The sequence below is a fragment of the Emticicia sp. MM genome, assembly GCF_001649495.1.
Genome location: NZ_LXHX01000028.1, coordinates 1 through 57,671 on the forward strand (window position 1 = coordinate 1; position 57,671 = coordinate 57,671).

The window sequence follows — 57,671 nt, forward strand, 5'->3', positions numbered from 1 at the left end:
TTGAAAAAAGTAAAGAAATTCAAAAAGAAAGTGTTAAAATTGTAGCGAATAAAGCTAAAAAGTCAGCAGACAACGTAGAAATAAAGAAAACAATCACTGAACTAATACAAGAGATTGATGCGTGTATTGCTTTATTAAACGAAGAATAGTCAAGTGAGGTCGTAGAATGAATAATAAAAATGATTTGATTATAAACACTTTAGACGAAAAGATCTATTAATTTATAAAAAATAAAATCATTTTTTTTGAAATTGACAATTTAAGATTGGTTGTAAAATGGCAGAAGCTGAAAAAATAGAAATTGGGTTGAAAGTATCGAATCGTGTTATCACACTCAAGGTTCATCCCGAAATGGAGCCATATTTTAGAAGAGCAGCCGTTGTCATTAACCGACGACTTGATACGTTTAGTAAAAGCCATAGTGGCGGAGAAATGGATTCTATGGATTTTTATTTGACTGTGGCCATCGAGGGTATGGTCGAATCTCAAAAAAACCAAGATAAATATAAACTTTTGCAACAATCGCTCAAACAAAGGCTTGATGATATAGACCAACGCCTTACTCTTGGTTGAGAGTAAATTAAAATAAAAAAACACCAGTTGAAAATACCTCTACTGGTTTCAGATTTATTCTTCATTTGCTTTTCACATACTTCTTCTTGTTTTTACCTGTCGGTTTGCCTTCAAGCTATTCGAGTTTAAATGTATAATCAGTTCGTTTACTGCTTGACTTCCTGCGATTTCTTAGTATCTTTTCATGGTATTAACAGCATTAGGTATGTCAATTAAAAATTCTGAACTTATTATTCCCTAATTATTTATAAATTCTTTAACAAAACTATCAAATGTCGAATATTTTAATGATGCTCCTCACCGACTTAGTTGCTTTGGCAATTGGGTTCTTTGTGGGTCGAGCATTACTCAAAAAAACATTCCAAAGCAAAGATGCTGATGCAGAAATAAGAGCCAACGAAGTACTAAAAAATGCCCAACAAACCGCTGAAAACATTAAAAAAGATAAAATGTTGGAAGCAAAAGAGCATTTTTTAAAGCTAAAGACTGAGTTTGAAGATGATTCAAATAAACGTAAAAATATCATCTTACAAAACGAGCAACGTGTCAAACAAATGGAGCAAACGGCTTTGCAAACAAAGAACCAAGCTGCTCAATTAGAACAACAAAATATCCGCCGAGAAAAAGAACTTGAAGCTCTTCAAACAAAGCTTAACGAACAAACCGAAGCAGCCAAAAAGCAAATGGATGTAGCTCGTAAACGCCAAGAAGAAGCCGAATTTATGCTGGCACAACAAGTAGAAGCCTTAGAAAAGATAGCCAACTTGACTGCCGACCAAGCCAAACAACAATTGATTGATGCTATCAAAGGCGAAGCCGAAACTCGTGCATCTGGTTTTATTAAGCAGACAATCGAAGAAGCAAAATTGACCGCTACGAAAGAATCTAAGAAGATTATCATCGAAACGATTCAGCGTACGGCTGCCGAACAAGCCATCGAAAACTGCGTTTCAGTATTCAATATCGAAGGCGACGAAATTAAAGGGAAGGTTATTGGCCGTGAAGGACGTAATATTCGTGCATTAGAAGCCGCAACAGGTGTGGAAGTGATCGTTGATGATACGCCAGAAGCAATCGTTATTTCGAGTTTCGACCCAGTTCGTCGTGAAATTGCTCGTTTGTCATTACACCGTTTGGTACAAGATGGACGTATCCACCCTGCTCGTATCGAAGAAGTTGTGGCAAAAACTAAGAAAGACATCGAAAACGAAATCAATGAAATTGGTGAGCGTACTGTAATTGATTTGGGCGTACACGGTTTACACCCCGAATTAATTAGAATGATTGGTAGAATGCGTTTCCGCTCATCTTATGGACAAAACCTACTCCAACACTCTCGTGAAGTGGCTAAGATGTGTGCCACTATGGCCTCAGAACTTGGCTTGAATGCAAAATTAGCCAAACGTGCAGGATTACTACACGATATCGGTAAAGTATGGCACGAAGAGCAAGAATTGCCACACGCACTCTTGGGAATGGAATTGGCTAAGAAATACAAAGAGCACCCAGAAGTTATCAATGCCATTGGTGCTCACCACGATGAAATCGAAATGACTTCTATGATTTCACCAATCATTCAAATCTGTGACTCTATCTCAGGTTCTCGCCCAGGAGCCAGACGTGAAATGATGGAATCATACGTGCAGCGTCTCCGTGATTTGGAAGCCTTAGCTCTTAGTTATAATGGGGTAGAGAAGTGTTACGCTATTCAAGCAGGTCGTGAATTACGAGTAATTGTTGACTCTGAAAATGTAACGGATGAGATTGCAAGCAAATTATCATTTGATATTTCGCAGAAAATTGAAAAAGAAATGCAATACCCAGGCCAAATCAAAGTAACTGTTATCCGTGAAATGAGAAGCGTGGCTTATGCAAAATAAATTGAATTAAAATTCAGAAGGCGATGCAGTGATGTATCGCCTTTTTTATTAGAAAATAATCGAAAATTTAGTACCTACTCCAACCTGAGAAGTTACCTTGATTTTGCCACTGTGCATTTTTATGATTCTATCAACCAATGATAACCCAATGCCATAACCTTTCGTTTCTGATATTTTAGAAGAGCGATAAAAAGGCTGAAAAATATACTCAATATCTTGTGCTTCGATTCCAATTCCTTTGTCTTCAATATGAATCACTTTATAAAAATCGGTGGCTGATAAGTTGATTAAAGCTTGATTATCAGACGAAAATTTGCAAGCATTCTGCACCAAATTAATGAAAGCGATTTTTAGTAATGAACTATTCCCTACTATACAAAGGTGTTCGGGTTCTTCGGGTAGAGCATCAAAAGCTATTTCAATTTTATAATTAGGATTATTTTTCAAAACAAACGCTTTAGTATCAAACAACAATTCATCAAGCCTCACAGATTCGGCCAGTAGTTCATTATTATCAGCTGTGATTCTTGACAGTTTCAACAGATTTTGGGTAAGTTTTACTAAATCTGTGATGTCTTCTAAGGCGGAGAAAATTGTAGTTTGGTATTCGGTAGGTTTGCGTTCTTTCAATAAACTTACTTCTAACTGAGAACTTATTCTTGTGAGCGGATTTTGTAGCTCGTGTGAAACATTCCCAATAAACATTTTCTGTAATCCCAACCCCTCTTCTACTCTATCTAATAATTGATTAATTGTAATCGTAAGATTATTTATTTCATCTTTATTCTGACTATATTCAAGTCTTTTATTGAGGTTTTTCGGAAAAATATTATTCAGTTCAGTTCCAATTTTTTCAATCGGTTCGAGCGTTTTTTTTGCATAAAACCAGCCAATGAGTCCAATAAAAATGATTGAGAAAGTCCATAGCCCAATCATCATCCACCGCATTTGTTGAAGAAATTCATCGGCATATTGATTTTTTGCCATTGCAATCACAATATACCGCTTATAAGCTCTTTCATACAAAATTCCTACTCCGTCAAAACCATTTTCTACGAATTCAATCCTCCTCTTTTCTTTTATTTCATTCAAAATTGTTGATTCGATGGCTTTCACCTGAGTGGCATTAGAGACAAAAACGACTCTATTGAAATTATCGTAAACTATGATTTCTTCAGCAGTAATCTGGTCTTTTCTATTTTTCAGCAAACTTTCTAAAAAAGCAATATCTTTTCTACTCTCGATGGCCTGACTCAGCCAACCAACAACCGTTTCTGCTCTATTATTAAGCCGCCGATAAAAGTTTTTGTTGAGAAAAAAAGAAGTAAAAATATATACCGAAAACATCGTAATACTAAGAATAGCCATTACAACAATCAGAAACCTAAGTGTTATTTCTTGTCTTAATTTCATTCTTCTTTCAATACATAGCCCATTCCAAAAACCGTATGAATCAATTTTTTATCAAAATTTTTATCAATTTTCTTTCTTAAATAGTTAATATAAACTTCAATATAATTCGTGCCTTTATCGAAATTCACATCCCACACATTTTCGGCAATCTGATTTTTAGAAAGCACTCGCCCTTGATTACGCAAAAAGTATTCTAACAGTCGAAACTCCAATGCCGTCAATTCAATATCCTGCCCAGCACGAGTAATTCTTTTCGTATCCAGATTTACTTCGAGGTTAGCAAATTTCAAAATGTCATTTGTTATCAAAGTTTCCGTACCTCGTTTAGTCAAAGCTCTTACTCTGGCTAAAAGCTCGGCAAACTGAAATGGTTTTACTAAATATTGGTCTGCTCCAGCATCAAAACCCGAAATTTTATCTTCGCTTTCCCCTAAGGCTGATAATAATAAAATAGGTGTCTGAATACCATGTTGTCGAAGTTCTTGTACGAGCATCCAACCATTCAAACCTGGCATAATAATATCGGTTATGATACAATTATAAGAGTTTCGCATAGCAAGCTGCTTGGCAATCAGACCATCATAAGCAATATCAACTTCGTAAAAATGCTCCATAAGCCCTTGTTGAATTGCTTGTAGCGTTTTTAATTCATCCTCAACGACTAAAATCTTCATCCGATATTCTTAATAGTTTACCCAAAAGTAAATAGCATTTTTACATAAAAAAAACATCTAATAAATTTCTAATTTTTGTTTAAGGAATATCTAAGTATTGAGGCTGACCTTTGATGTAGTACAAAGTTGAAAATGGTCTATTCGATTTCAATTTGGTATTTAAATTTAGTATTTATACGATGAACGGTTTATTTGACTTTTCATTTGCCTTAGAACCCCAGCTCATCGTTGGGGTATTCTTTTCTCTCCATTCAAACTGGCTCTAATTAAATTCTAATTATTTTCAAAGTAGTCTCTAAATAGTCTGACTGAACTTTGCAGTATCAAATTATTTCTCACCAAACCCTTAAAGTTATGTTCAGAGAAATTGAAAATATTTTATTCCCAACCGATTTTTCGGAGAATGCATCCAATGCTCTACGTGTAGCAGTTTCAGTTGCCAAATTGCACAATTCACATTTACATTTGCTTCATGTCACAATTCCGCAATATGTATCAATGATTGGTGAAATTCCATTCGGAACAACCTATGATGCTTGGACTGACCTTGAAAAAATAAACAAGCAAAATCTTGAGGATTTAGCCAAATCACTCCGAAAAAAACACCGAATTTCAATAACCATTCATACTAAAATAGGGTATGTAGCCGATACGATTGAAAAAACAACGCATCAGCAAGATATTGACCTTATCATAATGGGTACGCACGGTTCTTCATTATTCAAAGATTTATTGATAGGAAGTAATACCTATCAAACCATTAAAAACGCTGTTTGTCCAGTGCTTACAATTCCTGCTGAGTTTAAAACAAATGAGTTCTTTAATGTGCTTTTTCCCGTCCGTAATGTGGCTGGAGTAGATGAAAAATATCATGCAATCTCTCATCTTTTACGCTCAAAGAGATCAAAAATTGAATTACTCGGTGTAATAAATTTTTATGATATTGAATCTTTTGATGCAGTTTCAGCTAAAGCAAACGAGTTAATTATTCAAATGGAGGGTAGAGGAATCGAAACCAGTTATCGGAATGTGTACTGTAATCATATTGCAGATTTCATTTTAGAGTATGCTCACTTCAATCAATCGGATTTACTGGTCATCAATGTCAATATTGATTCAGATTGGAAACAGCATTTTTTGGGTACTTACGCCCAAAAGATCGTCAAAAATGCTAAATGCCCTGTGCTAAGTATCAAACCTCAAACTGTGTCGAATGCCACTGACTCTCAGGAAGTTGAGCAAGTTAATCCAATTTATCCCTATGAATTTATACTTCCACCGATTGTGAACATTTAATCTAATTTTAAAATAGCCATTATGATAACCGTAATAATTCCCGCACTCAATGAAGAGAAAACAGTTGGTTTCGTGATTGAAACTGCAAAAAAATCGGCGAATGTCTCCGAAATAATTGTGGTTGATGATAAATCAGAAGACCAGACAGTTGATATTGCAAAAAAACATGGTTGTAAGGTAATTACAAGTACAAAACTTGGAAAAGGGACTTCGATGAAAGATGGTGTGATGGTTGCAAAGAACGAAATCATTGCCTTTTTAGACGCTGATATTACTACTTATTGTGCCAATATCATTGATTTATTGACCTTACCCATTATCAACAATCAAGCAGACTTCGTTAAATCTTATTTCACACGCCAAGCAGGTAGAGTAACTGAACTTGTAGCAAAGCCCTTACTATCAATACTTTACCCAAACTTTCCAGCCTTTAAGCAGCCTCTAAGCGGAATGATTGCTGGAAAAAAAGAACATTTCTCTAAGATTGATTTTGAAGATGGTTACGGTGTTGATATTGGGATTTTACTCGACATGTTTCAGATGAATGTAAAAATTGATGAAGTAAATATCGGGCATATAGAAAACCGCATGCAAAGCGTAGAAGCCCTTGGGCGGATGTCACGCCAAGTAGCTTCGGTGATTCTGAAGAAGTCGAAAAACATGGGATTTCAAGACCTAAAAACCTACGAACACATTCAGGTTATACGTGAGCAAATGGATTTTGCTCTGAGCGAAAATCTAAGGAAATTGAAAAAAATTGCCATTCTGGATATGGATAATACAATTACAAGGGGAAGTTTTATCCGTACAGCCGCCCTTGCTTTCGACTTTAATGAACAATTACAGGAAATTGGACGAACGCAAACCAACCCGATGCTTCGTACGAAACAAATCGCAAAATTATTGAGAGGAAAATCTCTAAAAGAGCTACTTGATGTAGCCGATTCGATAAAAATCACACCCAATGCCTTTGCTTTGGTCGAAAATCTTAAGCAAAGCGGATATATCGTTGGAATCATTTCTGATAGCTATGACTGTATCACCAATCACCTGAAAAATAAGCTGGGGGTGGATTTCAGCCTTGCCAACGAGCTTGAATTCTCGAGAAGCCATGCAACTGGCGAAGTAAAAATTCCTTCTTTTTTTCTACCGCATCAGCACAGTATCTGTAAACATGATTACTGTAAAAGTCATGCACTGGCTCATATTTGTGAACATTATAACATTTCGCTCACTGATACAATGATGATTGGAGATGGCGAAAATGACATCTGCCTAACCGATAAAGCAAGTGTAGGAATATCTTTTTGCTCGACTGATAAAAGACTCGACCGAGTAGCCGATTATGTAATTAAAAGGCCTGATTTTCAAGAAGTTATCAATTATTTATTTTAATAGAAAAGCATGAATATTACAATTCAAACACCACAATTTACAGCAAGCGAACGTCTCAATAATTTTGTAAAAGAGAAAATAAATCAATTAAGCAATCATCAATCCAATATAATAGGAGTAAAAGTTGTGCTACGTACTGGTGCAAAACACGACATCAGCAATCAATGGTGCGAGATAGTAGTGACTCTCCCAGCCGAAAATAAATTTATAAAGAAACATAGCCTTTCATTTGAAGAAAGTATCACCAGAGCCGTATCATCAATGGAAAGAAAACTCAAGCGAAAACAAGAACAATATATTTATTAGAAACATATTGAGTCTATTAGAGCTTTACTTCTATTGAAAAATAGCTCATTATCAAAACATTAAGAAATATGATTAAAATGAATTTTCAGGAAATACTAAACTATTCAATTATCAAAATTGGTTCGTTCGATTTTAGAGTTTCTTCAATTCTTGGCATTTTCCTACTGATAATTTTTGCAATAATTGCTCTTTATTTAGTAAAAAGAACGATATATCGCACCAAAAAAATTGAAGAAGGTAAGAAATATTCACTCTATAATCTTTTCAAATACATCATTATAACTTTTGCCATAGCAAATGGATTACAAGTTGTTGGACTTGATATTTCGGTGATTTTAGCGGGTTCGGCAGCCCTTTTAGTTGGTTTAGGTATTGGTTTGCAGACTCTTTTCAAAGATTTTGTTTCGGGAATTATCTTATTAATTGATGCTTCAATAAAAGTTGGTGATGTGATTGTTGTCAACGATTTGGTTTGCCAGATTAAAGAAATTAAGCTTCGTACAACTACCGCAATCACTCGTGACGATAAATATATTATTCTTCCCAATTCAATGCTCACGTCAAGCCAGATTCAAAATTGGACTCACTTGAGCGATACCTCAAGGTTTGAAGTACAGGCAAATATTGACTACCAAACTGATATAAGGGAGGTCAGAGAAATACTGCTAAATTTAGTAAGCAAAAATCCATCAGTTCTAACAAAACCCAAACCCTTTGTGAGGTTCACCGAATTTGGTGAATCTACGATGTCATTTTCTGTTTTTTTCTGGACAAAAGATTTATTCAAAGTAGAAAATATATGCAGTGAAATACGATTCAGTATTTTTGAAAAATTCAATAAACACAAAATAAAAATACCATTTACACAGGAAGAAATAGCTATAAATGGACACCAAAAAGTGATTTAAAACCTCAATAAATAGTCTAAGGCCAATAAAAGACAAGTCCACAAAAAGGTAATGGGTTTATATACAACTATGCAAGAAATTGTCGATTATATCAACCTTTTCACTAACTGAGCAATAAAAAACTTTTTTTCAAAAACTCTTGGTGATTTCAGAATCTCTACTAAATTTGGAATGTAAACAATTTCAAAAATACTATGGATAAATTATCTGAAACTTGGATGGTAGATGGTGTGATTGATTTTGAGGCAAAAAAATACACACTTCTGGCATATTTACAAAAAGTGAAACAATGCTTCGACAACACTAAAGTCTATCCTCAACTCTCCGATTTATTTTTTCATCACAACAATTTAGTTTCATTCAAAAATAACAAAAACTATCTGAAAGACCATTTCCCTAAAAAACTTTCTGGTATTCAGATTGAAAACTTAGAGTTGATTTATGAAGAAATGATTGCGGATAATAATCTTATGCAAGAAATTGAAGAGATTATTCATTATGCCAGTCAGCGATTCCAAAATGCGATTTCGGTTGGAAGCGAGATTTATGATTTTGTTGAAAGTAAACTCTCCATTAGTCCAGTTGGCATTATACCGCTCAAACTTGATGAAGGATATTTTTTCTTATGTAATGGACAAAAACGTAGTACAAGAGTATATTCCTACCGCCTAACACTATTTGAGCGACACAGCGAAAAATACCGTTCGTTAAGTACAACTTTTATTTCAGAATGGGAACGCAATTTTGTTAATAGCTACGAAAATATTAAGATAAATCTGATAAAACAACAGAAAAGCTTACCAAACCCTGCTGTATATTCTATCGAAACCGAGTTATCTTTTCCGTTGGAAGAAACACTCTTACCAATCGCCAAACGAACCTTAGTACAGCATATTAGCAAATAAATCAATAAAAAATGCCTCTCGGTCTCGAGAGGCATTTTATTTATGCTTGATAGCTAACTTATAGCTTACGTTTTACTTCTTTCACTTCAAAGCTTTCGAGTGTATCACCAATTTCGATGTCGTTGAAGCCTTTTAAGCTCAAACCACATTCAAAACCGTATTTCACTTCGTTTACATCATCTTTGAAACGTTTCAACTGCTGAATCTCACCTTCGTGTAGAACAATTCCTTCACGAACTAATCTAACTTTATTGTTACGTTTGAAATTACCATCCGTTACATAACAACCAGCAATTGTACCAACTTTACTAATTTTGAATACTTCACGAACTTCGATAGTACCCACAACAGTTTCTTCTACTTTCGGCGCTAACAAGCCTTCCATCGCATCACGAATTTCATTGATGGCATCGTAGATGATAGAATACAATCTGATTTCGATTTCTTCATTATCTGCAATTTTACGTGCGTTATTCGATGGTCTAACTTGGAAACCAATCACAATGGCATCGGCAGTTGACGCCAACAATACATCTGATTCAGAAATTTGTCCAACTCCTTTGTGAATAATTGCTACTTGAACTTCTTCGGTAGAAAGTTTCAATAATGAGTCAGAGAGGGCTTCTACCGAACCATCCACGTCACCTTTTACGATAACATTCAATTGGTGGAAGTTTCCAATGGCTTTACGGCGACCAATTTCTTCGAGTGTAATATGTTTTTTAGCACGGATACTTTGTTCACGATTGATTTGCTCACGTTTGTTTGCAATATCACGTGCTTCACGCTCCGAATCCATTACATTAAATCTATCACCCGCTTGTGGAGCTCCTGGCAAACCAAGCACCTGAACAGGGGTTGAAGGCCCAGCAGCCTTAATTCTGGCACCAGTTGCATCTACCATCGCTTTTACACGACCAAAATACTGACCAGCCAAAATAACGTCACCAACTTTCAATGTACCATTTTGTACAAGGACAGTTGTCACATATCCACGTCCTTTATCAAGAGAAGCCTCAACAACTGAACCAACCGAAGTACGATTAGCATTAGCTTTTAAGTCAAGTAATTCGGCTTCGAGTAATACTTTATCAAGTAACTCGTTGATACCCAATCCTTTCTTAGCAGAAATTTCTTGTTCTTGGTATTTACCACCCCAACTTTCAACTAAGATGTTTTCTTTCGATAAATCCTCACGGATTTTCTCAGGGTTTGCCCCTGGCTTATCAATTTTATTAATCGCAAATACAATCGGAACACCCGCATTTTTAGCGTGATTAATAGCTTCACGTGTTTGAGGCATCACACTATCATCGGCAGCAACTACAACGATTACAACGTCAGTAATTTTTGCCCCCCTTGCACGCATGGCCGTAAAGGCTTCGTGACCAGGAGTATCAAGGAATGCAATTTTCTTACCTTTATTTGGGCCTTCGTTAATTTCAACGTCATAAGCACCGATGTGCTGCGTGATACCACCCGCTTCACCTGATGCAACCTTCGTTCGGCGGATATAATCAAGTAAGGACGTTTTACCGTGGTCAACGTGACCCATGATTGTAACGATTGGAGCTCTCGGAGATAAATCTTCTTCAGCATCTTCTTTTTCAATCGTATCAACTTTTACTTCCTCTTCGGCTGTAATAAACTGAACATCAAAGTCGAAATCAAGAGCAAGCATTTGAATTGCTTCAGCATCAAGGCGTTGATTGATGGATACAAACATACCCATTTTCATTGCCGCCGAAATTACTTCAGTTACCGATACATCCATCAATGATGCTAATTCGGCTGCCGAAATAAACTCGGTTACTTTCAATGTGCTGCTTTCTTCTTGTTCTTGCAATACACGTTGTTCTTCTTGGTCTGCACGTGACCTACGCTTATCTTTTCTATATTTTGCTCCGAAGTCAGGGCCTTTGGTTTGCATACGAGCCATCGTTTGTTTGATTTGCTCTTTTACTTGAACCTGAGAAACCTCTTCTTTGCGTTCTTTTTTCTTCTTAGGGTCACCACCTTTTTTGGCAGTTGTATTATTATTGGTGTTGGCAGTTGTACCTGTTGCTGCTGGTGCCTTTGGTTTTGGCGTTGTAGCAGCATCAGCTCCCGTCACTTTTTCACCACGTTTTACACGTTTACGCTTACGCTTACGTTTATCTCTATCTTCAGCAACGGTTGACTTTTTCTCAACAGGGAGCTCTATTCTACCCAAAACTTTCAAGCCTTGAAGTTTCTCTCCTCTTGCTTGAATCAATTCTGGTTCGATTATCTCTTCTATCTCTATTTCTGGTACGACCACTGGCTTAACAGGGGCTGGAGCAGGCGGCGTCGCCAAATTACCTGCCTTATGAGGTGGGCGTTGATCGGCCTTGTACGGTTGACGAGGATCAAGACGCTCAGTTGGCTGTTGTCGTTGCTGACCTCCTTGTTGACGAGGAGGATAATCCTGACGATTTTGTTGTTGAGGTTTTGGCTCAGTTTTAATTGGCTCTGGCTTTGGTGGCTCAGGTTTTGCAGCTTCTACAACCTTAGGAGCTTCCACTACTGGAGCAACTACTGGTTGTGGTGCTGGTGGCTGGGGCTCAACTACTTTTGGAGCTTCAATCACTACTGGTTTTGGCTCAACTACCACTTCAACCTTAGGTTCAACTTTTACCTCAACTGGTTTCTCAACCACTTCTGGTTTAGCTGGCTCAACTACAGGCTCTTTCACTGGTTCAGCAACCACTACTGGTGGAACAGGGGCTGGTGCTGGAACTGGTGGTGGAGTTGGCTTTTTATCCAAATCAATTTTACCCAAGATTGTAAGACCTTGCGTTTTGCTTTCGGCACGAATCACTTCGGGCTCAGCAGGTTTGGCAGGTTCAGCCTCTCTCTTTTCTTCTATTTTAGCTTGTTGGCGGAAATATAAAATATCAGAATTACCAGCCGAAGTAGTTTTTACCTCTTCCACTGGTTTAGGCGAACCTCCATCTTCAAGCAAAGAATTATTGTTATATTCTTTTGAAAGAATAGTCAATAACTCAAAGTTGAGTTTGGCATTTGGATTATTCTCAATACGATGTCCTTTCCCAGCAAGTTTTTCAACGATAGTTACAATACCAACGTTGAGTTTCTTTGCCGCAAGGCTGAGTCGCATTTCTTTTTGTTCTGTCATAAAATGATTTAAAAATCTGTTTTGTTATCCTTTGCGGGATTAATTACTCTTTTTCCAAAGTCCAAAACCTTCGGAGAATTTCTCTATTTGTGATTTTGAATTCAATACTACAAATGTAAACCATATATTCTTGACTATCAAGAATATATGGTTTATAGTTGCTTATTTCGTTTTAAATCACAGATTTGTATTCGATTTATTCAAATTCTCGACTCAAAATTCCTAAAACTTCGTCGATTGTCTCTTCTTCTAACTCTGTACGACGGGCAATATCTTCTTTTGAGATAGCCAATACAGATTTTGCAGTGTCGAGACCAATCTTACGGAATTCGTCGAGTACCCAATCTTCGATTTCATCAGCAAATTCTGATAAATCTACGTCCTCTTCGTCTTCTTCTCCTTCGATGTCACGGAATACGTCAAGTTCCATCGAAACGAGTTTTCCAGCCAACTTAATATTCATACCGCCTTTACCAATAGCCAACGACACTTGGTCTGGTTTTAGGTAAACGGCCACACGCTTGCGTTCGTTGTCAACCTGAATATTGCTAATTTTAGCAGGGCTTAAAGCTCTCGAAATCAACAAGTTAAGATTATCAGTCCACTGAATAACGTCAATATTTTCGTTTTCTAATTCTCTTACAATTGTATGAATTCTTGAACCTTTCATACCTACACAAGCTCCTACTGGGTCAATACGGTCGTCATAAGACTCTACGGCAACTTTAGCTCTTTCGCCTGGTTCACGTACAATTTTACGTACCGAAATCAAACCGTCCAAGATTTCAGGAATTTCTTGCTCAAATAAACGCTCAAGGAATACTGGTGAAGTACGAGAAAGCGTAATGCGAGGAGTTCCGTTATTCATTTCAACTTTATGAACTACTGCTTTGATACTTGTCCCTTTTCTTGGTCTATCTTTTGGTATTTGCTCGGTTTTTGGAAGCACCAATTCGTTGCTTTCACTATCCAGACATACTAATTCTTTCCCGAGAATCTGATAAACTTCTACGATGATAAGCTCACCAACCAAATCTTTGTATTTAATGTAGAGCATTTCTTTCTCTAAATCTTTGATTTTCTGAATCAAAGTTTGACGAGCAGTTTGTACTACACGACGACCAAAATCTTCAAGCTTAACTTCGTCGGCTACTTCTTCACCGATTTCAAAGTCAGGCTGAATTTTTTGGGCTTCTGAAAGCATGATTTTGTCAGTATCCCAAATATCTTCGGAGTTATCATCAACGATTTCTCTCGTACGCCACATTTCTAAGTCACCGCTATCGGCATTAATGATAACGTCAAAATTATGGTCTGAACCAAATTTCTTACGAATCATTGTTCTGAAAACATCTTCCAAAACCTTAATCATGGTTGGGCGGTCGATGTTTTTCTCACGAGCAAATTCTGAGAACGATGCTATTAATTCTCCACTATGCATAGCTTAGTATTCAATTAAGAATTAAGAATGTAGAATGATTTACAAAATCAAATTAAACACCTTAATTTTTGTTCAAAATATTTTTAGTTACTAATATTATTTGAAAGAGATAATTACTTCTGATTCTTTGATATTGCTGAACGGAATTACAACTGGCACAATCTCTTCGCTTTTCTTACGCTTTTTCTCTTCGATGATTGTAATTTGTTCGGCTTCAACACTTTCTAAACTTCCTTTTAGCTCAGAACCATCTTTTTGAATAACTTTAAGACTACGGCCAATATTTTTACGATACATTCTCTCAGATTTCAGCGGAAAATCTACACCTGGTGAAGAGACTTCGAGTGTATATTTTTCGGGCATCATTTCGTCAATATCTGTCCCGAGTTGGCGACTGATGGCTGTACATTCATCAATTTTGATACCTTCATCGGAGTCGAGCAGAATCGTAACTTTACTGTGCACTTTCGACAACGATACTTTGATATCAACTATAAAAAATTTATCATTTTCGAGTAATGGCTCTAAAAGTTGCTCGATTTTCTGTTTTACTTCGTTATTGGTATTCATAATTAATGGTTACTGGCAAACTGCGGTGCCGCCCGTGCGGTTACCTTATATTACTTATATATTCAAATATTGGTAAGTAAATGGAGCTAAAACAGCTTATTTTGATTACAAATATTTAATTATGGTATGAATTTACAAGCAAAAAAGGAGGGCTTCGCTCCTCCTTTTTCACAATTCTGATGCAAATATAGATATTTTTTCGATATTTTGCAAATTTTCATACAGAATAAGCTGGTAATGAAGAAACTATTATTCAAAACTACGAAATTTTTTCTTCGATAACTCATAAGCAATGATGGCTGGTACATAAAATGTAATATCAGCAGCAAATTTTGCAATAATAACGCCCAATGAAATATCGTCAACCCAAATAGGTAAATAGTACATAAGTGTAGGACGAACGAACAGACTATCAAAAAACTCAGCAATACCAAACTCAACAAACAAAGCTCGGATGTTATGTCCAAAAGTTTTGAATGTATATGGTCTATTATTGAGCTTTAACTCTTTACTTGTGCTGTAAACATCGCTCAAAAGAATTGTTCCGAAGTAGCCAATATTCCCAACCCATGTTCCAACTAAAGCTGTTGTAAGATTACTGTTGGTTAATTTATAAGTCAGAACGGATGAAACAAGCGTCACGACAATCGAAATTATTTCGGCTGGTAAGTAGCGTTTTATCCATTCTTTTGCTTTATTTTTCACAAATTTCTTGTATTTTGAACATACAAATTTCTACCTTTTTAGGCTTTAAAACGAACAAAAAACTGGAAATATCCGCTTTTTTATCAAATATGTTTCAGAAAGTCGAGTTTAGGTAGTAATTTTAGGCATAAATGCCACTCCTCAACCCAATAATGCAGTTGATAAAAGAAATATTTAAACGCTTTTTGTTCTTCCTGAATATATTGCTTGCAGTCTATACTTTATTGGTATATCAGTTGAGCTATTCGGTTAGTGTAAAACATTGGTTGGCGGGTTTTTTGATGATGTCGATGCCATTTGTTTTGGTAGCTAACGGCATTTTTTTATTGATTTGGCTGATACGACTCTCTCCACGAGCATTAATGTCTTTTGCATTATTAATCATTGGATATCCTTTTATCTTACGCACCATCACATGGCACAATATTGATAGTCGAGACTCTCGAAGTGGTTTTAGTGTGATGAGCTATAATATCATGTGGTGCGACGCTTTTACTTATATTCACGAACACGATACAACAAATGCCATTAATTTAGTAAAAAAAGCAGTTGATATCGATGCTGATATTAAATGTATACAAGAACTATACAATTGGGACGATTTTCCTCAATTCAGTACAATCAAAAAATTTAGAGGCACCCACAAATATTATACTTATGTTCACTCAACACCTGGCAATGATCGAGGACAAGGTGACATTGGATTAGCGATTTTCTCTAAATTCCCGATTATTAGAAAACAAGAAAAACATTGGTCAATCAATCATAATGGTTTACTTTCTGCCGATATTATCATAAAAAAAGATACTATTCGGGTCATAAATGTACAACTACGCTCAATGGGGGTACGTGTACAGAGGGTGATTGAAGCAAAAGAAGACAAAGAACTCGCAAAAAAAGAAGCCAAAACAATTTATCATCAACTCAAAGGGGGCTTTGAAGATAGAGCTATTCAGGTTAAAGAATTAGAAAAATGGATTGAAGAGAGTCCATACCCAGTGATGGTCTGTGGAGATTTGAACGAATTACCGTATGGTTTCGCTTATGGTAAAATAAGAAAATATTTAAGAAATAGTTTTGAAGATGCAGGACGGGGTTTTGGTTTTACGTATCATAGAAAACCTGGTTTTCTGAGAATTGACAACTTATTTTATGATGAAAAGAAACTCGAAGTGAAACGATTCAAAACTTTTTCAGAAACACCCTATTCTGACCACTACCCAATTTGGGGAGAATATATTTTGAAGTAAATTTGGGTAAACTCTTATCAATATCTTTTGCTGTACATGGAAAAAATTTATCAGATTGCATTATCAAATGTTGAAGGTGTTGGAAGCGTATTTTTCCGACAATTAATTAGCTATTGTGGTTCAGCAGAACATGTTTTCAAAGCAAAAACTGATAAATTACTGAAAATTTCGGGCGTTGGTCGAGTTGTAATTGAAGGCTTAAAGAAGAAAGATTTACTCTCAGATGCCGAAAAAACCTTAAAAGACGCCGAAAAACTGGGGGTTCAACTTTTCTTTTCTACCGATAAAAATTATCCATCACGCCTAAAACCTCTTTATGATGCTCCTGCTGTTTTATATTATAGAGGAACTGCAAGCTTAGACCATTTTCGTTCGATTGGAATTGTTGGCACTCGTCAAGCTACAGATTATGGAAAAAAAGTAACCGAAAGTATTGTCGAGCAGTCAAAAAACTATAACCCCCTGATTGTGAGCGGATTGGCTTATGGAATTGATATTACTGCACATAAAGCTGCAATTGATTTTGGTTTACCTACAATTGCAGTAATGGCCAGTGGAATCGATGTAATTTATCCTTCTCAACACGAAAAATATATAGAACAAATCATAACAAATGGTGGTATTATTTCCGAACATTCCTTTGGCAAACAACCAATCAGAAATATGTTTTTGGCCCGTAATCGAATCATTGCGGGACTAAGTGATGCCTCAATTGTAGTTGAGTCTGCTGCCAAAGGTGGAGCAATGGTAACAGCCGAGTTCGCCAATAATTATCATCGAGAAGTTTTTGCAGTTCCAGGTACGTTGGCCAATAAAGTGTCAGAAGGCTGTAATAAACTTATTCAGAAAAATAAAGCGAGTATCTACACTCAGATAAATGACCTCGTTGAAGCTCTTAATTGGGACTTAGACGAAAATCCTGATAATATAAAATTCAAGAAAAACGATGTTGATTTAAGCATCTTTACCGACGAGGAAGCTCAAGTGATTTCGCATCTACGTACTCACGGCGAAATGCAGATTGATGAACTCAGTTGGCAAACACAAGTACCACTCAACCGATTGGCTTCGCTCCTACTCAATCTCGAATTTCAAGGCATCATCAAGGCTATGCCTGGGAAAAAATTTGGCTTAAAGTAATGTTAAATTTCATTTCTTACAAAACGTTTTATCCTCAAACTGCGTTTATATGACTGTAATCATTGTTTATTATCAGTCAATTAGCTATCAAAGTGAAATCTCGTCTAAAACTTATTTTTGTATTTCTGACTCTTAGTGTAGTATTCGTTTCGTGCTTTAGTCGTTGGATTTTGACCGAAAAGGAGTTAAAAGCTCATTATGCCAATCGGATTTCAAAACCCTTATTTCACATCATAGAAAATGATTCTATAAAACTTCATTACGTAACTTTTGGTGTTGAAACCGCTCAACCTGTATTATTTGTTCATGGAGCTCCAGGTTCGTGGGATGGTTATCTGAATTTACTGGACGATAGTTTGCTTCAAAACAATTTTCATCTTATTTCAGTTGACCGCCCTGGTTACGGAAAATCTCAGAAACGCCCTAAAAAGAAAGTTTATAGCTTAGAAGAACAAGCAAAAAGTATCATTTTGGCTTTAAAAAGTAATCATTCAAACAAAAAAGCAATTGTAATCGGACGTTCGTATGGTGCCCCAGTAGCAGCAAAACTGGCGGCAATGTACCCCGATAAAATCGAAAAAATTGTATTACTTTCACCAGCAATAGACCCAGATACTGAAAAATTCTGGTGGTTTTCTAAATTTGGAAAAGTTTTCTTGGTTCGTTGGTTTCTTCCAGAACGCATGAACACTGCCACTGATGAAAAATACGCACACATAAAAGAGTTAAAAATACTTAAAAATGATTGGCAAAAAATTAATTCGGAGGTTACTGTGATGGCTGGTGGAAAAGATTGGATTGTTGACACAACAAATTTTTCGTTCGCAAAAAAGATGCTTATCGGAAAAAATGCTAAATTTATATTTATTCCCGAATCAGGGCACTTGATTTCAAGTTCAAGACCCGATTTGGTGAAAAAAGAAATATTTAAGTAGTCAACAGACGATAGTCGATGGTCAACAGTTATTTGCTGTAAACTATTGACTGCGGACCTTTGACTAAAAAACTAACCATTAACCAATCTTCTTCAACATCATGAAGCAACTCTTTATTTTATGCTCTCTCGTTAGTGTGAGTATTTTTGCCCAATCGCCCAAAGATAAAATGCTCGAAAGTATCGGTAAAAAAGAAATGTATTATGGCGGAATTGCCAAACAAATCTGGAATTATGCCGAAGTGGGCTATCAAGAAACTAAAAGTTCGGCACTTTTGCAGGAAACTCTTAGTAAAGAAGGTTTCAAAATCGAAAAAGGTGTCGCAGGAATTCCTACAGCATTTACGGCAACTTTTGGTGAAGGTAAACCAATCATTGGAATCTTGGGGGAGTTTGATGCACTTCCAGGCTTGTCTCAAGATTCGACGGCTGATCAAAAAACAGTTGGCGGAATCGCTGGCCATGCTTGCGGGCACCATTTATTCGGCACAGCATCGGCAGCCGCAGCAATTGCAGTAAAAGAATACATGAAGGCAAATAATATCAAAGGAACGATTCGTTTTTACGGAACACCTGCCGAAGAAGGTGGATCGGGAAAAGTTTATATGGTTCGTGAAGGACTTTTCAACGATGTTGACGCCGTAGTTCATTGGCACCCAGGTTCATCGAATAGTGCAAGTTTTGGCACTTCATTGGCAAATAAATCTGGTAAATTCCGTTTTTATGGTGTTTCAGCTCATGCAGCGGCTTCACCCGAAAAAGGTCGTTCGGCTCTTGATGGTGTTGAGGCAATGGACAATATGGTAAATATGCTTCGTGAGCACGTACCTTCTGATACTCGTATTCACTACGTAATTACTAATGGCGGAAAAGCACCAAATGTTGTACCTGATTTTGCTGAAGTTTATTATTACGCTCGTAGTCCACGTAGAACCGATGTGATGGATGTCTGGTCGAGAATCGAAAATGCGGCCAAAGGTGCAGCCATGGGAACTGGCACTCGTGTGGATTGGGAATTGACAGGCGGAACGTATGAATTATTACCCAACGAAACATTGGCAAAAGTTATGCACGCAAATTTAACGAAAGTAGGCGGTTTTAATTATACAGCCGAAGAAAAAGCATTTGCCGAAAAAATTGGTAAAAGTTTGGGTATTGAAAATGTAAAATTTGAAGATGCGACAGGTGTAAAGCCTTTGACTGCCGAAAAAGGTGGCGGCGGCTCAACTGACGTTGGTGATGTAAGTTGGACTGTTCCGACGGTTGGATTGACAACGGCCACTTGGGTTCCTGGCACGCCTGCTCATAGCTGGCAAGCGGTTGCGGCTGGCGGTATGAGTATCGGAAGAAAGGGAATGGTAAATGCGGCAAAAACAATGGCTTTGACTGTGACTGACCTATTTGAAAGTCCGCAAACATTGAAAGATGCAAAGACAGAGTTTGAAAAAGCTCGTGGTACGAAGGAATTCAAATACCAAGCAATGGTTGGCGATAGAAAACCAGCGTTGGATTATAGAAAGTAATACACCGAACCATTTAAAAATTGCAGATTAAGGAGTGATAATTGAAGATTTTTGAATTTTTCAAATTATAAAAAATTCTTCAATTTGTAATCGTCAATCGCTAATCTACAATATGAGTAAAGAACTTTTAGCATGAAGGCTATACCAATTAACCGAACTTGTTTCTAAAAGGAGATATAAGATATCGTGATAGAATTGAAAATCTATCACGATATTTTTTTTAGTTTTTCATTGATATTAAGTTCTCGCAGTTTCCCCTCTATCTTACTCATTATCAAGCTATTTGGTTGCTTATCTCTACTAATAACATCATAGCCCTTTGGTGTAAATAATGTTTTTTCAAAGTAAATTATTGCCCAATTTTCAGTTGTTTCAATGTGTAAAATACCCCATTTACTTGATAAAAGTGAAAGTAGCCCATTTCCACGCCATTCAAAGGCAGTATTTTCATTGTTTAGGGGTTTATCAAAACCATTGATTGATTTTTGGCGACCGTTTTGAGTATATTTCACTTCATCAATCAATCCTAAAACTCCATCTCTTTCAGCCACCTTGTAATTGAAAGTTGGATTGGTTTTGTCTCCTTTTAACCACATAGGGAAATTCGAGAGAATAATGTACCATTTCCCTTCGAGGGCTTGTAAATTTATCTTTTCGTTAGCCATTTGTTCTAAAATTTTCTGTAAAAATAATTTATCGACCTCGCCACTCTTTTGGTGTTAGACTTTTATGCTTTTTAAACAATTTATTAAAATACGGGACATCCCCAAACCCACTTTCAAATGCTATTTGTTGAATCGGTAAGTCGGTCTTGTTGAGCAACTGACAGGCATATTGCAATCTAAACTCAATCAAAACTTCGACAAAAGTTTTATTCGTAATATTCTTGAAATAACGACAGAACGAGGTCGGAGATAAATCAGCAATATTAGCAATTTGTTCGAGGGTAATTTCTTCTTTAAAATTTTCAATCAAATACGAAAAAACCTTTTGAAAACGTGCCGTTTCGGATTGATTATATTGATGCTCAAAAAAGAAATCATCAATCGTCGTGATTTCGGTTGAATTACTCAGTATATCGAAGATTTCTAACAATCCAGCAATTTTCTGTAAGGCAGTTTTTTGCTGCAACGCTACTATCTTTTCTGTGAGAATCTCCCTTGTTTTGCCAATTATTTCAAAACCCGACTTCGATTTTTCTAAAAAAACCTTCACTTTCTGCATTTCTGGTAAATCAACTATCCCTTTTCCCAAGAATAATTCACCGAACTGTATAACGATAGCAGATACATTTTCAATCGGTTGATTGACCCAGCAATGTGGCAAATTTGCTCCTAAAAAAACCAAATCTCCCACAAAAAACTCACTTACTTGTTGCCCAACGTAGCGTTGCCCCTCTCCTTTTAAGATTAAAGTCAATTCATATTCTGGATGAAAATGAAACGGAGCATCGAACCTCAGAACATCGAATTGTCGAAGAATAAATGAACTTGACTCTTCGGTATTTAGTTGCTCAAAAACTGCTTTCATAGTTTCATTTTCGCATTATTTAACTCTTTATTTAAAATTTATGATAATATAAGACAATTATATGAAAAAAAACTCAAATCTCGCTACACAAAATTTATTCAACTTTGCATCAAATCTATTTCAATAAATCTAAGCAATGAAAAATCTATTAAACGAAACGTATCAATTGCCAGCCGAGGCAATTGAATTTTACCAAAAAAATCGCTACATCAAGCTAAAAAATGTGTTAGATGCCGAAACACTGGCATACTATGGCGAGGCCATCACTCGAAAAGTAAATGAAATCAATAAACAAGATAAGCCCATCGACCAAAGAGATACTTATGGAAAGGCATTTCTTCAAATTTTTAATCTTTGGCGTGAAGATGACACCTGCAAAGAGTTTGTTTTGAGCAAACGTTTGGGCCAAATTGCCGCCGAATTGATGCAAGCCGAAGGAGCAAGACTTTACCATGACCAAGCTCTTTTTAAAGAAGCAGGAGGTGGAATCACCCCATGGCACGCAGATCAATATTATTGGCCACTTAGCACTGATAAAACTATAACAGCTTGGATTCCATTGCAGCCTGTTCCGCTTGAAATGGGTCCCTTAGAATTTAGTGCGGGAAGCCATGCCATTGTCGAAGGGCGTGAATTGGCCATCAGTGACGATAGCGAACAAAAGATTCAGCAAAAACTAAGAGTAACCGACTTTAAGCATGTAATCGAACCGTATGATTTGGGCGAAGTAAGTTTTCACTCGGGCTGGGTTTTTCACCGTGCAGGTGCCAATAACACTGACCAAGTTCGTAAGGTAATGACGATGATTTATATGGACAGAGACATGATTCTGAAAGAACCAGAAAACGAAAATCAGAAGAAAGACTGGGAAGTTTGGTGTCCAGGAGCAAAAGTAGGAGAAGTGATTGATACTTATTTAAACCCCGTAATTTATAGCAAATGATACATTGCAAAGCCGCCGTTGCCGATGGAAAAGGTAGTTTTTCCATCCAAGAAATATCAGTTGCTGAGCCTCATGGCGATGAGGTTTTGGTCGAAATCAAAGCAGCTGGAGTTTGCCATACCGACTGGGACTCTCAGTCGTGGGGCAAGCCTTTAGTAATGGGTCACGAAGGAGCAGGAATTGTTAAACAAGTCGGCTTAAACGTAAAATCGCTTAAAGTTGGTGATAAAGTCATGCTCAATTGGGCAATTCCGTGCTATGAATGTTTTCAATGTCAAGAGGGAAACCAACATATTTGCGAGCGAAACTCGGCCGTAACGGCAGGAAATAAAGTAAGCGAAGGACACGCCACTTTTGCTTCGACTACTTTTAAAGATATAGCTATCGAACGGGCTTTTAGTCTCGGAACGATGTCTGAATACACGCTCGTTCGAGAAGCTGCTTGTGTGAAAATGCACGTCGAAATGCCCTTTTCGTCGGCAGCTATTGTAGGTTGTGGTGTAATGACTGGCTATGGTTCGGTCGTAAATGCCGCCAAAGTAAAATCGGGTAGCTCGGTAGTGGTTTTAGGCACAGGAGGCGTGGGTTTGAATGTGATTCAAGGAGCGAGAATTTCGGGGGCTGGGAAAATCATTGCCGTAGATATTAATCCGTTGAGGCTCGAAATGGCCAAAGAATATGGTGCAACGCATACTGTTTTAGCAGAAAAAAGCGATAAAGGCTTGACCGAAGCCGCCAAAGTTGTAAAAGGCATGACAAACGGACGAGGGGCTGATTATGCCTTTGAATGTACGGCAATCCCCGAACTTGGGGCTGCTCCATTAGCAATGGTTCGCAATGCAGGAATGGCCGTACAAGTGAGTGGTATCGAACAAGAAATCTTAATTGACATGAATCTGTTTGAATGGGATAAAATCTACATAAATCCACTTTACGGTAAAACTCGTCCACAAATTGATTTTCCGATTTTACAAGACCTCTACGCCAAAGGCGAATTGATTTTGGATAAAATGGTAACACGTACTTACGCACTTGATGAATTATCAAATGCCTTTGCCGATATGCATGCAGGCCACAATGCCAAAGGAGTTATTGTATTTTAAAAACAGAAAATGAGTCAATTTTTCACCACCGAAAAGGCCACTTTTCAAGGCTTAGATTTCATTACAGTTAAGAGTAATGCCTTGAAGAAGCGAGCCGATATTACGGTTTATGCCCCGTCTGGTTCAGGGAAGTCAGCAACTCCTCTTGTTATTTTGCTGCATGGTGTTTATGGCAGTCATTGGGCGTGGGCAATGAAGGGTAATGCCCACAAAACCGCCCAAAGTCTCATAGAAACTGGGAAAATAAAACCGATGATTCTGGCAATGCCTTCGGATGGACTTTATGCCGATGGAAGCGGTTATGTGCCACATCAATCTGCCGATTATGAACGTTGGATTGTCGAAGATGTAATTGCTATAATGAAAGAACAGTATTCAGAAATAACTGATGAATCGTCCATTTTTATTGCGGGCCTTTCGATGGGTGGGTTTGGAGCCTTGCGTTTGGGAGCGAAATATTCAAACTTATTTAGGGCTGTTTCTGGACTTTCTTCTATCACTCATTTTAATCAAATCGGTGAATTTGTGGCTGATTTTGAGCAATTAAAGCACGATGCCTTAGAACAAGATGGTATTTTAGAATGGATTTTGAAAAATAGAGAAACTATTCCTCCTTTTCGTTTTGACTGTGGAACTGATGATATTTTGATTGAACAAAATCGCCAATTACACAATGAACTTAAAAACCATAGAATACCCCACACTTACGAGGAGTTTTCTGGCGGTCACACTTGGGAATATTGGACTGAGCATCTGACCGAAACGTTGTTGTTTTTTAATCAACAATTAGCTTAACAATAGATTTTATTTCTCCAAAAAACAAAAAAAGCAAGAGAAAATCTCTTGCTTTTTCCAACCTAAACCTAATAAATTCTAATGACAAAACGGAATATTTGATAAATCAATATTCTGTTTAATTATATGTGGAAACGAAATAATTAAGCCTCTGAAAATCAACCAAAAACCGATTAAAGAATAAGTAATTGGAATAAGTTTGGGAAGTTTTGAACCGAATGTTTTTCTTAGCCAAGTTGCCCCCAAACTCACGCCCAACATCATGGGTAATGTACCTGCCCCAAACAAAAACATAAATAACATTCCATCAGTAAGGGCTTCGGTGAGAAATGCTCCACTTAATGCCGCATAAACCAAACCACAAGGTAGAAAGCCGTTTAATATTCCAAATGAAAACTGAGTAACAAGAGAATGCTTTTTAAAAAGCCTTGATAAAGAACCTTTTATATAGTTTGTAAAGCCAAACACATAATTATTTAGGCTGAGTTTTTGTTGCCAAGTTTTAGGTAAAAATACGCCAATCAGAATCAAAGCACCCAAAAGTATAGAAAGTGATTTTTGCGACATAAAGTAAGTGGTACTTTCACCAATAAAACCTACTAATAAGCCAAGAATCGCATAAGTCATCAAACGCCCTCCGTTGTATAATACTCTTCCTGCGATAAATTTCCAGCGTTTGGAAGTATCGGCGGGTAACATCATGGCGATTGGCCCGCACATACCAACGCAGTGCAAACTACCAATAAAGCCCATTATGAATGCTGAGTAAAACACGTCTTTTGAGTTTTGAGTTCTGAGTTCTGAGTTTTTAATTCAACTCAGAACTCTATAAAACCATTTTTTCTTCTTTGTAATATCCTTTGCCATCCTTATTCCACGAGACTTTTACCACCCATAAACCTCGGTCAAGATTAGCTACTGGAATAGATTGAATTTCGGTGTTAGCAATATCAAGCTTCACCGCAAAGTCTTTACGAGCATCGGCTGGTCGGTAAAAATTAATTTTACCAGTCGAACCGATTGATTCTTTTGGAAAGTCTAACTTAACTGTCTTACTTTCAGATACATAATCAAATTTCAATTGTGTAGAAAGTTGATTGGTATTATTCATCTGATCGATGTCGTTTTGGTAAGCTATTTCTTTTTGATAATAATCTTGACTAACCAAGTGTATATCGTCTTGTTGGAGGCATTTCCAGACTAAAAAGCCCATAAAACCAACAAAACTTAAATAAACGATTGCTATTTTTTTTCCCCAGTTCATTTTATTGAAATTTTGAATGATAGAATGAGTGAATGATAGAGTAATGAAAAAACATTCACTCATTCTATCATTGACTCATTCAAAATTGATTTATTCCGCTGGCCCTAAGAAGTTTGTTTTTACGGTTTCAACGAGTGTTGTGCCGTTATAAACTTCAATTTTTAGAGGAGTTTTAATATCTGTAATTTGCTTTTTAGGAATATCTAAGAAAAATACTGCATCGGCACGGCCTTGCATTGGCACATTGAGTTTTCCGCCTTGAATGCGTATGGTACCCTTATTATCAGCTACTTTCAGTGTTAATTGAATGGGTTCAGATGTTTTATTGATAAACTGAACATTATATAAATTACTGATAACTCCGTTGGGTTGCTCTTGGTACATCTGCCCTGGTACACGCATAATCGTGGTTTCAACCATTGAACGATTTATCAATAAAAATGCTTCAACCGCTACTAAAAGCACCAAAACAATCGAATAAGCATAAGCCCTGACCGACAGTTTGAATGGTGTACGCTTTTCGATGCTTTCTTGAGATGCGTATTTGATAAGCCCCGTTGGTTTATCAATTTTAATCATTACTTCGTCGCAAGCATCAATACAAGCCGTACAGTTGACACATTCGAGCTGAGTTCCGTTCCGAATATCAATTCCTGTTGGGCAAACTTGCACACATAATGCACAGTCAATACAATCTCCATGTTTCTGACCATTCACTTTTTCAGGATTTTTTGTAAGTTTCCCTCTTGGTTCGCCACGCACGAAATCGTACATAATAGCCATTGTACTACGACCCATCAGAACACCTTGCAGACGACCATAAGGACAAATGGCAATACAAACTTGCTCACGCAAACGAGTGAATACGAAATAAAATAGAGCAGTAAAAACAATGATTCCGATGAAACCAGACCAGTGTTCGGCTGGCGAAACCGTTACAATATTGATGGTTTCTTCGATTCCGATGATATAAGCCATTGTAAAGTGGGCAATAATCACCGAAAAAACTATATATATAAAATGCTTGAGAGTCTTCTTTCTAATTTTTTCGGAAGTCCACGGACCGCTATCAAGTTTGTGTTGTTGACGTGCATCTCCCTCAATCCAGTATTCGATTTTACGGAAAATCATTTCCAAGAAAACTGTTTGTGGACAAGCCCAACCACACCAAAAACGGCCATAAACTACCGTAAAGAGAATGATAAATACAAAAAAAGTAATCATTCCTATACCAAACAACACAAAATCTTGAGGAAAGAAAGGTTGACCAAAAATCACAAACTTTCTCTCAAAGATATTCATCATTAAAAGCGGTTGACCACCAATTTTGATGAAAGGAACAGAAAAGAATATCGTTAGAAAAATAATTGTAGCAATGATTCTTTTGTTATGAAAACTTCCCTTTGGTTTTTTAGGATGTAACCAAATGCGTTTTCCGTTGGCATCTACCGTGGCGATTGTATCACGGAATTCTTCTTCATAAAACTCCTCGATAGTTGATGATGTATTCATTTTGTTTTTATAGAGGTTCGGCCTTGCGTTTATTGATGCCGAATAAAGCCCCAACCCTTTACAAATTAGCAAAGGGTTGGGAATGATTTTTATTTTGTTGCTGTCGAATCGGCAGCTACTTTTTCACCTTGCGGAGCTTTTGCATTTGGCGGATTTGTACCCGCAATCGACATTATATAGTTCGATACATCTTGCATTTCGTTTGGTTTCAAGGTAGCTTTCCAAGCAATCATACCTTTTTCTGGAACACCATTTTTGATGGTTTTGAAAATTGCACTGATTGTACCACCGTGCAACCAGTACTCATCAGTTAGGTTTGGCCCTACGCCACCTTCGCCCGCTGCACCATGACAAGCTACACATTTACCAGTAAAGATTTCTTTGCCTTTGGCAACTACTTTAGCATCAGAAACTAACAGTTTTACTGAATTTTCGTCGATACTATTAGCATTTTTGGCTTGGTACTCTTCGATTTGTTTTTCAGCTACGGCTACTTCATTTAAATATTCTTCCTCCTGTGAAGGGCTTGAATACCAAACGTGATAATCGAGCAGGTAGAAAACGGCAAATACAATCGTAGCGTAGAAAAGATATTTCCACCAAGGTGGAAGGTGATTGTCAAGCTCCCTAATTCCATCATAATTGTGATTCAATAAAATCACTTCTTCTTTTTCCAAAGGCACTGCCCCTGTTAAGCCTTTCCACCAAGTATTGAAGCTAAATGCTTCGATTATTTTACCACTTCGCTCGGCATCAATTTGTTTTAAGGCACGGAAAATTCCGAACACTACAAACAAAATGACGATTGCAAAAATGACGAGAGTTACCAATACCAAGAATAGAATCAATTCATCTCCTGTTTTGAATGATAAGTTCATTTATGACAATTTTAATGATTAATAATTTGTTTTAGTCGATGGTCAACGGACGATATTGGACAGTTAGTCCTGACCTCTATTCTTGAAAACCTATTTTTCGTTGTCGAAAGGTAAGTTTTCCATGTGCTTCACATATTTTTTGTCTGCTTTAAAAACCCAAAAACCGAGTGCAGTAAAAAAAACAAAGAATACTATTAGTGAAAAGATAGGGAATATTGATACCCCTTCTATACCATTTAAAATATTTCTGAACATAGTTTTATTTGTTTGACCCCTCCCCAACCCTCCCCGATAGGGAGGGAGTTTTTAAACTCCAATTTCCTATGCAGTTTTATTTAAAGCCCTCCCCATCGGGGAGGGTTGGGTGGGGTAGTTTATTTTACAGCCGCTTGTTCTTTCTTAATATCAGTACCCATGCGTTGTAGGTAAGCAATGAGGGCAATGATTTCTTTGTCTCCTTTTGCTGTGATTTTGGCATCGGCCAAAGATTTCACGATACCTTCTGCTTGAGCTTCGGCATTAGCGATTGCTTCATCTTCAAAGCCTTCTGGGTATGGAACACCCAAAGTTCGCATGGCATTTATTTTATCAGGTAATTGATTTTTATTGTATTTATCTGATAATAACCAAGGGTAAGTAGGCATAATCGAACCAGGCGACATTGTTTGTGGGTCCATCATGTGGTTGTAGTGCCAGCTATCTGGATATTTACCACCAACACGGTGCAAATCTGGCCCAGTACGCTTAGAACCCCATTGGAATGGGTGGTCGTAAACAAACTCACCTGCTTTTGAGTATTCTCCGTAACGCTCAGTTTCCGAACGGAATGGACGAATCATCTGAGAGTGACAAGTATAACAACCTTCACGGATATAAATATCACGTCCTTCGAGTTCGAGCGGTGTATATGGTTTTACTGATGCAATGGTCGGAATGTTTGATTCAACCAACCACGTTGGAATAAACTCAACTGCTCCACCAATGATAACAGCAACCAAAGATAATAACATGAACATCACTGGTTTACGCTCTATAACTGAGTGCCAGCCTTCGCCCGCAACTTTTACATTTTTAACCAACGCTGGAGCTTCATCGTATTCGTCAGCTACAAAACTTCCTTGTCCAGCAGTTTTGATTAAGTTATAAATCATGATGAATGTACCAATCAAATAAAGCAACCCACCGAAGGCACGCATGGCGTAGAGCGGAATCAATTGAGTTACGGTTTCTAAGAAGTTAGGATAAGCCAAGAATCCTTCTTTTGTAAACTCTTTCCACATCAAACTTTGGGTAAAACCTGCCCAATACATTGGCAATGTCCAGAACAAAATACCGAGTGTTCCTACCCAAAAGTGCGTATTTGCGAGTGATAATGAGTATATTTTGGTTTTCCACATTCTTGGTACCATCCAGTAGAGCATACCAAAAATCATGAATCCGTTCCAACCTAAACCACCTACGTGAACGTGAGCAATTGTCCAGTCAGTAAAGTGAGAAATCGCATTTACGTTTTTCAACGATAACAATGGGCCTTCAAAAGTTGCCATACCATAAGCAGTAACCGCAACCACGAAGAATTTTAAAACTGGGTCTTCACGTACTCTATCCCAAGCACCACGGAGTGTCAATAGACCATTCAACATACCACCCCAAGATGGAGCAATGAGCATGATTGAGAACACAGTACCCAAACTTTGAGCCCAATCAGGCAACGAAGAATAAAGCAAGTGGTGAGGTCCAGCCCAGATATATAAGAAAATAAGTGACCAGAAGTGAATAATTGAGAGTTTATAAGAGAAAACTGGACGATTAGCCGCCTTTGGCATATAATAGTACATTAATCCCAAAAACGGAGTGGTTAAGAAAAACGCAACGGCATTGTGGCCATACCACCACTGAACGAGGGCATCTTGCACACCCGCATAGAGTGAATAACTTTTTGTCCAAGAGATTGGTAATTCAAACGAGTTTACGATGTGAAGCATCGCAACAGTGATGAAAGTAGCAATATAAAACCAAACTGCTACATACATGTGTCGTTCACGGCGTTTGATAATTGTACCAATCATGTTGGTACCAAAAACTACCCAAATCAAGGCAATCGCAATATCAATCGGCCATTCTAACTCGGCATATTCTTTTGAAGTTGTGATACCAAGCGGTAAAGTAATTGCTGCCGCCAAAATAATTGACTGCCAACCCCAAAAGTGTATCCAACTTAATAGTCGGTTAAACATCGGTGTTTTCAATAATCTTGGCATTGAATAATAGATACCCGCAAACATGGCATTTCCGACGAAAGCAAAAATGATGGCATTGGTATGCAGCGGGCGAATACGACCAAAAGTGGTGTACGGAATTCCGAAATTGGCAGTTGGCCAAAATAATTGGGTAGCCGCTGTAAGACCAACCAACATTCCGACAACACCAAAAATGACGGCCGCAATCATAAAGGCTTTTACAACTTTATTGTCGTAATAAAAACCTTCTAATGCACCCCCACCCCCTGAATGAGAGTCGCTACTGAAAAAAGGTTTGGCAAATAATCGCATAAGATTTGGTTTATGGTAGATAGTTAAAAACTGAGGTATGAGACTTGAGATATGAGAATCATTAATTCATTCTAAATTCTACTCTCTGAAATTCTTATATCTTGTAATATCATGGTGTAAAATTACAAGCAGACCCCAGCCAAAAACATGACTGAGGTCTGAAGAAAACATGATTAAAATCATAATATCAGTTGAGCGATGGAGCTGGCTCATAAGTAGCAATAAATTTGCGGAAACTAAACTTTGTTTCACGATAATCTGACTCAAAATATTTCATTTCCTCGTTCAGATAAGCACGGTCTTTTCGTTGCTCGCCATCAAGAATATTTTCTTCTTTTACACCCTGAGCAACTTCTTTTTCAATAACACTTAATTCTTCAAGTAAACGTTTGGTTAATCGTTGAAAATGGTGAAACTGTTTCACAAATTCTGCTACCATAAGCGAATCACGCGATTGAGAAATAGTTTTGGTTTTGTATTCGTCGAGGGTTTTCAAGAAAAAAGTGGCTTCTTGTGCAACTAATTCGAGTTCATTTCGCCATAATTTATGCTCAAAATGAGCGTGATTCAATTGATTTAGTTTAGAAGTTGTCATAATATTTTTATATTTTTTAGAAAACTAAACTCTAAAATTATCTATCCGTGACACACATAGATTGACACGTAATTTCTATATTTTACATCAGAACGTAACAATCTCTGCTTCATTGATAAATGGTGCTGGCACTTCATCATAAATACTAAGCAAAGGAACTGATGGATGATAAGCAAACTTGCGAGTGACGCTTCGATTGAAAATAACATCTAAAAATGAATGATGGCGAGAAACCATCACCAGCAGGTCGGCACGGTGAATTTCCAAAAACTCTTTAATACCTTTCTCTACATCCGCATTTTTAATGTAAAAATCATTGACTTTTACATCGCTGAAATAATTATGGTATTCGTATTTTGCCAAGCCATCTAATTCGTCTGCCGATTGATTATCTTTTAAGACAGTCAAGAGTGTTAATTGTGCATCTTTTTGTGCGAGCAAATCTTTGAGATTATCAAAAACTTTCAAATCACTCACTTCATTATAATCAACGGCCATCGCCACATTTTTAATTGGGGTAATTGGCGTATTGTTTGGAATAATAAGTGTATTTGCCTTAACATTGCGTACAACATCAGTAGCTACACTCCCAAATAAAAGATTATTGCCTACACCACTTGCTCCCAAAACTACCAAATCGTATTGGTTTGTCTGATTCAAAATCTCAATAGCACTCGCTGTTGAAACTGGCATATACTCTGCCCGAAATGTATGAAGAGACTCATTATCAAACTGTTTCAAACCTTTCATGAAACCTCCCATCAGATTTTCGGCATTTGCTTTCAAATCATCTAAGACATACATGGCTATTTCGGGTTGAGTATTGGTTGTGTAGGTATTCAACAACGTAAACTCACAGGCTGTATCGCTAAACATCGCCAAAGCATAGTGAATAGCTCTTTCGGATGCTCTGGAAAAATCAGTTGGAAGCAGAATCTTTTTCATGGTGAAGCTAATTTTAGATTGATTAAACAAATTTAAATATCAACTTCTACTCAAAGCATGACCTGCATTTGGGGACAATATGATAGAAATCAGTTTGTTGAAATGAAACCTAAAAAACCCTCTTTGCAATCTCATTATTGAGCGTTCTGGCTATTTCTTGAGCAGAAAATTCGAGTTTTAGACCTTTGGGTTGCCCCACAACATCTTCAAGCAGGAAAATCACTATTTTAGTATTCCCTGCTTTGCTTTCAATACCAATTTGGCGGTCAAATGCTTTCCAATCTGCAATTAATTTCAAGTGTCGTTGCGAAACTTTTTCTTCGATTGCCTTAAAGAATAGTTTTTGAGAAGCCTCATCTTGCTTGAAAATATCTGATTCGAGCAAAAAACGTTTTTGTTTCAAATCATAAATTTCCCAATCTTGAGTTTCACAACAAGGCGTCTCGGAAGTTTTACAATTTCCTGCTTTCTGAAAAAATCCAAGAAGGTCATTTTGAACAGCTGTGACATACGTCATTTTGTAGAAATAATGAAACGATGCAATATCAAGACACTCGTTGTCGCCATCACACGTACCGAAAAAAGTCATTCCTGAAAGCCAATCATTTATATAATTCTGAGCCGTAGTATCGCTCAAACCACTTACAACTGCATGGCTGGTTTCCCATTTACAGTCAAATTCTTTGTAATACTCGGTATATTTTACGTTTTTGACCGAAATTGAGATGTTTTTATTCTTGAAGAGTTGAGTTTCGGGAACATTCAAAAATGCACTGTGCTGCTGTGCCGATGTCTCCGAGTAAGAAAAAAATAGCACTAACATCATAGTGGTTAGTGCTATCGTGTAAACGCACTTCGAACCTGTTTGTTTCATAAATAGCCTTGATTTATGAAACAAAAGTCTTCAAAAGCCGAACAAAATTTATTGAGAAATATCACAGATAAAGATGACCTTACTCATCTTTATTAATTTTCGATTCAGGATTCTGTACAGGGTTATCGAACAACATTCTGACCGATGGCGTATAAGTATCATCGTACTGACCATCTTTGGTTGCCCAAATAAACGCTCCCAAAAAACCACCTGCTACCAAAATAGCAGCTATTGCTAAAAATAAGATAATGCTCATATTCTTAAATTATGAATGAATAATTGATAATGAATAATGGGACAAAAATTTTTAACTGTGAAAACCTGTGCTACTTGTATCTGTGTAATCTGTGTCCTATCAATAAAAACAACTTATAATCTTCTAAAACGTGCAAATAAATGCGTCAGCCCAACCGCAAAAAGTACCACCGAAATTGAGCTTAAAGGCATAAAAATAGCCGCCAACACTGGTGAAAGTTCGCCAGTAACGGCCCAACCGATTCCTATAAAATTATACACCAACGAAAGTATGAAACTTGCCTTCACGATATTGAGCGAGGTTTTGCTAAACTTCAGAAAATCAGCCAGTTGACCAAATTTTGAAGCATCGAGAATAGCATCGCAAGCGGGTGAAAAGACCTTAATATCTTCGCTGATGGCTATACCAACATTACTTTGTCTCAACGCACCAGCATCGTTTAAGCCATCGCCAATCATTAAAACGTGATTGCCTTTTTGTTGCTCTTGGTTGATAAAATTGAGTTTGTCTTGTGGTTTTTGTTTGAAATGAACCGCATTTTCGTTGAAATAAGGTGCGATTTTATCTTTATCGGCATCATTATCACCCGAAAGTATAAATAGCTTGAAGTTTTTACTAAGGTTTGTTAAAATCATCTGCCAATTTTTACGAAAAACAGTTTCGACCATAAAATAGCCAATCAAAATACTATTAATTTCAAGAAATGAATGTGTATGTTTCACTTCTTTATTAATTGCCGATTGAATAAAACCACCTTTACCAAGTCTTACTAAATTTCCAGCAATACTGGCTTCGAGGCCCTCTCCTTGAAACTCTTGAAAATAATCAATCGTCAAGGCTTTGAAATCTTTACTATTCAACGAACTCGCAATCATTTTGCTCAATGGATGAGCCGATTGCATGGTTAGCGTTTTTACGAGTTTTTGTTCAAACTCGCTTAATTCAGAACCAATAAAAATCACCTTCTCAGAGTTGCTTTCGGTCAAAGTTCCTGTTTTATCAAAAGCAATTTCGTTTACTTCGTTGAGCAATTGAATTACGCCCTGATTTTTAACATAAAATTTATTTCGTCCGAAAATTGCCATCGTTGTTGACATCGTGAAGGGCATCGAGAGCGTCAAGGCACACGGACAAGCCACCATCAAAACGGCAGTTATTGAATTCCAAAAAAGACTTGGTTCAAAAAACGCCCAATAAACACCTGTAATGGTTGCAATTGTAAAAGTGATAGCTGTAAAATATTTACTAAACAAATTAGCCAATTCGGTTGTAGGCATTACTTTTTCTTTCATAAATGCCTCATTATTCCAAAGTTGGGTCAAATAACTCTGCGAAACAGGTTTCTGCACAATCAACTCCAAACGCTCACCTTTTTGGCGACCACCCGCAAAAAGTACATCACCAACATTTTTGCTTAGAGGGTCAGATTCACCCGTTACAAAACTATAATCAATCATTCCTTTTCCTTTTGAAATGATGGCATCGGCAGGAATCAACTCTTGGTGATGAATGAAAATAGTATCTCCTTTTTTGAGTTCCATCACATTCATAAACGACTCTACATTTCCACGTAAAACCTTAACAGCCAACGGAAAATATGACTTATAGTTTCGCTCAAAAGAAAGATAATTATAAGTGATTTGCTGCATCCATTTCCCGACCAATAAAAAGAAAACTAAACCCGCCAAACTATCATAATAACCCGCCGAATTATTGACGAATGTTTCGTAAATACTGCGTCCATAAAGTGTTATGATAGCAACCGCAATCGGAATATCAACACTAAAAACATCAGTGGTTTTCTTGAAATTTTCTTTGATTGAAATCCACGCACCGTTCAGATAATCGTAAGCTCCGTAAAAGAAAACAGGCAACGATAGCATGAAGTTGAAATACAAGAAAAACTTCTGATAAGTGGCATCAATGCTATTTTTGAGGTCGAGGTGAAAGTATTCAGGAAAACTCATCATCATGATATTTCCCATACAAAAACCTACAACGCCAATTTTCAGAATCAAACTTCGCTGTGCAGTGTTTTTTTGTTGGGGTTTGTCGGAGCTTTCCAAATTGAGTAATGGCTCATAACCCAATGTAGCCAACAATTCAACAATTTCTTTCAAACTGACCTCAACAGGATTATAGCTCAACGAAAGCTCTTTCTTGATAAAATTGAGCCTTGAAGTAATAACTCCTTTTCTGACTTTATTAAAATTCTCAAGCAGCCAAACGCACGAACTACAATGAACGGCTGGCACATAAAAAGTAACTTTACTCAACTCACCCGACTGATAATCAAGCAATTGAGCAACAATATCTCTTTCATCGAGATAGCTATATTTCCCTTCGAAGTTTTTGGATTTTAGACTAATTCCAGCGTTATCGTTGAGGTCATAATAGGCACAAAGATTATTATCCTGTAAAATTTCAAACACCGTTTGACAACCATGACAACAAAAATGTTTGTCTTCAAAAGCAATCGAATCATCAGGACATTCATCTCCGCAATGATAACACACCAATTTTTCTTCAACCTCGGCTATCATACTCATTGCATCAGTTTTTGTGGTTCGCTATTCATAAAATCATTCATACCTTTTCCCAACGTATTTTGTCGTTCGAGCGACCAATAATTGGTAAAAGACGATTCGAGCCAAGTTTTGCCTGACTTTCTAAATATTGAGATTTGGATTCCCATATTATCCCAAAAAAGCCTTTCCACCTCTGAAACTTTCATTTCAGGCGAAATGGCAAAATTTTCAACAGCCTTTTTATGCACAATATCACTCAACTGACAATTATGATAGGCATCGCTCATCTCTTCGCCACGATAATAAATTTCGAGGCGAAGAAATGGATAGATTTCATTGAACTTCCTTATCAAATCAGTTGCATTTATGTCAGGTTTTACAAAAAGTATCATCGGTGTTCCATTATTAGAGATTGAAAGTTGGGAAATTAAATATTTTATCAGACAACCGTCAGAATAGAAATACTATCATTTTTTGCCAACCGTTCAGTATTGGTATCGGTAAAGAATCGCTCGAAAATATTGTGTTTTCTCGGAAACGTAATTATCAAATCGGCATGCGTTGACTTAGAAAAACCTAAAACAGTTTTCGAGAAATCTCCACCTTCGACAATTGTGTAAGTATGCGGCACATTTTTCAGTAACTCTCTGATTTTCAAGGCACTATCTTTTGCAAAATCTGACTCTTCGGTAACAGTATAAAGATTCACAACTGTATCTAAATCTCGGAGAATACTTACAGTTTTACCCAAAACTTCAGCATCAATATCATACCTAAAATCAAGTCCTAAAACAGCATTCTGAAATGTAGAATATTTTGCTCTTGGCGGTACAATCAGCATTGGAACTTTGGTATGATGAACCATTGAAGTTGCTAAACTGCCAAAATATCTACTTCCCAATGGCGAATCGCCCACGCTTCCCATAATCAATAAATCGGCATTAGTTTCTGCCAAAGCATCGCAAAGAGCATCAATAACTAAACCTTCTTTTACTAAAATATCAATCTCTAAGACTGGCGAAAACTTCTTAATCAAGCGAGTCTTTAGCCGTTTGAGCATATACAAGCTATGTTTTTCTAAATCTTGAGCCGAAACCGCCAACATACTCATTTCCGAATCAAGCGGCATCAAATAGCGATACGCATGAAAAAGAATAAGTTTTGCTCCAGTTTTAATAGCCGTTTGGGCGGCCGTTTGGGCAGCTTTTCTTGAACCTCTCGAAAAATCAGTTGCAAATACGATGGTTTTCATAACGTAGCTTGTTTTTAGATATTGATTCTATAATTTCTACGATACAAATTTTGGGTTTTTAGCAATCAATTATTATGACATTTGTCATAAGCAAATATGATATTGATAAAACGCAACACTTTCGAAGAGAAATTTTTATCTTTGACCCTTAGTATTTTTGCAAATAATGACGAAAGTCATATTTTCGCACCTCACTATTATCCTAACTTGCCCGATGATTGCAACCAATATTTCAATTGCTGAAAACGACATGCTGAATCAGGTAGAAGCTATTTTTCAATTTGCCACAGAAGCCATTCTTATTACGGATAATGAAGGGAAAATTATCAAAGTAAATCCAAGCACCGAAATAATGTTTGGCTACGCAGCAGATGAATTTATAGGTCAACCGATTGAAATATTAATCCCTAACCGCTTGACTGAAAGGCATAGAAAACATCGACAACAATTTTCTGAATGTCCGCACGCTCGTTCGATGGGAGCAAATTTCGATTTGTTTGCGAAACGGAAAGACAATTCAGAATTTCCTGTTGAAGTGAGTCTGAGTCCATATACAAATAGTCAAGGAAGTTTTGTAATTGCCTTTATTATTGATATTAGTATCAGGAAAAAGGCTGAAAATCAACTCATTGCCTATAAAGCAGAGCTTGAAAAAGAAGTTGAAGAACGTACAATGATTCTTAAGGAAGCGATTCAGAAACTCGAACAAACCAAAGACGAACTCGATAACTCATTGAAACGTGAACGAGAAGTAAATTCGATGAAGTCAAGATTTATTTCGATTGCTTCGCACGAATTTCGCACACCATTGGCCACGGTTTTGTCTTCGCTTTCGTTGGTTGAGAAATATTCTGCGTTGCAAGATGAAGAAAAACGCCTAAAACACATCGGTAGAATCAAATCATCAGTACGTAATCTTACTGATATTCTGAATGACTTTTTATCGTTGAATAAACTCGAAGAAGGCAAAGTAATGCTCAATATAGAAGCCTTCAATTTACATGATTTGATTGAGGGTTTAATGCAGGAATTGCAAGGAATTACAAAAAAACAGCAAAGGATCATCCTTTCTTGCTCAAGTAACGGCAGATGTTTAGTAAATCTCGATAAGACACTTATTCGAAATATTATCATAAATTTAGTTTCAAACGCTATCAAATTTTCACCAGAAAACACCAACATTACAATTAGTGCCAATTTATCAGAAAATGAAATTAAACTAAGCGTTTCCGATCAAGGCATCGGTATTCCTGAAGCCGACCAAAAGCATTTATTTGAGCGTTTTTTTAGGTCGAGTAATGCAGGCGAAATTCAAGGTACGGGACTTGGTTTGAGCATTGTGGCTCACTACGTAAATCTGCTGAAAGGCACAATCACATTTAAAAGCAAAGAAAACGAAGGCACAACATTTTTTATAAACCTTCCTCGAAATTTTTAGCATGATATGAAAAAGATATTACTCATTGAAGATAATACTGAAATCAGAGAAAACACAGCCGAGATTCTCGAACTGGCTGATTATCAGGTAGTAACTGCCGAAAACGGCCGAGTTGGCGTTGAAAAAGCCCACGCCGAAAAACCAGATTTAATCATCTGCGACATCATGATGCCAATCATGGACGGTTACAGTGTGCTGCACTTACTCTCGAAAACTCCCGACACGGCCAATACGCCTTTCATATTTCTGACTGCCAAAGCCGACCGCTCGGATTTCAGAAAAGGCATGGAAATGGGTGCCGATGACTACATAACCAAACCTTTTGATGATGTAGAATTGCTGAATGCCATCGAAAGTAGATTGAAAAAAGTGGAGCTTTTACAAAAAAACTACACACAAGATTTAGGCGGACTCGACGAACTAATCAGTGATGCAGGTGGCGACCAAGAACTAAAAAAACTACTCGAAAGTCGTGAAGTAAGAAGTTATAAAAAGAAAAGCGAGATTTATCGTGAAGGAGATTATCCACTTTATTTATTCTGCATTATCAAAGGCAAAATCAAAACTTTCAAGACCAATGACGATGGTAAAGAACTGATTATCAACATTTATGACAAAGACGACTACTTGGGTTATGTCGATTTACTACAAGAAAGTAATTTTACCGAATCAGCAGCGGCAATGGAAGATTGCGAAATTTGCCTCATTCCGAAAAATGATTTTTATAACCTCATTCATAAAAACCGCCAAGTTGCTCAGAAATTTATTCAACTCTTATCCAACAATGTAAAGGCCAACGAAGAACAACTACTCAAACTCGCCTATAATTCTGTCAGAAAACGTATTTCGGAAGCTTTACTAAAATTTCATAGCCATTTGGTAAAAGAAGGAACTGCCAGCAATAACATGAAAATCAGTCGAGAAGACCTCTCAAATGTAGCAGGAACTTCGCTCGAAACTGCCATCAGAACGCTTTCGGATTTTAAAGACGAAAAACTAATAGAAATTGAATCGGGTAAGATTACGATTTTGAATTTGGAAAAATTGAAGCGGTTGAAGAATTGAGATAAAAATATAAGGATAAGAGCTTTGAAAATTTGTTTTTTCAAAGCTCTTATCCTTATATTTGAGTTTCAAAAAGCGTATTCATACAACCATTCAATTTATCTATGAACAAACTATTTGTTTTATTTTCACTGTTACTTTGCGTTCTTGGCTGTAAAAAAAAGCAATCTGCCGAACCCCAACCAACTGATATAACTCCTACAGTTCAAAAAGTAAGCTATAATGGGCCACAAAAAGACAATCAATATTTAACCAAAATAATTAGTACCTTCAAAAATTACAGTTATCTACAAAAAGACTCTTTGTTAGTAAACTACGATGTCAATAAAAAAATAGTTAATACCACAAATTACCAGTTCCGCTCAGGGTCTTCAAGTGCAACAAATCGGTTCATAAAAAAATACGAAACCACTTTTAACTATGATAGTAAAGGTAATTTAACTGACTGTAAAACTATTGACCTTGAATATCAATATTCAGCATCATTCAAGTTTGAATACGATGAGGCTACCAATAAACTCAATAAAGTTAATGGTGCATACCAAAGCGGTAATTATTCAGAATTTATTACAAAATTAGAAGATACAGACAAAGGATTTAATCAATTAAGAAATGGTTTTTTACGAGTAGAGAATACATTTGTTGATGACAATCTAAGTAAGTATTTTGAAAAAGACTCTCCTATTACATTTGAATATCAAGGTTATAGTGTAACCAAACTAAGTCCATTTTATGCCTTGCCAGCAAATATGCAGAAAGTCTTTTACTGCACCGAAAATGTTATTCAGATTTTTAACTTTTCGATTGAACATCTAAATATAATGAGTAAAAATGTACCATCTAAAATTACATCTTCGGGTGCAATGAACAAATCCATCGATTTAAACTCTACTTCAAATCAAGCTGGCTACGTAACAGAAATTTCAATTGGTGATACATCTTCGAGCTTTTACAGAAAATTCAATTTTTCATACAACAATAAATAATGAAACGAGTAATCTTATATCTATTAGGCTGTTATTTGTTTATCTCTTCGTGTAAAAAAGAAAGCACAAATCCAGCAAAATATCCCCTAAAATCATACACTATTTTAACGAATCAGTTCAATTCTTCTAATGTAAGAGATTCTGTTTCTTTTGAGTACAGCAATGGTCTGATAATTAAGGCCACCTCTTTTTATAAATATGACTTAAACAGCATTGGCCCAGTTAAAAGTTTAAATTTTGTTTATAACAAAAATAAAATTCAATCAGTAAGTTCCATCAAAAATAATACCTCCTCAACCATAACCGTAGAATACGATAGTGATAATCTTCTAAAAAGTATTATGTCTCAGAATAGCACATTTTCCATTCGATACAATACCGCCTTAAAAGTGAGTGGAATTAGATATAGTATTACCAATTTTTACGATTTTGAAGTTAAAGACGAAAACATAATTTCAATAAATAGGTCTGGTAATATTCAAAAAAATGAATTTGACACAACTAATAATCCATTTTACTATTTACCAGATGACGTCAAACTCATTATAATGTCCGAATTCGGAAATTCGATTTTCTTAAATAATTATAATGGTTTTTCTAAAAACTCACCTAAAAGTTATTCTCAAGATAAAAAAGATTATATCATCAGCTATAAATACAACAAAGCTAACTTGCCAGTTGAGGCAATTATCACAAGTAATTCACAGAAAATAAACACTTTGAAATTTTACTACTAAATGAAAAAACTACTTATGACAGCCATTGTCATATCAATGGCAATATTTTCGTGTAAGAAAGAAACCGAAATAGGTGCTACAACGGTTCCTCCTCCAACTCCCAAAAGTTATATTTCAAAATTGACAGTCAACGAAATCTACAATAATAAAAAAACTCGTGACCAAGAATTTAATTTTTCCTATGATTCCAAAGGAAGCCTTGAGAGCATTGCTCAGACCCATATCTATTACGATTTAAACACAGGAGCTGTTTCAAGTAAAAATCAATATACAGTCTTTGTCGCTTATAATTCTGAAAATTTAGCCTCGGAAATGAAAACACTGTATAAAATCAGTGACGGAAGTGAAAGTATAAATATTGATAGGTTTGTATATGATAAAGATAAAGTTGCAGAAATACGCTCTTTTTCGGTACAAAATGGTATTGAGAAAGCATCCTCAGAAATACTTATTTTTAATTATAATAATAAAGGCCAACTAACTTCAACTTCAATGGAGAATATAGTAAGGTCTTCTTATAATTACACAAATGACGTCCATACCTCAACAAACTTTTTTGCTACATCAAAAGCAGAAGTGTCATATCATGAAACTGCACTTAATCCGATTTCTAATTTTCTTAATGCTCAAAAAATAATAGTCAGCAAGATAATTGAAGACCCTTATCTTTTTGGCTTTGGTTTAGTTAGCAAATTTTATCCAAAGAAAACTATAAACGGAAATACCACATGGGATTATGAGGTTAGTACGAATAATCAAAATTTACCAACCAAAGTACTTAGAAGTTATTTTGCCTATAACGTGATTCAAACCATGAATTTCGAGTATAAAACATTTTAATTTTATAAACTAAAACCTGAACAAAATCATATTCCAAGTACCTTAAAGATAAATGAAGTCTTCGCTTGAAGCGAAGACTTCATTATAAAACAACTCTTAAATAACTCTCCCCATCGCAGGGTCAGTGAAACTTTCTCGACCAGTCTCAACGTGGCCTGCGTATCTTTTCTCAAAAGTATCATTTCCTTCTACTTTCACCGAAAAATCATACCATTGGTGGCTGTTTTGTAAGTTTAAAACCAAATTTGCTGTTCCACCTTTTGGTAAATCCAACACCTTTTTGCCAGTTTTGTACGATAAGTCATTTATTTCGACTTTCAAACTTCGGTTATCTTTGTTTTGCAACTCAATAACTACATTGCCTGTTAAGCTTTTTTTGGCGGCATCGTTGGCTTGGTATTTCAATTTTGTTTCGAGTTGTGGCTGAGTTTCGTTACCAGCAAACGAGCGATAAAATCCATTCGGGCCATAAACTTCTACTTTATAATTTTTATTGGCAAATGCCTCTAAAGCCCAAGTATCGGTTAATTCATCGCCCCTTTTTACAGCATAATTACGAGTTTTTAATTCATTTTCAGTAAAATACGCCATAAACGGACAACCTTTTACTTTATTCCCAAAAACCTTATCACCTACCCCAAAAACCACTTGGAAAGTTTTTCTATCTTCACTCAGTCGCCCATCAACATATAATTCATACGGAATTGAAGTAGCTTTACGAATTCCCTTTTCTTGCTTCGGAAGCCATTCATAATCAGCACCTTGTGTATTTACGCCGCTAATTTCATCAGCAGTTAAGGGTTTAAAGTTAGAGGGTAATTTCTTAAATTTTGCTTTATGAACACTTTGAATAAATGGCTCTTTGGCAACGAATGTTGGTAAAGCAATCTTTTCGCCATTGTAAGGTTTGAATGTGGAAGTAAGGTCGCCGCAAACGGTTCTACGCCAATCGCTGATATTGGTTTCTGTGATTTGTTTCTTCGTTTTATGGCTCAAGAATTTCTCCAAAAACTGTAAAATAGATGTATGGTCAAAGACTTCCGAACACACGTTTCCGCCCCTGCTCCATGGCGAGGCAATCACCAACGGCACTCTAAAGCCTAAGCCGATGGCATCTTCACGAGCATCTTTTTCGGGGTCTTTGTATTTTCTTTGTTTTTCATGAACCAAATTTACTTGCTCGACCGAAGTATCAATTCCAGCCGAAACTTTGCCCGTATTTGGCTTTATGTGATGTGGCGGCACAAACGGCGGAACGTGGTCGAAATAGCCATCGTTTTCGTCATAAGCTAAAATGAAAATAGTTTTTTTCCAAACCTCTGGGTTTTTCGTCAGAATATCCATCACTTCCGACACATACCAAGCACCATACCACGGAGCTCCAGGGTGGTCGGAGAAATTTTCGGGAGCAACCAACCACGTAACCATCGGCAATTGCTTATTTTCAACATCTTTTCTGAACTGATACAAAACATCGCCTTTTGGAACTTCTACTTTTCTTGACGTGCCATTATCATCGTATTCGAGCGTAGTCAGTTCATGATAATGAGGGTCGTTGCGATTATTGGTAAAGGCTTTTTGGTGGAGTTTTTTATTAAAATCGCTTAATTTTTCAAAGTTTTCGGGCGTATATTGCACCAAATCTTGTTTTAATATTTCATAATACGATTTCTTCCGAGCCAATTCAGTCTTTGCTTTTTCAAGTTCTGCACCATTGAGCGATGTCAGATTTTTTTCGAGCGTAGCAATATCTTTCGGCAAAATATCATTCATTTTCTGAATGTATTTGTAATATTCGGGCGAAAACTTCACGGCATATTGCTCAAACCATTCAATCGGATTATCGGTAAAGTTGGCAAGCCAACCTTCTTCTTCCCCTTCAAAACCAACTGGCAAACTGATTTCATTTTGGTAGATTTTCCACGAAATACCGTTTTCTTCCAATCTTTCGGGGAAAGTTTTCCATTTTGCCCATTTTCCATAATCAACGTCTTCGTTTTTTACATTGGCTTTTGCATCAAAATCAGCTTTTTCACGAATCGTACCCGTCCATAAATACAAACGATTGGGTGTTGTGCCTGTTAGTGACGAACAAAAGTTTTGGTCGCACACCGTAAAGGCATCGGCCAGTGCATAATAAAACGGAATATCTTCACGGTTATAATACCCTAAAGTCAAAGGCATTTCTTTGTAGGCTTTATTGCCAGACTGCTTTACGTGTAGCCATTTGTCATATTTGCCATTATTGCGAGCATCGACTTGGTTTTCCCACGAATGTGGCAACGAACTCATCCAAGTAGCGTTTGAATCTTTCAGATTGAGTCTGAACGGTGCAAAAGTTTCCCCTTTTGGGTTCGATTGCAACCAAACTTTATTTTTATTGGGTAAACTGATGGCTCGTGGGTCATTGAAGCCACGCACGCCTTGAAGTGTGCCGTAACTGTGGTCGAATGAGCGATTTTCCTGCATCAAAATCACTACGTGTTCAGCATCCCAAAAGGTACTGCCCTCGGCAGGATTGATTACCAATGCTTTTTGAATAGATGGAGGCAAAACTCCCATCAGACCAGCTCCGCTGGCCAATAAAGTTGCTTTCTTGATGAAGTCTCTTCTGGATTCCATGTTAGGGTTGAATAGTCTCTGAATTTTTATCGAAAATACTGCTTTATTAAATATTTTTAAAAATTAGAGCATTATTTTTTTGTTACTAATCAACCAAAATAAAAAGAGTAGCCTACGGAATAAGCTACCCTTCTAAAACTCCACATATAAAACCTTGACTATTAAGCACTTCAACAACACCACTCGTGATATTTTGATTGCTGTCAGTTCTCAATATTTTATCACAATCATTAAGGTCAAAATTAAAATCCGATGCAGGAAAACGTAGTTTTAAGGCTTTAATAATTGCATTTGCCTGGGTTTTATTTTTAATATCAGTCTTAAAAACTTCAATCATAATTTTACCTACAAAAATACTATTTGAAAACTAAACCAGCATCTGCCAAAACCTTACGAAGTTTAGGAAGTGATGCTTTACCCATTCCATGAAGTTTCAGAATTTCAACCTCGCTAAATTTTGATAATTCGTCTAAAGTATGAATATTTCTATTTTCTAACGCTCGCCGTGCAGGAGCAGCAAGTAAACTTAAAAATCCATCTTTTAGCTTCATTTCTTGCTCACAAATTGGACAAGTTGGACAATCGCTATTTTTGAAAAATTGATGACCTTTCTCGCAAATCTTTAGCATTTTCGGTAAAATCTTAATTTTCAATCAATTCCAGTAGCTCGGCAATAATTCTCTGTAATTCAGTTTTTTTAGCCAAAACATCGGCCATATCCTTAAAATATACCATTCGACGGTCTTTATAATCACCTTCGAGAATGGCAGAATTTATCTTTGGAATGGCTTCATTATGAAAAATTAAATGCACTCTATCTTGCATACGATGGTTGAATGTCAAGAAATCTTCTGTGTAGTAATAGCTTGGAGCTTTCCACTTGATTCGTTCCGAAATTCGGACATCAGTTTCTTTAATAATTACTCTCAATGCTTCTATTTCTGCCTTTAGCGGATGTTCCAATTCCTGCATATAGACTGCTACTTTTTCAGCATCGGTCATTCCTTCTCTAATTTATGATGATAAATGTAAGAAATCGCTAAAATAATAAACATTAAGAGTGGAAAAAATGACATTGCAGAAACACCATCAACCGCAATATGAGCAATTGTGGCTGAAAGAAAATCAATTCCAAGACCTACATAAGCCCATTCTTTGAAACGTTTTGGTGTGAAAGGCATTACAATTAAAATAGCACCGATAAACTTGGCAATACCTAATTCCCAATGAAACCACATCGGTAAACCCAAGTGTTTTGTACCGTCAAGGGCCATTTGGCTATTTAAGTAAAATATTCCAGGAATGATAAAAAGTGCAATGATGCCCGTGCTAATCCAATAAATAATTTTATCTTTTTTCATTTTTTAAGCGTTTAGGAGTGTTTGAATATTAAATTTTTTCATCTGTAAAAAAGCTTGTACAACTCGCTGGCCTTTTTCGGGATCAGAAACCAACTTGCCCAAAATTGAAGGCACAATTTGCCACGAAAGCCCAAATTTATCTTTCAACCAACCACACATACTTTCTTCGCCACCTTCGGTAAGTTTTGTCCAATAATAATCTATTTCTTCTTGGTTTTCGCAATATACTACAAGCGAAGCAGCTTCGTTAAATTTGAATTGTGGTCCGCCGTTGAGTCCCATCATCTTTCGGCCATTCAACTCAAAGGTAACCATCATCGGGTTTTCGGATGTAATTTTTGAGTTCTCAAAAACAGAGCAGTAAAACTCGGCAGCTTCCTTAGCCTGTCCATCAAACCAAAGGCAAAGAGAAATTTCATTTTTCATAGTTTTTCATAATTTTGTAAAAACGAACTAATATCATTAATGTGCCAAACTAACTTCAATCTTTTTTCAGTTCGTAGCACAACACCGTAATTCCACAATCAAAACCCTGTGCTTTTCTCAATGTAAGTCCCTGTTTAGCAGATAAACTTCGAAAAATAGGCATTCCTCTGCCCAAAATCGAAGGATTTACAAAAAGGTGATATTCATCAATCAAACCTTCGTTGATAAGAGAAGAAACAAATGACCCTCCACCATATACGATAATGTCGTCTCCTGTTTGATTTTTTAAGGTATTGATTTCATTAGCAAGATTCCCTTTTGCCAAAACAGTATTTGACCAATCAGCACTTTCGAGTGTTTTCGTAAAAACAACTTTATGCGTTTCACTCATGATTTTGGCAAATCCTTGCTCTTCGTTCTCTATTTGTGCAGCACCCGCCCAATGTGGAATAAAACCTTCGGCCAATTTTCGGCCTAAAACAATACAATCGACATTCTCGGTTAGGTCTGAAACATATTTTTTTAGGGCATCATCCCAATTCCAAACCATCCAATCCATTTCACCATTCGGGCCAGCAATAAAACCATCGACCGACATTTGTACTTGTAATTTTAGCTTTCTCATAATTTTTGTAAGATTTAATGCCACAAAACTACGGGCAATATTCGGAATTAGAAATATGTAAAAACGACAATTTAGTGGGTTGATTGCGACAAACTTTTTTTATAGTTTTACAGCATGAAAAACGTCATGATACTAGTTCCTGAAACAGCTATTCCAGCTGCTATCGTTGACCCACGATATATGTTTTCGGCCATTAATGAGTTCTATAAAAGTATGGAACTCCAACCCGCTTTCAACATAAAATTAGTAGGAATGAACAAAGAAGTCAAGCTAAATGATGGTTTGATTTCGTTTTACCCAGATTTTACTTTGAACGAGGTAAAGAAAGCTGATTTGATAATTATTCCTGCCTTGAGCGGAAATATGGCTCAGGCCATAAAACAAAACGAAGGTTTTATTCCGTGGATTCAGGAACAACACCGCAAAGGGGCAGAAATTGCCAGCCTCTGTGTGGGAGCATTTTTACTTGCCTCAACTGGGCTTTTAAACGGAAAATCTTGCTCAACCCATTGGCTTTATGCCAACGAATTCAGAACGATGTTTCCAGAAGTGTATCTCGCTGATGACAAGGTTATCACTGAGCAAAATGGCATTTATTCGAGCGGCGGAGCTACTTCTTATTGGAATTTGCTACTTTATTTGGTCGAAAAATATACGAATCGTGAAATGGCAATTATGGCATCCAAATTCTTTTTGCTCGAAATGGGACGACACAGTCAATCTCCATTTGTGATGTTTCAAGGACAAAAAGACCATGAAGATACCCAGATTCTGAATGCTCAAGAGTTTATCGAAAAACATTACCAAACCAAACTAAGCGTAGAAAACTTGGCCGATAGATTTGGCATTGGCCGACGAACATTTGAACGTAGATTCAAGAAAGCGACTTCAAATACAGTTATTGAATACATTCAACGAGTAAAAATAGAGTCAGCAAAAAAGCAACTTGAGGGAGGCCGAAAAACCGTCAACGAAGTAATGTATGATGTAGGTTATACCGACTTAAAAGCTTTCCGTGATGTATTCAGAAAACTGGTAGGTATGTCGCCAATCGAATATCGAAATAAATATAATTCTTAATTGATAATGGAGAATTAAAAATGAATAATGATTTTCTATTCTCCGTTATCAATTCTTCATTACTTTGCAATTAATAAACTTTTGAGTTTGGCAGCATCTAAATATTCACCGTGAGCTACTAAACCATAAATATTTTGAGTTGCTGAGATATTCAATAAAGGGTTTTCGTTCAATAGTAAAATATCGGCTTTTTTGCCCTTTGAAACACTGCAGTAAAACTCCGATTTATTCAAAAATTCAGGCCCATTGATAATTGATGCCTGCAAAGCCTGCAACGGTGTAAGTCCATTTTTGACCATCAATTCTAATTCTTGGTGAAGTCCCAAGCCAGGATAATCAAAACTATTCAAATATCCAGCATCAGTTCCTGCCAAAATCTTCACGCCTGAGCGTTGCAATAATGGTAATAACGAAGCTGCTTTTTCGATGGTTCTATGACGAATTTCGATGGCCTCTTTTGAATCTTTAGCTGCTCTTTGCACTCGCCAATCGTAAGTTTTGCGTAAGCCTGGCCCAATATATTTCAGAAATTCGTCATTTTGATGATCGTTTACATCTAAAAATGCCGTTGCATAGCTAATGGATAATGTTGGAGTTACGGCAGTTTTGTTTTTTGCTAAAATCTTGAATGCAGCTTCGGCAGTTGCTTCATCGAATTCGTTGAGGGCTTTTAATGATAAATCTCTGGCGGTTAATGTGCCATTGGCTACTTGGTCGCTTAGTTCTTTCTGGTTTTTGAGTCCTGCACGCAATAAATACGTAATATGTTCAACGCTACTCAAACCAGCTTCGCTTACTTGCTCAATCGTAAATACAGGCGGAATATGAGCCGACGTTTTATAACCTCTCCTTCGGGCTTCTTTCAAACTTGCTAAAAAGATTTCGGGTTTGATTGTATTGTCGGTAATTTTTACAAAATCTACTTTTAGTTTATCGAGCGAATCAAGTGCTTTGTTTACTTCGTCTATTGTACCAACTTCAATATCCCCCAACCAAATCGACTTATAGCCTTCAAGTTTAGGTCCTGAAGTAAAAATTGTTGGCCCCAAAAGTTTTCCTTCATTCACTTTCTTACGCCATTCCAAAACACTTGGCGAAATATCAGCCGCCGCATCTCTTACAGCCGTGATTCCCATCGCAATATACAGATTCATCAAATCTTTATTTTCTTGAATCAGGCTATCGCCACCACCAAAATGCACGTGCATATCCCACAGAGCTGGCATCACAAATTTTCCTTTAGCCGAAACCGTCTGACTGGCTTTGTATTTATCCAGTTCGGCGGGCGAACAAACATTAACAATCTCTCCTTTATTAACGATAACTACCTTATTACTAATCAGTTTTCCTGTCCGAATATCAATAATATTGGCATTTGTAATGGCTAAATCGACTTTGCTTTGAGCAAAACAAAGTGAGGAGATGAATAAAATAAGGATGCTGGTTAGGGTAGTTTTTTTCATAGATGAAATCAGTATTGACTACAAATATGAGTAAAAATCTGCAAAAACAACTATTCTTTATAGATTTCGATTAGCTTGCTGAATGTGGCGTTCGTTATGGATAACCAAAAACTGTATGGCATCGCCCAAATGCAATTTCAAAAATTTAGCAATTGAAATCGGAATTTTTATTTGCTGCATACGCTTATTCTTAGCAATTCTCAAAATCTGCAATAATTGCTCTTGTTGGTTGATAAATTCAGCAATAACCGCTGTTGCATCTAATGACGCTTCTGGAATATGCCCTTTCATGGCTTTAAACTTTTTCTTGCCTTTTTCGGGGTTCATCGAATCAATGGCTAATTTACCCAACCAAGTGCTTTTTATGGTTTCAATGCTCAAATCTTCTTGGCTTGCAGCTAAGCCTTTTTCAAATAATGGCAAATAATAAAGACCATACGAATTGAGATGCTCTAAACACTGAGCAATACTCCAACCACCTGACGATGAAGGCTTTAGCAATCGTTCATCTGAAAGATTTTGATATTTTTGAATAGCCTCTTGTAAATGAGTTTCAACTTGACTTTCTAATTGATTGAGTAATAATATCTTTTCCATAAATTCTAAGAATGATTAATTTTCATTCGCAAAATTGGACTAAATTAACTTAGAAAAAGTTGGTAAATACCAAGATTTAAATCTGCACCGAGTTTATTAGTTTACTAAAATTACTGGCATCAATACCGATGTAGTTGGCGAGGTATTTATGCGGAACAATTTGCAGAATATGCGGACTACGCTTGAGTAATTGTCGAAATTTTTCTTCGGAAGAAAAACATTGAAGCTCAACTAACCTTTCTAAAACACCAGAAAAAGCTACGATTAGGCCTTTTCGTAATAAAACTTCAATCTTAGGATTTGTTTCAATCAACTGTTCGATTTGGGTAAATGACGCTCGCAAAATGATTGATGGACTCAGTGTTTCGTAATAAAACCTTGATGGTTTTTTATTCATCATCGAATCTAAAACGCCACCAAAATTCCCCGAATACGAAAACAAGATGGTTGCTTCACGGCCATTTTCATCGGCATAATACATTCGTTGCAAGCCATCAATGATAAAATATAGGTTTTTCTCAACTATACCGCTGTATGTCAAGATTTCCTTCCTTTTGGCCGAAAACGGTTTGAATAGTTCAAAAAAAGCATCAAAATCTTCATCAGACAATGAATAAATTCCGTCAACTGTTTGCTTGAAGAGTAATTTATGTGAAGCATCAGCAATCATTACAAGTGAGCATGAGTTTTGGGTGGTCAGTTCGAATCTGGCCACCCAATGTAATCTATTTCGCAGAGAATTTGTACGAAGTAGTTGATTGATAAACCTCGTCAGGGCGTAAAACCGTAGTTGGAAAATGTGGCTTATTGGGTGAATCAGGAAAATGTTGGGTTTCCACACAAAAAGCCGAACGTCGGCCATAAGTAACCCCACCTTTACCAATAATATCACCTTTCAAATGATTTGCCGAGTAAAACTGCATGCCTGGTTCAGTCGTAAATACTTCCATCACACGGCCAGTTTGAGGCTCGTAAACCTCAGCAGCGAGTCTCAAATCTGAACTTGTATCTGTTAGTACATAACAATGGTCGTAGCCACTTCCCAATACAATTTGCTCATACGAAGTATCATTGATTCGCTCGCCAATGGTGTGTTTTTCGGTAAAATCAAAAGGAGTTCCCTCAACTGAACGTAATTCCCCCGTTGGAATGACAGTTGCATCCACTGGCAGGAATTTATCTGCGTGCAAAATTACCTCGTGGTCAAGCACGTCAGCAGCTCCACTCAAATTAAAATACGAGTGATTGGTTACATTCAAAACCGTAGCTTTATCGGTAGTAGCCTTATAATCAATTCTTAATGTATTGTCAGTCTGTAATGTATAAACAACTTCAATACTCAAATTCCCAGGGTAGCCTTCTTCCATATCAGCCGCCAAATAAGTCAATTTCAAAGCTGGTTCTTTCCCTTCGATTGCTGTTGCATTCCATACTTTTTTATCGAAACCTTTCAAGCCACCGTGCAAGGCATTTACGCCATTATTGATTGGTAATGAATACGTTACCCCATCTAACTCGAAGCTGCCTTTCGCAATTCTATTACCAAAACGGCCGATAATTGCTCCAAAATACGGCACACCTTTTAAATAAACCTCTAACGAATCGCAACCATGCACAACATCTGCAAAATTCCCGACACGGTCAGGTGCAGTTAATGATACAATTATTCCACCAAAATCAGTAATTCTGGCTTCCATTCCTGCGGTATTTTTTAAGGTATAAAGGCTTGTTTCTTGGCCATCGGGAAGTTTCCCAAAAGATTGTTTTTCGATACTCATTATGTTTGATTATTTGTAGAATTGTAAAGGTTTGATTCGGCAAAACTACATAAACTTTTTTAAAGTAAAGGCGGAATGGGCATGTTACATATTAATTTTTACCAAGGAGGTTCACTAAATTTCACACTGAGTTACACTGACTAACTTACTCCGTGTAACTCAGTGAAATACTCATTTTTAACTCCGTGGTAAAAAAGCTTTACAGGAGAATTTCGGTATTTGAGATAAATTGAGAAAGATTCTTGCAAAAAAGTCGCTAAAAAACTCCGATTTGTCTATCAAACCGTTTAAACATCTAAGCTATTCATTAGTTTTATTTCTTATATGTTAAGAAAACATCGTTTTTCTATTAAAAAATTTCTTATCACCGAATATTTGTTCATTTTTACAATAAATTTCATTTTTAATTCAATCAACAACCTAACATGAAAAGAAGGGATTTTATCCAATTATCTGGTATGGGTTTAGGAGCTATGATGGGTTCTTCAATTCCCGTATTGGGGAATATGGTATCTGCCGAGCATCTTCTTGAGCCTGGAGCCGATATTGCGACCAAAAAGCGATTTGCCGATATTGCTCTCAATGCAACCAAATCACGTGGTGCAACTTACACCGATGTTCGTATCGGTCGCTATTTGCAACAGTTTATCTTCACCCGTGAAACCAAAGTACAAAACATTGCCAATGCCGAATCTTATGGCGTAGGTATCAGAGTAATTGCTAACGGAACTTGGGGTTTTGCCGCAACCAGCGATGTTACGCCCGAAGGAATCGCCAAATGTGCCGAAACTGCCGTGGCAATTGCCAAAGCAAACTCAAAAATCCAAAAAGAGCCAGTCATTCTTGCTCCACAGAAAGGTGTTGGTGAAGTAGTTTGGAAAACTCCAATCGTAAAAAATGCGTTTGAAGTGCCAATCAAAGAAAAAATAGATTTATTGATGAACGTAAACGGCGAAGCCATGAAAAATGGTGCTGGTTTCGTGACATCGAACCTATTTTTTGTGAACGAACAAAAGTATTTTGCTTCATCTGATGGTTCATACATCGACCAAGATGTGCATCGTATTTGGCCAACTTTCACCGTTACGGCCGTTGATAAAGCTGCTGGAAAATTCAAAACTCGTGACGCTATCAGCTCGCCAATGGGCATGGGTTATGAATATTTGGATGGTTTGGCAAGCGAAAAAATCTCCGCTCCAAATGGCTTAATTGGCTACCGAAACTCTTATGATATGGTTGAAGATGCAATTATGGCATCGAAACAAGCTCAACAAAAACTCACAGCGAAATCTGTTCCAGCCGGCAAATATGATTTAGTACTTGACCCAAATCACCTCGGGCTAACCATCCACGAGTCAGTTGGTCACCCACTCGAACTTGACCGTGTTTTGGGCTACGAAGCCAATTATGCAGGAACTTCGTTTGCAACACTCGATAAATGGAAAACAAAGGCTTTCAACTACGGTAGCAAGCAAGTAAACATTGTAGCCGATAAAACACAACCACACACCCTCGGAACAGTTGGCTACGACGATGAAGGCGTGCCATGCAAAGAATGGGATTTGATAAAAGATGGTATTTTGGTAAATTATCAAGCAATCCGTGACCAAGTGAATATTTTAGGCGAAAATGCCTCACACGGCTGCTGTTATGCCGATAACTGGAACTCGGTTCAATTCCAGCGTATGCCAAATGTTTCGCTTCGCCCAGGCAAAGAAAAATTAAGCGTTTTTGATATGATTAAAGGCGTTGAAAAAGGCATTTACATCATTGGTCGTGGCTCGTATTCAATTGACCAGCAGCGTTATAACTTTCAGTTTGGTGGACAACTTTTCTACGAAATCAAGAATGGAGAAATTGTAGGAATGCTCGATGATGTAGCGTATCAATCTAATACACAAGAGTTCTGGAACTCGTGCGTACAGATTTGCGATAAAGACGATTACCGTACTTTTGGTTCGTTTTTCGATGGAAAAGGTCAACCTTCGCAGGTAAGTGCCGTTTCGCACGGAAGTGCAACGACTCGTTTCAATGGTGTCAATGTGATTAATACTGGAAGAAAGATTTAAACTTTGAGGCACATTTGAGGCACAAAGTAGCAAAGGCACAAAGTGACAAAGATAGAGATTAGCCAAGTGAAATGAAGTATGAAAAGTTAATTTAAACTCTGCCACTTTAAATCTCTGTTCTTTTGTTTCTTTAAAACTTTGACCCTTTGTTCCTTTGAACCTTTGCCCCCAAAAATAAAAAACAAATGAATAAAATATTAACAAAAGAAGAAGCTAAAAAAATAATAGATAAGGTTTTAGCATTTTCAAAAGCAGACGAAATGAGTGTGGCTCTCAGCGGTGGCCGCACAGGAAATATTCGTTATGCCCGAAATTCGGTTTCGACCAGTGGAGAGTCTTACGACCAATCTTTGGCAGTTACGGCAGTTTTTGGCAAACGTTCAGGTACAGCAACCATCAATGAATTTGATGACGCTTCGCTCGAAAAAACTGTAAGAAGAGCCGAAGAAATTGCTCGACTTGCCCCAGAAAACCCAGAATATATGCCAATGCTCGGGCCACAAACATATATCGAAGCTCCAACATTTGCAGATTCAACGGCCAATATCGACCCTGATTACCGTGCAAAAGCTGCTTTCGATAGCATCGAGCCTTGCTCGAAAAAAGGGTTAACAGCCGCTGGTTATATGGAAGATTCAGCAGGATATTCGGCTATCGGCAATAGCAAAGGATTGTTTGGTTATAATAAATCAACATCAGTCGATTTTTCAATTACGGTTCGTACGGCCGATGGTCTTGGCTCGGGTTATGCCATTCGTGATTTCAACGATGTATCGAAACTTAACACCAAACAAGCTACCGAAATTGCGATGCAAAAAGCCTTAGCTTCAAGTTCGGCAAAAGCTCTTGAGCCAGGCAAATACACCGTAATTCTTGAACCTGCCGCTTCGATTGATTTATTGCAAAACATGATGCGAAGCATGGATGCCCGAAATGCCGACGAAGGTCGTAGTTTCTTGAGCAAAAAAGGCGGTGGTACTCGCTTAGGCGAAAAACTTTTTGATGAAAGAGTAAATATTTATTCTGACCCAAGTAATATCGAAATTCCTACTTCGGGTTTTGGTGGCGGCGGCGGTGGCCGAATGGGCGGCGGCGGAAGCGACGGACGTCCTCAAGAAAAAATCTCTTGGATTGAAAACGGAGTCGTGAAAAATGTCTATTATTCAAGATTTTGGGCCGATAAAAAAGGCGTAAAGGCTGTTCCACCACCATCAGGCTTTATCATGGCTGGCGGTACTGAATCTTTAGCCGATTTGATAAAAGGCACAGAAAAAGGTATTTTGGTTACTCGTATGTGGTACATCCGTGCCGTTGACCCACAAACATTGCTCTACACGGGTCTTACTCGTGACGGAACTTTCTATATCGAAAAAGGACAAATCAAGTTTCCTGTAAAAAACTTCCGTTTCAACGAAAGTCCAATTATTATGCTTAATAATTTGGAAGCAATGGGCGTTCCGACTCGTATCGGTGGTTGTTTAGTTCCACCATTAAAAATCAGAGACTTTACATTCAGTAGTTTATCTGATGCGGTGTAAGATTTTATGCAAAAAGCCGTTGGAAATTTTTCCAATGGCTTTTTGATTTTATAAGAAAGACCAACATTTCACTTCTTTCTAAAAATCAGTAATTTTTTTCCAATTCCACGCATAAAACTCACCGTGTTTACTCTCTTTTTTTATGCCATCATACAGTACGCCACCCTCAGTCTGATTGGTGAGTTTTTGCCAATAGTGCAAATTTTTAAAATAATCTCCCGCTAAAGTTGCTCCCGATTTAATTTCAATGGCTTTCAGTTTTAGCCCTTCGTCAATGATAATATCAATTTCATTGCCAATACTATCTTTAAAATAATATAAGTTACTTTTTTCACCCGTATTATACCTGTTTTTAAGTAATTCAGTAATCACTAAATTTTCAAACAAAGCCCCTCTATAACTATGATATTGAAGGTCTTCGGCTTGTCGAATACCCAAAAGATTGGCAGCCAAACCTGTATCATAGAAATATAACTTAGGAGATTTTATGATGCGTTTGTTAAAGTTTTTATAATAAGGTTGTAAAAAATAAACAATATAACTTGCTTCCAAGATACCAAGCCAAGCAGCCGCTGTCTTGTGGTCAATGCCTATTTCATTACCCAATTTACTGAAATTTATTTCTTGCCCAACCCTACCCGCACACACATAAAGAAACTTCTGAAACAATGCCAAATCATTGATATTTTTCAACTGTCGAACATCTCTTTCAATGTAAGTACGAATATATGATTGAAACCAAAGCCTTGGATTTAGTTTCTCATAAATAACGGCTGGATACGAACCATAAAAAATAGATTCATTGGTTGAAAAATTTTTGCAAGGAGTTTCTTGAATTTCTTGCAAGCAAAATGGCAGTAATTCAAGATAACCAACCCTGCCCGCTAATGATTGGGTAATTGATTGTTGAAGTAAAAAATTGTTTGAGCCACTCAAAACAAATAAAGCTTTTCGAGAATCCTCATCAACAATTTGCTGCAAATAAGAGAATATTTGTGGGGTTCGCTGAACTTCATCCAAAATTGCACCATCAGGAAATTGACTCAAAAAACCACGAGGGTCATCAGTTGCGTGTGCCAGTTCATCGGGGTTTTCTAAGGAAACGTACGGTTTTTTATCAAAAAAAGCCTTGACAAGTGTAGTTTTTCCACTTTGGCGAGGACCAGTAATTGCCACGACTTTAAATGTCTGAGCTAATTGGTCTAATATTTCGTTTGATTTTCTTGTTATCATACTTTTACATATTTGGAATTGGATTCCCAATATGTAAAAGTATTTAATTTTTTAAATAAAACCTAAAAATTTACGAAGCATTATTTTCTTTAACAATCTCTTCCACTAAACTCGTCATTCACTTTCATCAAACCTTGCAGGTCTCTGTCTTTTTCAGACCTGTAAGGTTTAAAAATCAATACTCCCTTTCGCCAAACTCACTACTCGGCAATTTCATTTTCTTGTTAGTCTGATTCAAATTAAATGAAAGATTCAGCAACACAATGTTTGTTTCTTGAATGTAGTTGGTTGTTGTATAAAAATTTGCTCCGAAAGTTGTTATCCTTTGTTGGTTTACTGCCATTTTTCCAAAAACAGCATTTTGCCATTGCAGCGTTAAGTTAATTTTGTTTTCCTTGAAACTCTTTTTTACCGAAAAATTAGGCTGATAAAATCTTGAATCTGAACCTTGGGCGGTATTTCGAGCCGATAAATAAGAAATGTTAAACTGCGTACTCAACGAAGGCAAAATCTGATAACTAATATTACTATTGACGGAATAAACCCATCCTTGACTATTAACTGCCACACTTTTGTCAAATAAAGTACCTTTTATCTTTAGGTTATAGATATTTCCACCGAAGAAAATTTTGAGTTTTTTAATGGGCGAATACGTAATTCCAAGCTCAGAGCCTATCAAACGGGCTTTGCCTGCATTGGTATAAATTCGATTTAAA

55 protein-coding genes (1 of these 55 running past the window's edge) are annotated in these 57,671 nt (G+C 36.9%); 22 read left to right on the plus strand and 33 right to left on the minus strand.

Going from position 1 to position 57,671, the window contains the following annotated elements:
• Window positions 1–276: 276 nt before the first annotated feature.
• Window positions 277–573, plus strand: coding sequence for a cell division protein ZapA (locus A6M55_RS04095; protein ID WP_064196603.1), 297 nt, complete (start codon window positions 277–279; stop codon window positions 571–573).
• Between the two features lie 272 nt (window positions 574–845).
• Window positions 846–2,453 (plus strand): ribonuclease Y, encoded by a 1,608-nt coding sequence (gene rny / locus A6M55_RS04100; RefSeq protein WP_064196604.1) that lies wholly within the window; start codon window positions 846–848, stop codon window positions 2,451–2,453.
• 48 nt (window positions 2,454–2,501) lie between these two features.
• Here the strand turns inward: rny and A6M55_RS04105 are convergent, their stop codons facing one another.
• Together A6M55_RS04105 and A6M55_RS04110 are read right to left on the minus strand one after the other, a co-directional pair.
• Window positions 2,502–3,866 carry a HAMP domain-containing sensor histidine kinase gene (locus A6M55_RS04105; RefSeq protein ID WP_064196605.1) on the minus strand — a complete coding sequence of 455 codons (1,365 nt, stop codon included), beginning with the start codon at window positions 3,864–3,866 and terminating at the stop codon, window positions 2,502–2,504.
• On the minus strand, window positions 3,863–4,540 hold the full coding sequence (locus tag A6M55_RS04110) for a response regulator transcription factor (RefSeq protein ID WP_064196606.1): 678 nt from the start codon (window positions 4,538–4,540) through the stop codon (window positions 3,863–3,865). Before A6M55_RS04110 ends, A6M55_RS04105 begins: the two co-directional genes overlap by 4 nt.
• A gap of 354 nt (window positions 4,541–4,894) precedes the next feature.
• Between A6M55_RS04110 and A6M55_RS04115 the strand changes: the two genes are divergently transcribed.
• From A6M55_RS04115 to A6M55_RS04135, 5 genes are all read left to right on the plus strand, one after another.
• On the plus strand, window positions 4,895–5,836 hold the full coding sequence (locus tag A6M55_RS04115) for a universal stress protein (RefSeq protein WP_064196607.1): 942 nt from the start codon (window positions 4,895–4,897) through the stop codon (window positions 5,834–5,836).
• Window positions 5,837–5,857: 21 nt separating this feature from the next.
• A complete protein-coding gene (locus tag A6M55_RS04120) occupies window positions 5,858–7,231 on the plus strand; it encodes an HAD-IB family phosphatase (protein WP_064196608.1) in 1,374 nt (457 codons plus the stop codon).
• Between the two features lie 9 nt (window positions 7,232–7,240).
• Window positions 7,241–7,537 carry an HPF/RaiA family ribosome-associated protein gene (locus tag A6M55_RS04125; protein ID WP_064196609.1) on the plus strand — a complete coding sequence of 99 codons (297 nt, stop codon included), beginning with the start codon at window positions 7,241–7,243 and terminating at the stop codon, window positions 7,535–7,537.
• A gap of 68 nt (window positions 7,538–7,605) precedes the next feature.
• A complete protein-coding gene (locus tag A6M55_RS04130; RefSeq protein ID WP_197491658.1) occupies window positions 7,606–8,445 on the plus strand; it encodes a mechanosensitive ion channel family protein in 840 nt (279 codons plus the stop codon).
• A gap of 194 nt (window positions 8,446–8,639) precedes the next feature.
• Window positions 8,640–9,350, plus strand: a complete 711-nt coding sequence (locus tag A6M55_RS04135) for a hypothetical protein (RefSeq protein WP_064196610.1) — start codon at window positions 8,640–8,642, stop codon at window positions 9,348–9,350.
• Window positions 9,351–9,408: 58 nt separating this feature from the next.
• Here the strand turns inward: A6M55_RS04135 and infB are convergent, their stop codons facing one another.
• The 4 genes from infB to A6M55_RS04155 all read right to left on the minus strand — a co-directional run bounded on the left by infB (window position 9,409) and on the right by A6M55_RS04155 (window position 15,223).
• Window positions 9,409–12,507 carry a translation initiation factor IF-2 gene (infB, locus tag A6M55_RS04140; RefSeq protein ID WP_064196611.1) on the minus strand — a complete coding sequence of 1,033 codons (3,099 nt, stop codon included), beginning with the start codon at window positions 12,505–12,507 and terminating at the stop codon, window positions 9,409–9,411.
• 196 nt (window positions 12,508–12,703) lie between these two features.
• Window positions 12,704–13,948 (minus strand): transcription termination factor NusA, encoded by a 1,245-nt coding sequence (gene nusA, locus A6M55_RS04145; RefSeq protein ID WP_064196612.1) that lies wholly within the window; start codon window positions 13,946–13,948, stop codon window positions 12,704–12,706.
• A gap of 96 nt (window positions 13,949–14,044) precedes the next feature.
• Window positions 14,045–14,518 (minus strand): ribosome maturation factor RimP, encoded by a 474-nt coding sequence (gene rimP / locus A6M55_RS04150; protein WP_082892919.1) that lies wholly within the window; start codon window positions 14,516–14,518, stop codon window positions 14,045–14,047.
• 249 nt (window positions 14,519–14,767) lie between these two features.
• Window positions 14,768–15,223, minus strand: a complete 456-nt coding sequence (locus A6M55_RS04155) for a hypothetical protein (protein WP_064196613.1) — start codon at window positions 15,221–15,223, stop codon at window positions 14,768–14,770.
• A gap of 152 nt (window positions 15,224–15,375) precedes the next feature.
• On the opposite strand from A6M55_RS04155, the gene A6M55_RS04160 reads away from it, so the two are divergent.
• The 4 genes from A6M55_RS04160 (at window position 15,376) to A6M55_RS04175 (ending at window position 20,070) form a co-directional block, all read left to right on the plus strand.
• Window positions 15,376–16,473 (plus strand): endonuclease/exonuclease/phosphatase family protein, encoded by a 1,098-nt coding sequence (locus A6M55_RS04160; RefSeq protein ID WP_197491659.1) that lies wholly within the window; start codon window positions 15,376–15,378, stop codon window positions 16,471–16,473.
• Between the two features lie 36 nt (window positions 16,474–16,509).
• A complete protein-coding gene (gene dprA, locus A6M55_RS04165) occupies window positions 16,510–17,613 on the plus strand; it encodes a DNA-processing protein DprA (RefSeq protein WP_064196614.1) in 1,104 nt (367 codons plus the stop codon).
• A 92-nt stretch (window positions 17,614–17,705) separates the two neighbouring features.
• Complete coding sequence (locus tag A6M55_RS04170) at window positions 17,706–18,548, plus strand: alpha/beta fold hydrolase (protein ID WP_064196715.1); 843 nt, start codon at window positions 17,706–17,708, stop codon at window positions 18,546–18,548.
• A gap of 100 nt (window positions 18,549–18,648) precedes the next feature.
• The gene (locus A6M55_RS04175) at window positions 18,649–20,070 is read left to right on the plus strand and encodes an amidohydrolase (RefSeq protein ID WP_064196615.1); all 1,422 of its coding nucleotides are present in this window, start codon (window positions 18,649–18,651) and stop codon (window positions 20,068–20,070) included.
• Window positions 20,071–20,276: 206 nt separating this feature from the next.
• On the opposite strand, the gene A6M55_RS04180 is transcribed toward A6M55_RS04175, so the two are convergent.
• Together A6M55_RS04180 and A6M55_RS04185 are read right to left on the minus strand one after the other, a co-directional pair.
• The gene (locus tag A6M55_RS04180) at window positions 20,277–20,735 is read right to left on the minus strand and encodes a hypothetical protein (protein WP_064196616.1); all 459 of its coding nucleotides are present in this window, start codon (window positions 20,733–20,735) and stop codon (window positions 20,277–20,279) included.
• A gap of 28 nt (window positions 20,736–20,763) precedes the next feature.
• Window positions 20,764–21,600, minus strand: coding sequence for an AraC family transcriptional regulator (locus A6M55_RS04185; RefSeq protein ID WP_064196617.1), 837 nt, complete (start codon window positions 21,598–21,600; stop codon window positions 20,764–20,766).
• A 136-nt stretch (window positions 21,601–21,736) separates the two neighbouring features.
• Between A6M55_RS04185 and A6M55_RS04190 the strand changes: the two genes are divergently transcribed.
• Genes A6M55_RS04190 through A6M55_RS04200 form a run of 3 tightly spaced genes read left to right on the plus strand, consistent with a single transcriptional unit; the run spans window position 21,737 to window position 24,441 of the window.
• Window positions 21,737–22,543 (plus strand): phytanoyl-CoA dioxygenase family protein, encoded by an 807-nt coding sequence (locus A6M55_RS04190; RefSeq protein ID WP_064196618.1) that lies wholly within the window; start codon window positions 21,737–21,739, stop codon window positions 22,541–22,543.
• The gene (locus A6M55_RS04195) at window positions 22,540–23,646 is read left to right on the plus strand and encodes an alcohol dehydrogenase catalytic domain-containing protein (RefSeq protein WP_064196619.1); all 1,107 of its coding nucleotides are present in this window, start codon (window positions 22,540–22,542) and stop codon (window positions 23,644–23,646) included. Before A6M55_RS04190 ends, A6M55_RS04195 begins: the two co-directional genes overlap by 4 nt.
• 9 nt (window positions 23,647–23,655) lie before the next feature.
• On the plus strand, window positions 23,656–24,441 hold the full coding sequence (locus A6M55_RS04200) for an alpha/beta hydrolase family protein (protein ID WP_064196620.1): 786 nt from the start codon (window positions 23,656–23,658) through the stop codon (window positions 24,439–24,441).
• Window positions 24,442–24,519: 78 nt separating this feature from the next.
• Here the strand turns inward: A6M55_RS04200 and A6M55_RS04205 are convergent, their stop codons facing one another.
• The 12 genes from A6M55_RS04205 to A6M55_RS04265 all read right to left on the minus strand — a co-directional run bounded on the left by A6M55_RS04205 (window position 24,520) and on the right by A6M55_RS04265 (window position 37,097).
• Complete coding sequence (locus A6M55_RS04205; RefSeq protein ID WP_064196621.1) at window positions 24,520–25,215, minus strand: sulfite exporter TauE/SafE family protein; 696 nt, start codon at window positions 25,213–25,215, stop codon at window positions 24,520–24,522.
• A 52-nt stretch (window positions 25,216–25,267) separates the two neighbouring features.
• On the minus strand, window positions 25,268–25,705 hold the full coding sequence (locus A6M55_RS04210) for a FixH family protein (protein WP_064196716.1): 438 nt from the start codon (window positions 25,703–25,705) through the stop codon (window positions 25,268–25,270).
• 90 nt (window positions 25,706–25,795) lie between these two features.
• Window positions 25,796–27,217 (minus strand): cytochrome c oxidase accessory protein CcoG, encoded by a 1,422-nt coding sequence (gene ccoG / locus A6M55_RS04215; protein WP_064196717.1) that lies wholly within the window; start codon window positions 27,215–27,217, stop codon window positions 25,796–25,798.
• A gap of 89 nt (window positions 27,218–27,306) precedes the next feature.
• On the minus strand, window positions 27,307–28,095 hold the full coding sequence (locus A6M55_RS04220) for a cbb3-type cytochrome c oxidase N-terminal domain-containing protein (protein ID WP_064196622.1): 789 nt from the start codon (window positions 28,093–28,095) through the stop codon (window positions 27,307–27,309).
• 374 nt (window positions 28,096–28,469) lie between these two features.
• Window positions 28,470–30,647 (minus strand): cytochrome-c oxidase, cbb3-type subunit I, encoded by a 2,178-nt coding sequence (ccoN, locus tag A6M55_RS04230; protein ID WP_064196623.1) that lies wholly within the window; start codon window positions 30,645–30,647, stop codon window positions 28,470–28,472.
• A gap of 187 nt (window positions 30,648–30,834) precedes the next feature.
• Complete coding sequence (locus tag A6M55_RS04235) at window positions 30,835–31,242, minus strand: hypothetical protein (RefSeq protein ID WP_064196624.1); 408 nt, start codon at window positions 31,240–31,242, stop codon at window positions 30,835–30,837.
• Window positions 31,243–31,329: 87 nt separating this feature from the next.
• Entirely contained in the window at window positions 31,330–32,187 is an 858-nt protein-coding gene (locus tag A6M55_RS04240) for a universal stress protein (RefSeq protein ID WP_064196625.1), read from the minus strand.
• 109 nt (window positions 32,188–32,296) lie between these two features.
• Window positions 32,297–33,061: a hypothetical protein gene (locus A6M55_RS04245; RefSeq protein ID WP_119364401.1), complete on the minus strand. Its 765-nt coding sequence runs from the start codon at window positions 33,059–33,061 to the stop codon at window positions 32,297–32,299.
• A gap of 79 nt (window positions 33,062–33,140) precedes the next feature.
• On the minus strand, window positions 33,141–33,317 hold the full coding sequence (gene ccoS / locus A6M55_RS04250) for a cbb3-type cytochrome oxidase assembly protein CcoS (RefSeq protein WP_064196627.1): 177 nt from the start codon (window positions 33,315–33,317) through the stop codon (window positions 33,141–33,143).
• Window positions 33,318–33,430: 113 nt separating this feature from the next.
• Complete coding sequence (locus tag A6M55_RS04255) at window positions 33,431–35,866, minus strand: heavy metal translocating P-type ATPase metal-binding domain-containing protein (protein WP_064196628.1); 2,436 nt, start codon at window positions 35,864–35,866, stop codon at window positions 33,431–33,433.
• Window positions 35,863–36,237, minus strand: coding sequence for a hypothetical protein (locus A6M55_RS04260; protein ID WP_064196629.1), 375 nt, complete (start codon window positions 36,235–36,237; stop codon window positions 35,863–35,865). The genes A6M55_RS04255 and A6M55_RS04260 overlap by 4 nt, the downstream gene beginning before the upstream one ends.
• A gap of 47 nt (window positions 36,238–36,284) precedes the next feature.
• Window positions 36,285–37,097: a universal stress protein gene (locus A6M55_RS04265; RefSeq protein ID WP_064196630.1), complete on the minus strand. Its 813-nt coding sequence runs from the start codon at window positions 37,095–37,097 to the stop codon at window positions 36,285–36,287.
• 166 nt (window positions 37,098–37,263) lie between these two features.
• On the opposite strand from A6M55_RS04265, the gene A6M55_RS04270 reads away from it, so the two are divergent.
• The 5 genes from A6M55_RS04270 (at window position 37,264) to A6M55_RS04290 (ending at window position 42,163) form a co-directional block, all read left to right on the plus strand.
• The gene (locus A6M55_RS04270) at window positions 37,264–38,535 is read left to right on the plus strand and encodes a PAS domain-containing sensor histidine kinase (protein WP_229235477.1); all 1,272 of its coding nucleotides are present in this window, start codon (window positions 37,264–37,266) and stop codon (window positions 38,533–38,535) included.
• Window positions 38,536–38,541: 6 nt separating this feature from the next.
• On the plus strand, window positions 38,542–39,600 hold the full coding sequence (locus tag A6M55_RS04275; RefSeq protein WP_064196632.1) for a response regulator: 1,059 nt from the start codon (window positions 38,542–38,544) through the stop codon (window positions 39,598–39,600).
• 104 nt (window positions 39,601–39,704) lie between these two features.
• Window positions 39,705–40,586, plus strand: coding sequence for a hypothetical protein (locus A6M55_RS04280; RefSeq protein ID WP_064196633.1), 882 nt, complete (start codon window positions 39,705–39,707; stop codon window positions 40,584–40,586).
• Window positions 40,586–41,323 carry a hypothetical protein gene (locus A6M55_RS04285; protein ID WP_064196634.1) on the plus strand — a complete coding sequence of 246 codons (738 nt, stop codon included), beginning with the start codon at window positions 40,586–40,588 and terminating at the stop codon, window positions 41,321–41,323. The genes A6M55_RS04280 and A6M55_RS04285 overlap by 1 nt, the downstream gene beginning before the upstream one ends.
• Window positions 41,324–42,163, plus strand: coding sequence for a hypothetical protein (locus A6M55_RS04290; RefSeq protein WP_064196635.1), 840 nt, complete (start codon window positions 41,324–41,326; stop codon window positions 42,161–42,163).
• A gap of 96 nt (window positions 42,164–42,259) precedes the next feature.
• Here the strand turns inward: A6M55_RS04290 and A6M55_RS04295 are convergent, their stop codons facing one another.
• The 7 genes from A6M55_RS04295 to A6M55_RS04325 all read right to left on the minus strand — a co-directional run bounded on the left by A6M55_RS04295 (window position 42,260) and on the right by A6M55_RS04325 (window position 47,197).
• Window positions 42,260–44,785 (minus strand): phosphocholine-specific phospholipase C, encoded by a 2,526-nt coding sequence (locus A6M55_RS04295; RefSeq protein WP_064196636.1) that lies wholly within the window; start codon window positions 44,783–44,785, stop codon window positions 42,260–42,262.
• A 124-nt stretch (window positions 44,786–44,909) separates the two neighbouring features.
• A complete protein-coding gene (locus A6M55_RS04300) occupies window positions 44,910–45,122 on the minus strand; it encodes a hypothetical protein (protein WP_064196637.1) in 213 nt (70 codons plus the stop codon).
• Between the two features lie 19 nt (window positions 45,123–45,141).
• Window positions 45,142–45,414 carry an RNA polymerase alpha subunit C-terminal domain-containing protein gene (locus A6M55_RS04305; protein ID WP_064196719.1) on the minus strand — a complete coding sequence of 91 codons (273 nt, stop codon included), beginning with the start codon at window positions 45,412–45,414 and terminating at the stop codon, window positions 45,142–45,144.
• A gap of 13 nt (window positions 45,415–45,427) precedes the next feature.
• Window positions 45,428–45,787 carry a DUF1801 domain-containing protein gene (locus A6M55_RS04310; RefSeq protein WP_064196638.1) on the minus strand — a complete coding sequence of 120 codons (360 nt, stop codon included), beginning with the start codon at window positions 45,785–45,787 and terminating at the stop codon, window positions 45,428–45,430.
• Window positions 45,784–46,146: a DoxX family protein gene (locus A6M55_RS04315; RefSeq protein WP_064196639.1), complete on the minus strand. Its 363-nt coding sequence runs from the start codon at window positions 46,144–46,146 to the stop codon at window positions 45,784–45,786. Before A6M55_RS04315 ends, A6M55_RS04310 begins: the two co-directional genes overlap by 4 nt.
• Before the next feature lie 3 nt (window positions 46,147–46,149).
• Entirely contained in the window at window positions 46,150–46,572 is a 423-nt protein-coding gene (locus A6M55_RS04320; protein ID WP_064196640.1) for a VOC family protein, read from the minus strand.
• Between the two features lie 55 nt (window positions 46,573–46,627).
• Window positions 46,628–47,197 (minus strand): dihydrofolate reductase family protein, encoded by a 570-nt coding sequence (locus tag A6M55_RS04325; RefSeq protein WP_064196641.1) that lies wholly within the window; start codon window positions 47,195–47,197, stop codon window positions 46,628–46,630.
• Window positions 47,198–47,311: 114 nt separating this feature from the next.
• Here A6M55_RS04325 and A6M55_RS04330 point away from each other — a divergent pair, with 114 nt between their 5' ends.
• Entirely contained in the window at window positions 47,312–48,277 is a 966-nt protein-coding gene (locus A6M55_RS04330) for a GlxA family transcriptional regulator (protein WP_064196642.1), read from the plus strand.
• A 59-nt stretch (window positions 48,278–48,336) separates the two neighbouring features.
• On the opposite strand, the gene A6M55_RS04335 is transcribed toward A6M55_RS04330, so the two are convergent.
• The 4 genes from A6M55_RS04335 to A6M55_RS04350 all read right to left on the minus strand — a co-directional run bounded on the left by A6M55_RS04335 (window position 48,337) and on the right by A6M55_RS04350 (window position 52,115).
• Window positions 48,337–49,740 carry an amidohydrolase family protein gene (locus A6M55_RS04335; RefSeq protein WP_064196643.1) on the minus strand — a complete coding sequence of 468 codons (1,404 nt, stop codon included), beginning with the start codon at window positions 49,738–49,740 and terminating at the stop codon, window positions 48,337–48,339.
• A gap of 57 nt (window positions 49,741–49,797) precedes the next feature.
• Complete coding sequence (locus A6M55_RS04340) at window positions 49,798–50,337, minus strand: DinB family protein (RefSeq protein ID WP_064196644.1); 540 nt, start codon at window positions 50,335–50,337, stop codon at window positions 49,798–49,800.
• Window positions 50,338–50,413: 76 nt separating this feature from the next.
• Entirely contained in the window at window positions 50,414–51,052 is a 639-nt protein-coding gene (locus A6M55_RS04345) for a Crp/Fnr family transcriptional regulator (RefSeq protein ID WP_305953142.1), read from the minus strand.
• A gap of 10 nt (window positions 51,053–51,062) precedes the next feature.
• Window positions 51,063–52,115 carry an aldose epimerase family protein gene (locus tag A6M55_RS04350; protein ID WP_064196646.1) on the minus strand — a complete coding sequence of 351 codons (1,053 nt, stop codon included), beginning with the start codon at window positions 52,113–52,115 and terminating at the stop codon, window positions 51,063–51,065.
• Window positions 52,116–52,540: 425 nt separating this feature from the next.
• On the opposite strand from A6M55_RS04350, the gene A6M55_RS04355 reads away from it, so the two are divergent.
• On the plus strand, window positions 52,541–54,184 hold the full coding sequence (locus tag A6M55_RS04355; RefSeq protein WP_064196647.1) for a TldD/PmbA family protein: 1,644 nt from the start codon (window positions 52,541–52,543) through the stop codon (window positions 54,182–54,184).
• Window positions 54,185–54,369: 185 nt separating this feature from the next.
• The gene (locus tag A6M55_RS04360; RefSeq protein WP_064196648.1) at window positions 54,370–55,722 is read left to right on the plus strand and encodes a TldD/PmbA family protein; all 1,353 of its coding nucleotides are present in this window, start codon (window positions 54,370–54,372) and stop codon (window positions 55,720–55,722) included.
• A 78-nt stretch (window positions 55,723–55,800) separates the two neighbouring features.
• Here the strand turns inward: A6M55_RS04360 and A6M55_RS04365 are convergent, their stop codons facing one another.
• The gene (locus A6M55_RS04365; protein WP_064196649.1) at window positions 55,801–56,955 is read right to left on the minus strand and encodes an ATP-binding protein; all 1,155 of its coding nucleotides are present in this window, start codon (window positions 56,953–56,955) and stop codon (window positions 55,801–55,803) included.
• A 175-nt stretch (window positions 56,956–57,130) separates the two neighbouring features.
• Window positions 57,131–57,671 carry the 3' end of a TonB-dependent receptor domain-containing protein gene (locus A6M55_RS04370; protein ID WP_064196650.1) on the minus strand. 1,922 nt of this gene lie beyond the right edge of the window, so the window shows 541 of its 2,463 coding nt (coding positions 1,923–2,463); the start codon falls outside the window, past its right edge; it ends in the stop codon at window positions 57,131–57,133.

What these genes read in the sequence shown, in the direction of transcription:
- A6M55_RS04095 (WP_064196603.1), top strand. Translation starts at nt 277, where the DNA reads ATGGCAGAAGCTGAAAAAATAGAAATTGGGTTGAAAGTATCGAATCGT.
- rny (WP_064196604.1), top strand. Translation starts at nt 846, where the DNA reads ATGTCGAATATTTTAATGATGCTCCTCACCGACTTAGTTGCTTTGGCA.
- A6M55_RS04105 (WP_064196605.1), bottom strand. Translation starts at nt 3,866, where the DNA reads ATGAAATTAAGACAAGAAATAACACTTAGGTTTCTGATTGTTGTAATG.
- A6M55_RS04110 (WP_064196606.1), bottom strand. Translation starts at nt 4,540, where the DNA reads ATGAAGATTTTAGTCGTTGAGGATGAATTAAAAACGCTACAAGCAATT.
- A6M55_RS04115 (WP_064196607.1), top strand. Translation starts at nt 4,895, where the DNA reads ATGTTCAGAGAAATTGAAAATATTTTATTCCCAACCGATTTTTCGGAG.
- A6M55_RS04120 (WP_064196608.1), top strand. Translation starts at nt 5,858, where the DNA reads ATGATAACCGTAATAATTCCCGCACTCAATGAAGAGAAAACAGTTGGT.
- A6M55_RS04125 (WP_064196609.1), top strand. Translation starts at nt 7,241, where the DNA reads ATGAATATTACAATTCAAACACCACAATTTACAGCAAGCGAACGTCTC.
- A6M55_RS04130 (WP_197491658.1), top strand. Translation starts at nt 7,606, where the DNA reads ATGATTAAAATGAATTTTCAGGAAATACTAAACTATTCAATTATCAAA.
- A6M55_RS04135 (WP_064196610.1), top strand. Translation starts at nt 8,640, where the DNA reads ATGGATAAATTATCTGAAACTTGGATGGTAGATGGTGTGATTGATTTT.
- infB (WP_064196611.1), bottom strand. Translation starts at nt 12,507, where the DNA reads ATGACAGAACAAAAAGAAATGCGACTCAGCCTTGCGGCAAAGAAACTC.
- nusA (WP_064196612.1), bottom strand. Translation starts at nt 13,948, where the DNA reads ATGCATAGTGGAGAATTAATAGCATCGTTCTCAGAATTTGCTCGTGAG.
- rimP (WP_082892919.1), bottom strand. Translation starts at nt 14,518, where the DNA reads ATGAATACCAATAACGAAGTAAAACAGAAAATCGAGCAACTTTTAGAG.
- A6M55_RS04160 (WP_197491659.1), top strand. Translation starts at nt 15,376, where the DNA reads ATGCAGTTGATAAAAGAAATATTTAAACGCTTTTTGTTCTTCCTGAAT.
- dprA (WP_064196614.1), top strand. Translation starts at nt 16,510, where the DNA reads ATGGAAAAAATTTATCAGATTGCATTATCAAATGTTGAAGGTGTTGGA.
- A6M55_RS04175 (WP_064196615.1), top strand. Translation starts at nt 18,649, where the DNA reads ATGAAGCAACTCTTTATTTTATGCTCTCTCGTTAGTGTGAGTATTTTT.
- A6M55_RS04180 (WP_064196616.1), bottom strand. Translation starts at nt 20,735, where the DNA reads ATGGCTAACGAAAAGATAAATTTACAAGCCCTCGAAGGGAAATGGTAC.
- A6M55_RS04185 (WP_064196617.1), bottom strand. Translation starts at nt 21,600, where the DNA reads ATGAAAGCAGTTTTTGAGCAACTAAATACCGAAGAGTCAAGTTCATTT.
- A6M55_RS04190 (WP_064196618.1), top strand. Translation starts at nt 21,737, where the DNA reads ATGAAAAATCTATTAAACGAAACGTATCAATTGCCAGCCGAGGCAATT.
- A6M55_RS04195 (WP_064196619.1), top strand. Translation starts at nt 22,540, where the DNA reads ATGATACATTGCAAAGCCGCCGTTGCCGATGGAAAAGGTAGTTTTTCC.
- A6M55_RS04200 (WP_064196620.1), top strand. Translation starts at nt 23,656, where the DNA reads ATGAGTCAATTTTTCACCACCGAAAAGGCCACTTTTCAAGGCTTAGAT.
- A6M55_RS04210 (WP_064196716.1), bottom strand. Translation starts at nt 25,705, where the DNA reads ATGAACTGGGGAAAAAAAATAGCAATCGTTTATTTAAGTTTTGTTGGT.
- ccoG (WP_064196717.1), bottom strand. Translation starts at nt 27,217, where the DNA reads ATGAATACATCATCAACTATCGAGGAGTTTTATGAAGAAGAATTCCGT.
- A6M55_RS04220 (WP_064196622.1), bottom strand. Translation starts at nt 28,095, where the DNA reads ATGAACTTATCATTCAAAACAGGAGATGAATTGATTCTATTCTTGGTA.
- ccoN (WP_064196623.1), bottom strand. Translation starts at nt 30,647, where the DNA reads ATGCGATTATTTGCCAAACCTTTTTTCAGTAGCGACTCTCATTCAGGG.
- A6M55_RS04235 (WP_064196624.1), bottom strand. Translation starts at nt 31,242, where the DNA reads ATGACAACTTCTAAACTAAATCAATTGAATCACGCTCATTTTGAGCAT.
- A6M55_RS04240 (WP_064196625.1), bottom strand. Translation starts at nt 32,187, where the DNA reads ATGAAAAAGATTCTGCTTCCAACTGATTTTTCCAGAGCATCCGAAAGA.
- A6M55_RS04245 (WP_119364401.1), bottom strand. Translation starts at nt 33,061, where the DNA reads ATGAAACAAACAGGTTCGAAGTGCGTTTACACGATAGCACTAACCACT.
- ccoS (WP_064196627.1), bottom strand. Translation starts at nt 33,317, where the DNA reads ATGAGCATTATCTTATTTTTAGCAATAGCTGCTATTTTGGTAGCAGGT.
- A6M55_RS04255 (WP_064196628.1), bottom strand. Translation starts at nt 35,866, where the DNA reads ATGAGTATGATAGCCGAGGTTGAAGAAAAATTGGTGTGTTATCATTGC.
- A6M55_RS04260 (WP_064196629.1), bottom strand. Translation starts at nt 36,237, where the DNA reads ATGATACTTTTTGTAAAACCTGACATAAATGCAACTGATTTGATAAGG.
- A6M55_RS04265 (WP_064196630.1), bottom strand. Translation starts at nt 37,097, where the DNA reads ATGAAAACCATCGTATTTGCAACTGATTTTTCGAGAGGTTCAAGAAAA.
- A6M55_RS04270 (WP_229235477.1), top strand. Translation starts at nt 37,264, where the DNA reads ATGACGAAAGTCATATTTTCGCACCTCACTATTATCCTAACTTGCCCG.
- A6M55_RS04275 (WP_064196632.1), top strand. Translation starts at nt 38,542, where the DNA reads ATGAAAAAGATATTACTCATTGAAGATAATACTGAAATCAGAGAAAAC.
- A6M55_RS04280 (WP_064196633.1), top strand. Translation starts at nt 39,705, where the DNA reads ATGAACAAACTATTTGTTTTATTTTCACTGTTACTTTGCGTTCTTGGC.
- A6M55_RS04285 (WP_064196634.1), top strand. Translation starts at nt 40,586, where the DNA reads ATGAAACGAGTAATCTTATATCTATTAGGCTGTTATTTGTTTATCTCT.
- A6M55_RS04290 (WP_064196635.1), top strand. Translation starts at nt 41,324, where the DNA reads ATGAAAAAACTACTTATGACAGCCATTGTCATATCAATGGCAATATTT.
- A6M55_RS04295 (WP_064196636.1), bottom strand. Translation starts at nt 44,785, where the DNA reads ATGGAATCCAGAAGAGACTTCATCAAGAAAGCAACTTTATTGGCCAGC.
- A6M55_RS04300 (WP_064196637.1), bottom strand. Translation starts at nt 45,122, where the DNA reads ATGATTGAAGTTTTTAAGACTGATATTAAAAATAAAACCCAGGCAAAT.
- A6M55_RS04305 (WP_064196719.1), bottom strand. Translation starts at nt 45,414, where the DNA reads ATGCTAAAGATTTGCGAGAAAGGTCATCAATTTTTCAAAAATAGCGAT.
- A6M55_RS04310 (WP_064196638.1), bottom strand. Translation starts at nt 45,787, where the DNA reads ATGACCGATGCTGAAAAAGTAGCAGTCTATATGCAGGAATTGGAACAT.
- A6M55_RS04315 (WP_064196639.1), bottom strand. Translation starts at nt 46,146, where the DNA reads ATGAAAAAAGATAAAATTATTTATTGGATTAGCACGGGCATCATTGCA.
- A6M55_RS04320 (WP_064196640.1), bottom strand. Translation starts at nt 46,572, where the DNA reads ATGAAAAATGAAATTTCTCTTTGCCTTTGGTTTGATGGACAGGCTAAG.
- A6M55_RS04325 (WP_064196641.1), bottom strand. Translation starts at nt 47,197, where the DNA reads ATGAGAAAGCTAAAATTACAAGTACAAATGTCGGTCGATGGTTTTATT.
- A6M55_RS04330 (WP_064196642.1), top strand. Translation starts at nt 47,312, where the DNA reads ATGAAAAACGTCATGATACTAGTTCCTGAAACAGCTATTCCAGCTGCT.
- A6M55_RS04335 (WP_064196643.1), bottom strand. Translation starts at nt 49,740, where the DNA reads ATGAAAAAAACTACCCTAACCAGCATCCTTATTTTATTCATCTCCTCA.
- A6M55_RS04340 (WP_064196644.1), bottom strand. Translation starts at nt 50,337, where the DNA reads ATGGAAAAGATATTATTACTCAATCAATTAGAAAGTCAAGTTGAAACT.
- A6M55_RS04350 (WP_064196646.1), bottom strand. Translation starts at nt 52,115, where the DNA reads ATGAGTATCGAAAAACAATCTTTTGGGAAACTTCCCGATGGCCAAGAA.
- A6M55_RS04355 (WP_064196647.1), top strand. Translation starts at nt 52,541, where the DNA reads ATGAAAAGAAGGGATTTTATCCAATTATCTGGTATGGGTTTAGGAGCT.
- A6M55_RS04360 (WP_064196648.1), top strand. Translation starts at nt 54,370, where the DNA reads ATGAATAAAATATTAACAAAAGAAGAAGCTAAAAAAATAATAGATAAG.
- A6M55_RS04365 (WP_064196649.1), bottom strand. Translation starts at nt 56,955, where the DNA reads ATGATAACAAGAAAATCAAACGAAATATTAGACCAATTAGCTCAGACA.